This is a genomic window from Mycobacterium sp. D16R24 (genome assembly GCF_002013385.1).
Classification (GTDB): domain Bacteria; phylum Actinomycetota; class Actinomycetes; order Mycobacteriales; family Mycobacteriaceae; genus Mycobacterium.
The window spans coordinates 1-57,671 of sequence record NZ_MAEV01000024.1; the positions used below are offsets into that span (position 1 = coordinate 1).

General features: G+C 64.7%; 49 protein-coding genes and 5 pseudogenes (1 of these 54 running past the window's edge). 30 read left to right on the plus strand and 24 right to left on the minus strand.

What is annotated here, in order from left to right:
- On the plus strand, nt 1-738 hold a 738-nt coding region (locus B4383_RS20160), incomplete at its 5' end, for a crotonase/enoyl-CoA hydratase family protein (protein ID WP_078293064.1).
- Nucleotides 739-783: 45 nt separating this feature from the next.
- Here B4383_RS20160 and B4383_RS26775 read toward each other — a convergent pair.
- Complete coding sequence (locus tag B4383_RS26775; protein WP_176126736.1) at nt 784-1,098, minus strand: hypothetical protein; 315 nt, start codon at nt 1,096-1,098, stop codon at nt 784-786.
- An 88-nt stretch (nt 1,099-1,186) separates the two neighbouring features.
- Nucleotides 1,187-2,151 (minus strand): annotated as a pseudogene (locus B4383_RS20165) (2-oxoglutarate and iron-dependent oxygenase domain-containing protein).
- Between the two features lie 106 nt (nt 2,152-2,257).
- Between B4383_RS20165 and B4383_RS20170 the strand changes: the two are divergent.
- Nucleotides 2,258-3,988, plus strand: a complete 1,731-nt coding sequence (locus B4383_RS20170; protein WP_078293063.1) for a serine/threonine-protein kinase — start codon at nt 2,258-2,260, stop codon at nt 3,986-3,988.
- On the opposite strand, the gene B4383_RS20175 is transcribed toward B4383_RS20170, so the two are convergent.
- Nucleotides 3,985-4,554, minus strand: a complete 570-nt coding sequence (locus B4383_RS20175; RefSeq protein ID WP_078293062.1) for a DinB family protein — start codon at nt 4,552-4,554, stop codon at nt 3,985-3,987. The genes B4383_RS20170 and B4383_RS20175 overlap by 4 nt on opposite strands.
- Before the next feature lie 269 nt (nt 4,555-4,823).
- On the opposite strand from B4383_RS20175, the gene B4383_RS20180 reads away from it, so the two are divergent.
- The 3 genes from B4383_RS20180 to B4383_RS20190 all read left to right on the plus strand — a co-directional run bounded on the left by B4383_RS20180 (nt 4,824) and on the right by B4383_RS20190 (nt 8,431).
- Nucleotides 4,824-6,659, plus strand: a complete 1,836-nt coding sequence (locus B4383_RS20180) for an acyl-CoA dehydrogenase (protein WP_078293061.1) — start codon at nt 4,824-4,826, stop codon at nt 6,657-6,659.
- Nucleotides 6,660-6,754: 95 nt separating this feature from the next.
- Nucleotides 6,755-7,708: an alpha/beta fold hydrolase gene (locus B4383_RS20185; RefSeq protein ID WP_078293060.1), complete on the plus strand. Its 954-nt coding sequence runs from the start codon at nt 6,755-6,757 to the stop codon at nt 7,706-7,708.
- A 33-nt stretch (nt 7,709-7,741) separates the two neighbouring features.
- Nucleotides 7,742-8,431 carry a DUF1361 domain-containing protein gene (locus tag B4383_RS20190; protein ID WP_078293059.1) on the plus strand — a complete coding sequence of 230 codons (690 nt, stop codon included), beginning with the start codon at nt 7,742-7,744 and terminating at the stop codon, nt 8,429-8,431.
- Nucleotides 8,432-8,446: 15 nt separating this feature from the next.
- On the opposite strand, the gene B4383_RS20195 is transcribed toward B4383_RS20190, so the two are convergent.
- Entirely contained in the window at nt 8,447-8,887 is a 441-nt protein-coding gene (locus B4383_RS20195) for an AAA family ATPase (RefSeq protein WP_078293058.1), read from the minus strand.
- A 66-nt stretch (nt 8,888-8,953) separates the two neighbouring features.
- On the opposite strand from B4383_RS20195, the gene B4383_RS20200 reads away from it, so the two are divergent.
- Nucleotides 8,954-10,447, plus strand: a complete 1,494-nt coding sequence (locus tag B4383_RS20200; protein WP_078293057.1) for a molybdopterin-dependent oxidoreductase — start codon at nt 8,954-8,956, stop codon at nt 10,445-10,447.
- Here the strand turns inward: B4383_RS20200 and B4383_RS20205 are convergent, their stop codons facing one another.
- On the minus strand, nt 10,448-11,548 hold the full coding sequence (locus B4383_RS20205) for an NDMA-dependent alcohol dehydrogenase (RefSeq protein WP_286150696.1): 1,101 nt from the start codon (nt 11,546-11,548) through the stop codon (nt 10,448-10,450).
- A gap of 29 nt (nt 11,549-11,577) precedes the next feature.
- Nucleotides 11,578-12,603 (minus strand): oxygenase MpaB family protein, encoded by a 1,026-nt coding sequence (locus tag B4383_RS20210; RefSeq protein ID WP_176126734.1) that lies wholly within the window; start codon nt 12,601-12,603, stop codon nt 11,578-11,580.
- Nucleotides 12,604-12,681: 78 nt separating this feature from the next.
- Between B4383_RS20210 and B4383_RS20215 the strand changes: the two genes are divergently transcribed.
- On the plus strand, nt 12,682-13,305 hold the full coding sequence (locus tag B4383_RS20215; RefSeq protein WP_078293054.1) for a TetR/AcrR family transcriptional regulator: 624 nt from the start codon (nt 12,682-12,684) through the stop codon (nt 13,303-13,305).
- A gap of 228 nt (nt 13,306-13,533) precedes the next feature.
- Here B4383_RS20215 and B4383_RS20220 read toward each other — a convergent pair whose 3' ends face one another.
- Entirely contained in the window at nt 13,534-14,898 is a 1,365-nt protein-coding gene (locus B4383_RS20220) for an acetyl-CoA C-acetyltransferase (RefSeq protein ID WP_176126732.1), read from the minus strand.
- Nucleotides 14,899-14,969: 71 nt separating this feature from the next.
- Here B4383_RS20220 and B4383_RS20225 point away from each other — a divergent pair, with 71 nt between their 5' ends.
- Together B4383_RS20225 and B4383_RS20230 are read left to right on the plus strand one after the other, a co-directional pair.
- Nucleotides 14,970-16,328, plus strand: a complete 1,359-nt coding sequence (locus B4383_RS20225; protein WP_078293052.1) for a 3-oxoacyl-ACP reductase — start codon at nt 14,970-14,972, stop codon at nt 16,326-16,328.
- A 2-nt stretch (nt 16,329-16,330) separates the two neighbouring features.
- A complete protein-coding gene (locus B4383_RS20230; RefSeq protein ID WP_078293051.1) occupies nt 16,331-17,185 on the plus strand; it encodes a MaoC/PaaZ C-terminal domain-containing protein in 855 nt (284 codons plus the stop codon).
- A gap of 140 nt (nt 17,186-17,325) precedes the next feature.
- Here B4383_RS20230 and B4383_RS20235 read toward each other — a convergent pair whose 3' ends face one another.
- On the minus strand, nt 17,326-17,943 hold the full coding sequence (locus B4383_RS20235; protein WP_078293050.1) for a TetR/AcrR family transcriptional regulator: 618 nt from the start codon (nt 17,941-17,943) through the stop codon (nt 17,326-17,328).
- A gap of 186 nt (nt 17,944-18,129) precedes the next feature.
- Here B4383_RS20235 and B4383_RS20240 point away from each other — a divergent pair, with 186 nt between their 5' ends.
- Nucleotides 18,130-19,017 (plus strand): TerC family protein, encoded by an 888-nt coding sequence (locus B4383_RS20240; protein ID WP_078293081.1) that lies wholly within the window; start codon nt 18,130-18,132, stop codon nt 19,015-19,017.
- Here B4383_RS20240 and B4383_RS20245 read toward each other — a convergent pair.
- Entirely contained in the window at nt 19,014-20,342 is a 1,329-nt protein-coding gene (locus B4383_RS20245; RefSeq protein WP_286150693.1) for a cytochrome P450, read from the minus strand. The genes B4383_RS20240 and B4383_RS20245 overlap by 4 nt on opposite strands.
- On the minus strand, nt 20,339-21,229 hold the full coding sequence (locus tag B4383_RS20250) for a metal-dependent hydrolase (RefSeq protein WP_078293049.1): 891 nt from the start codon (nt 21,227-21,229) through the stop codon (nt 20,339-20,341). The genes B4383_RS20245 and B4383_RS20250 overlap by 4 nt, the downstream gene beginning before the upstream one ends.
- An 88-nt stretch (nt 21,230-21,317) precedes the next feature.
- On the opposite strand from B4383_RS20250, the gene B4383_RS20255 reads away from it, so the two are divergent.
- Nucleotides 21,318-22,058: a MerR family transcriptional regulator gene (locus B4383_RS20255; protein WP_078293048.1), complete on the plus strand. Its 741-nt coding sequence runs from the start codon at nt 21,318-21,320 to the stop codon at nt 22,056-22,058.
- A 2-nt stretch (nt 22,059-22,060) separates the two neighbouring features.
- Here the strand turns inward: B4383_RS20255 and B4383_RS20260 are convergent, their stop codons facing one another.
- From B4383_RS20260 to B4383_RS20270, 3 genes are all read right to left on the minus strand, one after another.
- Complete coding sequence (locus tag B4383_RS20260; protein WP_078293047.1) at nt 22,061-22,420, minus strand: YciI family protein; 360 nt, start codon at nt 22,418-22,420, stop codon at nt 22,061-22,063.
- Nucleotide 22,421: 1 nt separating this feature from the next.
- Entirely contained in the window at nt 22,422-22,778 is a 357-nt protein-coding gene (locus B4383_RS20265; RefSeq protein WP_078293046.1) for a YciI family protein, read from the minus strand.
- A 143-nt stretch (nt 22,779-22,921) separates the two neighbouring features.
- Entirely contained in the window at nt 22,922-24,772 is a 1,851-nt protein-coding gene (locus B4383_RS20270; RefSeq protein ID WP_078293045.1) for a fatty acyl-AMP ligase, read from the minus strand.
- Nucleotides 24,773-25,120: 348 nt separating this feature from the next.
- Between B4383_RS20270 and B4383_RS20275 the strand changes: the two genes are divergently transcribed.
- Both B4383_RS20275 and B4383_RS20280 read left to right on the plus strand, forming a co-directional pair.
- The gene (locus B4383_RS20275) at nt 25,121-26,461 is read left to right on the plus strand and encodes a cytochrome P450 (RefSeq protein ID WP_078293044.1); all 1,341 of its coding nucleotides are present in this window, start codon (nt 25,121-25,123) and stop codon (nt 26,459-26,461) included.
- Between the two features lie 58 nt (nt 26,462-26,519).
- Nucleotides 26,520-27,809 carry a cytochrome P450 gene (locus B4383_RS20280; RefSeq protein ID WP_078293043.1) on the plus strand — a complete coding sequence of 430 codons (1,290 nt, stop codon included), beginning with the start codon at nt 26,520-26,522 and terminating at the stop codon, nt 27,807-27,809.
- Here the strand turns inward: B4383_RS20280 and B4383_RS20285 are convergent.
- The gene (locus B4383_RS20285) at nt 27,806-28,930 is read right to left on the minus strand and encodes a glycoside hydrolase family 3 N-terminal domain-containing protein (RefSeq protein WP_078293042.1); all 1,125 of its coding nucleotides are present in this window, start codon (nt 28,928-28,930) and stop codon (nt 27,806-27,808) included. The genes B4383_RS20280 and B4383_RS20285 overlap by 4 nt on opposite strands.
- Before the next feature lie 18 nt (nt 28,931-28,948).
- Complete coding sequence (locus tag B4383_RS20290) at nt 28,949-30,175, minus strand: RNA polymerase sigma factor (RefSeq protein WP_078293041.1); 1,227 nt, start codon at nt 30,173-30,175, stop codon at nt 28,949-28,951.
- Nucleotides 30,176-30,266: 91 nt separating this feature from the next.
- Here B4383_RS20290 and B4383_RS27235 point away from each other — a divergent pair, with 91 nt between their 5' ends.
- Entirely contained in the window at nt 30,267-30,860 is a 594-nt protein-coding gene (locus B4383_RS27235) for a hypothetical protein (protein ID WP_286154550.1), read from the plus strand.
- A gap of 9 nt (nt 30,861-30,869) precedes the next feature.
- Nucleotides 30,870-31,466: a hypothetical protein gene (locus tag B4383_RS27240; protein WP_286144085.1), complete on the plus strand. Its 597-nt coding sequence runs from the start codon at nt 30,870-30,872 to the stop codon at nt 31,464-31,466.
- A 51-nt stretch (nt 31,467-31,517) separates the two neighbouring features.
- Here the strand turns inward: B4383_RS27240 and B4383_RS20305 are convergent.
- Nucleotides 31,518-31,856 (minus strand): annotated as a pseudogene (locus B4383_RS20305) (hypothetical protein); the annotation flags it as partial.
- 8 nt (nt 31,857-31,864) lie between these two features.
- On the opposite strand from B4383_RS20305, the pseudogene B4383_RS27245 reads away from it, so the two are divergent.
- From B4383_RS27245 to B4383_RS20315, 3 genes and pseudogenes are all read left to right on the plus strand, one after another.
- Nucleotides 31,865-32,041, plus strand: a pseudogene (locus B4383_RS27245) (HEAT repeat domain-containing protein); the annotation flags it as partial.
- On the plus strand, nt 32,034-32,555 hold the full coding sequence (locus B4383_RS20310) for a YbaB/EbfC family nucleoid-associated protein (protein WP_078293040.1): 522 nt from the start codon (nt 32,034-32,036) through the stop codon (nt 32,553-32,555). The pseudogene B4383_RS27245 and the gene B4383_RS20310, both read left to right, overlap by 8 nt.
- A 40-nt stretch (nt 32,556-32,595) precedes the next feature.
- Complete coding sequence (locus B4383_RS20315) at nt 32,596-32,928, plus strand: TfoX/Sxy family protein (protein ID WP_078293039.1); 333 nt, start codon at nt 32,596-32,598, stop codon at nt 32,926-32,928.
- 14 nt (nt 32,929-32,942) lie between these two features.
- Here B4383_RS20315 and B4383_RS20320 read toward each other — a convergent pair whose 3' ends face one another.
- Together B4383_RS20320 and B4383_RS20325 are read right to left on the minus strand one after the other, a co-directional pair.
- Nucleotides 32,943-34,619 carry a sulfatase-like hydrolase/transferase gene (locus B4383_RS20320; protein WP_078293038.1) on the minus strand — a complete coding sequence of 559 codons (1,677 nt, stop codon included), beginning with the start codon at nt 34,617-34,619 and terminating at the stop codon, nt 32,943-32,945.
- 68 nt (nt 34,620-34,687) lie between these two features.
- Complete coding sequence (locus B4383_RS20325) at nt 34,688-35,737, minus strand: discoidin domain-containing protein (protein ID WP_078293037.1); 1,050 nt, start codon at nt 35,735-35,737, stop codon at nt 34,688-34,690.
- A gap of 276 nt (nt 35,738-36,013) precedes the next feature.
- Between B4383_RS20325 and B4383_RS20330 the strand changes: the two genes are divergently transcribed.
- Both B4383_RS20330 and B4383_RS20335 read left to right on the plus strand, forming a co-directional pair.
- Nucleotides 36,014-36,187 (plus strand): DUF2613 domain-containing protein, encoded by a 174-nt coding sequence (locus tag B4383_RS20330; RefSeq protein ID WP_078293036.1) that lies wholly within the window; start codon nt 36,014-36,016, stop codon nt 36,185-36,187.
- Between the two features lie 43 nt (nt 36,188-36,230).
- On the plus strand, nt 36,231-40,475 hold the full coding sequence (locus B4383_RS20335) for an alpha-(1->3)-arabinofuranosyltransferase (protein WP_078293035.1): 4,245 nt from the start codon (nt 36,231-36,233) through the stop codon (nt 40,473-40,475).
- On the opposite strand, the pseudogene B4383_RS20340 reads toward B4383_RS20335, so the two are convergent.
- Nucleotides 40,427-41,536, minus strand: a pseudogene (locus B4383_RS20340) (acyltransferase); the annotation flags it as partial. The gene B4383_RS20335 and the pseudogene B4383_RS20340 sit on opposite strands and share 49 nt — an antisense overlap.
- 182 nt (nt 41,537-41,718) lie before the next feature.
- On the opposite strand from B4383_RS20340, the gene B4383_RS20345 reads away from it, so the two are divergent.
- Together B4383_RS20345 and B4383_RS20350 are read left to right on the plus strand one after the other, a co-directional pair.
- Nucleotides 41,719-42,900 carry a DUF3068 domain-containing protein gene (locus B4383_RS20345; protein WP_078293034.1) on the plus strand — a complete coding sequence of 394 codons (1,182 nt, stop codon included), beginning with the start codon at nt 41,719-41,721 and terminating at the stop codon, nt 42,898-42,900.
- Nucleotides 42,901-42,955: 55 nt separating this feature from the next.
- The gene (locus tag B4383_RS20350; protein ID WP_078293077.1) at nt 42,956-44,593 is read left to right on the plus strand and encodes a hypothetical protein; all 1,638 of its coding nucleotides are present in this window, start codon (nt 42,956-42,958) and stop codon (nt 44,591-44,593) included.
- Nucleotides 44,594-44,605: 12 nt separating this feature from the next.
- Here B4383_RS20350 and B4383_RS20355 read toward each other — a convergent pair whose 3' ends face one another.
- The 3 genes from B4383_RS20355 to B4383_RS20365 are packed head-to-tail and all read right to left on the minus strand — an operon-like array spanning nt 44,606 to nt 47,855.
- Nucleotides 44,606-46,078, minus strand: a complete 1,473-nt coding sequence (locus B4383_RS20355; RefSeq protein WP_078293033.1) for an NAD(P)/FAD-dependent oxidoreductase — start codon at nt 46,076-46,078, stop codon at nt 44,606-44,608.
- Entirely contained in the window at nt 46,075-46,998 is a 924-nt protein-coding gene (locus B4383_RS20360; protein ID WP_078293032.1) for a reductase, read from the minus strand. The genes B4383_RS20355 and B4383_RS20360 overlap by 4 nt, the downstream gene beginning before the upstream one ends.
- Before the next feature lie 17 nt (nt 46,999-47,015).
- Nucleotides 47,016-47,855: an SDR family NAD(P)-dependent oxidoreductase gene (locus B4383_RS20365; RefSeq protein ID WP_078293076.1), complete on the minus strand. Its 840-nt coding sequence runs from the start codon at nt 47,853-47,855 to the stop codon at nt 47,016-47,018.
- Nucleotides 47,856-47,953: 98 nt separating this feature from the next.
- Between B4383_RS20365 and B4383_RS20370 the strand changes: the two genes are divergently transcribed.
- Nucleotides 47,954-48,586 (plus strand): TetR/AcrR family transcriptional regulator, encoded by a 633-nt coding sequence (locus tag B4383_RS20370; RefSeq protein WP_078293031.1) that lies wholly within the window; start codon nt 47,954-47,956, stop codon nt 48,584-48,586.
- 9 nt (nt 48,587-48,595) lie between these two features.
- Here B4383_RS20370 and B4383_RS20375 read toward each other — a convergent pair whose 3' ends face one another.
- Nucleotides 48,596-49,828: a glycosyltransferase family 4 protein gene (locus B4383_RS20375; protein WP_139360930.1), complete on the minus strand. Its 1,233-nt coding sequence runs from the start codon at nt 49,826-49,828 to the stop codon at nt 48,596-48,598.
- Nucleotides 49,829-49,908: 80 nt separating this feature from the next.
- Here B4383_RS20375 and B4383_RS20380 point away from each other — a divergent pair, with 80 nt between their 5' ends.
- The 6 genes from B4383_RS20380 to mmsB all read left to right on the plus strand — a co-directional run bounded on the left by B4383_RS20380 (nt 49,909) and on the right by mmsB (nt 56,889).
- Nucleotides 49,909-50,688 carry a class I SAM-dependent methyltransferase gene (locus B4383_RS20380; protein WP_078293029.1) on the plus strand — a complete coding sequence of 260 codons (780 nt, stop codon included), beginning with the start codon at nt 49,909-49,911 and terminating at the stop codon, nt 50,686-50,688.
- A 43-nt stretch (nt 50,689-50,731) separates the two neighbouring features.
- Complete coding sequence (locus B4383_RS20385) at nt 50,732-51,952, plus strand: phosphotransferase family protein (protein WP_078293028.1); 1,221 nt, start codon at nt 50,732-50,734, stop codon at nt 51,950-51,952.
- The gene (locus tag B4383_RS20390; RefSeq protein ID WP_078293027.1) at nt 51,949-53,076 is read left to right on the plus strand and encodes a hypothetical protein; all 1,128 of its coding nucleotides are present in this window, start codon (nt 51,949-51,951) and stop codon (nt 53,074-53,076) included. The genes B4383_RS20385 and B4383_RS20390 overlap by 4 nt, the downstream gene beginning before the upstream one ends.
- Nucleotides 53,073-54,539 (plus strand): aldehyde dehydrogenase, encoded by a 1,467-nt coding sequence (locus tag B4383_RS20395; RefSeq protein ID WP_078293026.1) that lies wholly within the window; start codon nt 53,073-53,075, stop codon nt 54,537-54,539. Before B4383_RS20390 ends, B4383_RS20395 begins: the two co-directional genes overlap by 4 nt.
- 76 nt (nt 54,540-54,615) lie before the next feature.
- Nucleotides 54,616-55,962: an MFS transporter gene (locus B4383_RS20400; protein WP_078293025.1), complete on the plus strand. Its 1,347-nt coding sequence runs from the start codon at nt 54,616-54,618 to the stop codon at nt 55,960-55,962.
- A gap of 15 nt (nt 55,963-55,977) precedes the next feature.
- Nucleotides 55,978-56,889 carry a 3-hydroxyisobutyrate dehydrogenase gene (gene mmsB, locus B4383_RS20405; RefSeq protein WP_078293024.1) on the plus strand — a complete coding sequence of 304 codons (912 nt, stop codon included), beginning with the start codon at nt 55,978-55,980 and terminating at the stop codon, nt 56,887-56,889.
- On the opposite strand, the pseudogene B4383_RS20410 reads toward mmsB, so the two are convergent.
- A pseudogene (locus B4383_RS20410) lies at nt 56,877-57,396 on the minus strand (cytochrome c oxidase assembly protein); the annotation flags it as partial. The gene mmsB and the pseudogene B4383_RS20410 overlap by 13 nt on opposite strands.
- Nucleotides 57,397-57,647: 251 nt before the next feature.
- On the opposite strand from B4383_RS20410, the gene B4383_RS20415 reads away from it, so the two are divergent.
- Nucleotides 57,648-57,671, plus strand: the 5' portion of a protein-coding gene (locus tag B4383_RS20415; protein WP_078293023.1) for a hypothetical protein. The gene runs 201 nt beyond the window's last position; the window shows 24 of its 225 coding nt (coding positions 1-24); it begins with the start codon at nt 57,648-57,650; the stop codon falls past the right edge of the window.

The window sequence follows — 57,671 nt, forward strand, 5'->3', positions numbered from 1 at the left end:
CCCGAGAAGCTCAACGGACTCACCATCGACATGCTCAACGGCCTGACCGCCGCCGCGCGCCATATTGCCTCCGACACCTCGATCCGCGTGGTGGTGTTGTCCGGTGAGGGGGACACATTTTCTACCGGACTGGATTTCGCGGCCGCCGGGAAGGACCCTGCGCGCGTCGTCGCGAACTTCATTCCGCTCCCCTGGCTGGGTACCAACGGTTTTCAGGAGGCCTGCTGGGCGTGGCGCCGGTTGCGCATCCCCGTGATCGCCGTCATCCAGGGTCGTTGCTACGGCGGCGGGCTGCAGCTGGCACTGGCCGCCGACTTCCGGTTCACCACACCCGATGCCGAGTTCTCCATCCTCGAAGCCAAATGGGGTCTTATCCCGGACATGTCCGGAAGCGTCACGCTGAGTCAATTGATCGGAATTGACACCGCCAAACAGCTCACCATGACCGGCGAGATGTTCGACGGCTTCTACGCCAAGGAGATCGGCCTGGTCACCCAGGTGAGCGCCGACCCGGAGGCCGACGCGCAGGAACTCATCGACCAGATCCTCTCCCGCTCCCCTGATTCGGTGGCGGCCACCAAGACCCTGTTCGACAGGGCATGGTCAATGGCGCCGCGACGTGCCTTCGGCCTGGAGCGGCGCCTGCAGCTGCGGCTCATGCGTGGACCCAACTTCGCCATCGCACGCAAGGCCGGTATTGATAAGTCCGAACCTCAGTTCAAGGCCCGTAGCATCTAGAGAGCGTTGCCTATGCGGAGCGACCTAACGTGGGCGTTTTTTCGCTCAGCCCGCCGCGGGGACGCAATCGCGAAGCTCGGGCGCCATGCCGTACGGCCCCCACATCTGACGCTCCGCATCTTGGCGGGCCTCAGGCTCGTTACTTCCGTGACCGATCACCGAGCCGGCCCATTGCTTCATCCCGAAACCCATGCCCGGCATGCTTCCCGGGCCAAAGCCAGGTGGGCCAAAGTTATTGTTGGCGTACACCTGACACTGGACCGCGACTGGCCCCTCACCCGGCACCGCCGCCGCGACCGGCGCAGCGAACACCGCCACCGACATACCCACCCCTGCGACTATCGAACAAACCGCCCGCATAGCTCCTCCTCCTCGGTATCTGACAATAGTTTGCCACAGCCCGAGTATCACCCGCTCTGCGGCTTCGCGGAGCAGAACCGGAGGATCGCTAGTGTCCGAGGTATCCGTGCGCGGCGGCCACATCGGGGTGGGCCCGCAGCCGGCTCTTCCAGGCGTTCTCGCCGTAAGTCGCGTGGATCGGGTCGTCCGGATCCGCCGTGACGCCTCGCGCGCGATCCCTGAGTTCCGGCGGCAGCCCCAGCGTGGGGATATGCGCCTCGGCCTGGGGTCGAAGAAGTAGGCGACAGAAATGCGGGGCTTGCCTGTGAGCGTCACCCGGTGACGGGTGGCGCGTAGATACCCGCCACTGGCCCGTTCGAGCAGTTCGCCAATGTTCGCGATGAACGCGCCCGGGCGCCCGGGCGCGTCCAGCCAGACCCCGTCCACTTCGACCTGCAGGCCGCCGGCATCCGGTTCGGCCAACAACAAGGTCAGCACGCCAGAGTCGCGATGCGCACCCACACCCTGCCCGGTTGTCCCGCTGGCGGGATATCGGATGACCTTGATCAGGGTCGCGGGTTCGACACCGAATGCCTCGTCGAATACTCCGCCCGCCGATCCAAGGGAAATAGCCCACTCCCGCAGTAGCTTTCGCCCCACTGCCGCCAGGGCGACATCCCAGCTCGCGAGGCTCGCCCGTAACTCGGGAACCGCCTGCGTCCACTGATTGGGCCCCTGCAACCGCAGGTAATCAGGGCCTTCACCGTGCGCAGTCGCCCGACGTTCGGGCCCGACATCGATCTGCTCACGCCAATCGGTCAACCCGCCGGTCAGCTCTCCGCCCAGCCGGGTGAATCCACGGAAATGGGGGCTCCGCGGCATGGCGATGACGTCCTTGTCCGGCGCCGGTAACGCGAAAAGCCTATGAGCGGCGGCCAGCACCTCATCGACCAATCGGGATGAAACGCCATGGCCGGTGAGATAGAAGAACCCCGCCTCATGGGTGACGTCACGCAGCGTCGCGCGTAGCTGGTCCGGATCGCCAGACAGGTCGACGACGGGAAGATCAGCCATGCTCCCATGGTCCTCGGCAACCCGTGCACGGGCCACGGTCTTGACCGCCATGAGGAAATATCCCGAGTACGATGGCCAAACCGTCGGGAGAGGGACGCACAGGGGAATGACGTCATCGGAGAGGCCCCCATCGGGTCCGGGTAGCCAGCAGCCTGGGGACCTTCCGCCAGGGACGCTCATATCCGGATACGAGGTAGAACGCGTCCTCGGCCGTGGCGGCATGGGAACCGTGTACCTGGCCGCGAATCCGAACCTGCAACGTCCCGAGGCCCTGAAGATTCTGAGCGCCCAAGCCTCACGCGACCCGGCCTTCCGGGCACGGTTCATGCGCGAGGCCTCGATCGCTGCCTCCCTGGATCACCCGAACATCGTCACGGTGCACAACCGCGGCGAGACGCCAGACGGCGACTTGTGGATCGCCATGCAATACGTCCAGGGCAGCGATGCACACTCCGAGTCCACGAACGGACGCATGTCGCTGACCCGCGCCGTTCATATCGTCAGCGAGGTCGCCAAGGCGCTCGACTATCTGCATGCCCGGGGCCTGGTGCACCGCGATGTGAAACCGGCCAATATCCTGTTGTCCGCGGGAGACCGCCGAATCATGTTGGGCGACTTCGGTGTCACCCGTGCACTCGATGACGCCAATACCGTCACCTCGGCGGGGAACGTGACCGCAACGATCGGATATGCCGCACCGGAGGTTTTGTCCGGCGCGGCAATCGATGGCCGCGCCGACGTCTACGCGCTGGGCTGCACGCTCTTTCGGATGCTGACGGGCCAGCCGCCATTTGGATCCGGCGGGTCGCTACCCGCGATCATCAACGCACACCTTTCGGCACCTCCACCCCGAATCTCCCAATTCGCCTCGGTGCCTGAGTCAATGGATACATTGATCGCCAAGGCGATGGCCAAGAACCCCGCTGATCGTTATCAAAGCGCCGGGGAGTTCGCGCTGGCCGCACAACAGCTCCTGGCAGACCCGCATCAGCACCGGCAGACCGTCACCCAGCCGGTGCCGACCGCCACGCAGCAGCCCGGCCCGGCGCGAACGTTGGTTAAACACAAACGCATTGCGGCGATTACCGGCACTGTCGTCCTGCTCGTCGCATCGGCCGTGGTCGCCGTCGGCATCTGGCCCCGCCATGACAACGAAAGAAGACCCAAGCCCGCGCCCGGGTCGAGCGCCGCCGCCGTCAAGCCGGGCGAATCGCTGGCCGGACAGCCGAACACCATCCTCGACACGTTGCTACCCGGCCAGTTCGACTATCCCGACGGGTGGGAGAAGAATCCGTCGCCCACCTTCAGGTCCGGGGAGTTCAACCCTGCAATGCCACCCGGCGCGGCCACCACCGTCGGCGGAACCCCCGCGGGCTGCAACACCATTGACCCCATCTGGGCGCTGCGCGCCAAGGACCGCGAGACGTCGACGTTACATCTACGCGATCGCAAGAAGCCTGAACGGGAGATCCTGATCCGGATCGTCCCGGCATCCGATGCCCTCTCCACCGACGACACGTCCGATGCGTTGATCAAGTGCGATGCGGTCGCGTACACCATCCCCGGTGCCAGCACCACGTGGCGATGCTCGTTCGAGTTCGATGAGCCGGCGCCGGTCCAGAATGGCCAAAAGGAGCTCACCGCAACGGAATCGTGCTTCACGTTTCCCTCCGGAGCGAACAGCATGCGACAGCACGTCTCGTTCAACGTCGTACGCGGCCTACTCGTGTACATCCTGGCCAGCGGTGCGTCCAACCGCAACGACGCGGCGGGTTCCCTCAGCGCGACCGCGTTGAACTTCGCGACCGCGATGAAGATCCTGCGCTACGGCCGCTAGTTCTTCGGAGACCAGGGCGTGAGCCAGTCGGTGGGCTCCCAACCCTCGACCGCCGCCAGCAGCTCGTACATCGTTGCGCCATCGATGGACTCGCGAATGATGTCCGCGTGACCAGCGTGCCGCGCCAGTTCCTCGATGATGTGCAACGCCACCCACCGCACATTCCAGGCATCGACGTCCTTGGGGAACCACGGCGCGGAAGGGACGGGCACCGGAGTATCCAGTCCCTTCTGTTTGATCGCGGCCAGTGTCGCCTCGCTCTGCGCCGAGAACGCGGCCACGGCTTCAGCAAGTGTTTCGTCCTCGCGCAAGGTGAATTCGTCATCGGCACGTTGACGGTCGGATCCGGGGTTGGGCGCGGCGACAATCTTGTCCGTCCAGCCCGCCAACATGTTGGTGACGTGCTTGATAAGCCCACCGATCGACAGCGTGCCCGCCGTCGGTGTCAGACGTGCCTGATCGTCGGTCAGCCCAAAGGCCACAATCCGAAAGGCGTCTTGCTGCGCAGCGATGTACTCGATCAGCCCGTGCAACTCGGTCGGAACGGGTGGGGGCATGGCAGGCATACGAAGTTCCTCTCAGGGCTGTGAGCTGGCATGCACAAGCCAACACCACACCACCGACATCACTCTCCAGAACCGTGAAAAAATGCCCCCTGACCTGCGATGTCGAATTGTGATGACAACCACAAGGCCAGGACTTTTGTCACACGCTACTCAGCGGTATAGTTCAGTTGTTACCGGTGGGTAACTTAATCAGCAGTAAGAACCCAACCGAATATCAGAAAACAGCCCCACGAGACCACGGTCAGACCCAAGAGAAAGCAATGACGCACATGGGCCACTACAAGTCGAACGTCCGCGACCTGGAGTTCAACCTCTTCGAGCTCTTCAACATTCAGCAGGTATTCGGCGGCGAGGAATTCCCCGAGCTGGACGAAGAGACCGCTCGCACTTTCCTTTCCGAGATGCGCACCCTCGCCGAGGGACCGCTGGCTGATTCTTTCGCCGAGGGCGACCGCAACCCGCCGGTCTTCGACCCGGAGACCCACTCGGTGGCTATCCCCGAGGCCTTCAAGAAGTCCGTCAAGGCAATCACCGACGCCGGCTGGGATCGCCTCGGCCTGATCGAAGAACTGGGCGGCAGCCCGGTTCCGCGCTCGCTGATGTGGGCCATCCAGGAGATGATCCTCGGCGCCAACCCCGCGGTCTGGATGTACAGCGGCGGTGCCGGTTTCGCACAGATCTTCTACAACGTGGCCACCGATGAGCAGAAGAAGTGGGCCGAGTTCGCCGCCGAGCGCGGCTGGGGCGCCACCATGGTGCTCACCGAGCCCGACGCCGGTTCGGACGTGGGGGCCGGACGTACCAAGGCCGTCAAGCAGGAGGACGGCTCCTGGCACATCGACGGTGTGAAGCGCTTCATCACCTCCGCCGACTCCGATGACATGTTCGAGAACATCATGCACCTGGTGCTGGCCCGCCCCGAGGGTGCCGGCCCCGGCACCAAGGGTCTGTCGCTGTTCTTCGTACCCAAGTTCGTCCCCAACTTCGAGACCGGCGAGCCGGGCGAGCGCAACGGCGTCTTCGTCACCAACGTCGAGCACAAGATGGGCCTGAAGGTTTCGGCCACCTGTGAGCTGAGCCTGGGACAGCACGGCGTTCCCGCCAAGGGTTGGCTCGTGGGCGAGGTGCACAACGGCATCGCGCAGATGTTCGACGTCATCGAGCAGGCCCGCATGATGGTGGGCACCAAGGCCATCGCCACCCTCTCGACTGGCTACCTGAACGCCCTCGAGTACGCCAAGACCCGCGTACAGGGTGCGGACATGACGCAGCTGACCGACAAGACGGCCCCGCGCGTCACCATCACGCACCACCCGGACGTGCGCCGCTCGCTGATGACCCAGAAGGCATACGCCGAGGGCCTGCGCGCGCTGTACCTCTACGCCACCACCTTCCAGGACACCGTAGCCGCCAAGGCCATCAACGGTGTCGAGGCCGAGGAGGCGGTGCGGCTCAACGATCTGCTGCTGCCGATCATCAAGGGTGTGGGTTCCGAGCGCGCCTACGAGAAGCTCACCGAGAGCCTGCAGACCTTCGGTGGATCCGGCTTCCTGCAGGACTACCCGATTGAGCAGTACATCCGTGACGCCAAGATCGACTCGCTGTACGAAGGCACCACGGCGATCCAGGCCCAGGACTTCTTCTTCCGCAAGATCGTCAAGGACCAGGGCAAGTCGCTGGCCTTCATCTCCGGCCAGATCGAACAGTTCGTCAACAGTGAGACCGGCAACGGCCGCCTCAAGGCCGAGCGTGCGCTGCTCGCAACGGCTCTGGAGGACGTGCAGGGCATGGCCGCGACCATGACCGCCAACCTGATGGCCGCCCAGCAGGAGATCACTCAGGTTTACAAGGTTGGCACGGCCTCCGTGCGCTTCCTGATGAGCGTGGGCGACCTGCTGATCGGCTGGCTGCTCCAGCGTCAGGCCGCCGTGGCCATCGAGGCCCTCGATGCCGGCGCGACCGGTGCCGACAAGTCCTTCTACGAGGGCAAGATTGCGGTTGCCTCGTTCTTCGCCAAGAACATGCTGCCGCAGCTCACCTCGACCCGTGCCATCCTGGACAACGTCGACAACGACATCATGGAACTCGACGAAGCCGCCTTCTGATTCATTAATCACGAAGCCCCTGTTTCCCGCTGGGAGACGGGGGCTTCGTGCATTCCGGGGTACCGCCGTTGTCAGACCACGCATAGGGTTGTCGTATGCCTCGTTACTACCGCGACCAGCAAGCGTGGAAAGACCTCCAGATGTTCCTTCCCGAGCGGCTGCGGCTCGACGAGTCGACGGCGCCGCAGGAGGAATTCTGGGACTGGCACGGTAACCGGGTGCACCTCGACCGGTACCCCAACCCCGCGGCAGCGGTGAAGGTGGTGCTGCTGCACGGCGTCGGCACCAATGGCCGTCAGATGTCACTCATCCTCGGTGCACCATTGGCGCGCAGGGGCTTCGAGACTGTCGCGATCGACAACCTCGGCTATGGGCTTACCGATGTGGCACCGGGGGCAGTACCCGGATACGGCGACTGGGTGGACCTGGTGGTCGACTATCTGGAGTATGAGCGGCGCCGCGATGTGCGACCCATCGTGCTGTACGGGCTCAGTGCCGGCGGCATGCTCGCCTACCACGTGGCGGCCAAGGCACCGCGCGACACGGTACGCGGAATCATCGGCATGACGTTCCTGGACCAGCGGGTGCGTGAGGTGGCCGACGGCACCGCCCACGACCTGCTGACCGCACGCGTCGGCGTGCCCTTCCTGCGACTCGCGGCCAAGACGCCGGCCCGGCGAGTCCGTTACCCCATGTGGCTGGCATCGAAGATGAGCACACTCGCGAATAACCGCGCGGCGATGAAGGTCTTCATGAAGGACCGCACGTCCGCGGCCAACTGGGTCAGCGTGAAGTTCCTGGCCGACTACATGAGCTACGCCCCCGCCGTCGAGCCCGCCGATTTCGACGTGTGCCCCATCATCCTCACCCAGCCTGACGAGGACCGATGGACACCCTACGAGTTCAGCCGGCCGGTGCTCGACCCCATCACCAAGGTGCCGGTGACGGTGGTACCGCTGGAGCGAACCGGGCACTATCCGCTGGAAGATCCCGGACTGAAGCAATTGGAAGATGCGGCGGTCGGATTCATCCGCGCCGTCGCAGGCTGACCGCTTCGGTCAACCTTCGGGCAAACTTGACGCATGACCGAAGCCCGACGTGCCGTGCTGGTTCTCTCATTGGTCGCAACCAGCCTGTTGACCTTCCTGCTCGGCGTCACGGATCCCGCGGCACCCATGTTCTACCCCACCCGCTTCCTGATCTGGAATCTGTTCCTGGCCTGGCTGCCGGTCTTCGCCGCACTGGCGTTTTCGACTGTCCGGCACAAGATTTGGCTGATTCCGATCGGGTTGGTGTGGCTTGCCTTCTTACCCAACGCACCGTATCTCGTCACCGACCTGGTGCACCTGATCGACGGCATCGCGTTCTGGCGTCATGTGCTGCAATACGGCGTCGCCGCCTGGACCGGAATCATCCTGGGCGTGGTGTCGCTGCGGTTGGTACACCGGCGAATTCAGCGCGACTTCGGCGTGGTCACCGGGTGGATCGTCGTGGTCATCTCCGTTGGCCTGTGCGCCGTGGGAGTGGTGATCGGACGCTTCCAGCGCTGGAACTCCTGGGACCTGATTCACCGGCCGGGCGCCGTCGCCGCGAGCACCCTGGAGTGGGTGAGCTCTCCGTTCTCCTTTGTGGCCCATACCGGTGTGGCAGTGGCCGTCGCCGCGTTCTTCGGGCTGGCGTATCTGACCGTGTGGTCGCTATCCGCTCCCGACGATAGGCCGTCACAAGCAGGCGTTAAGTACCTTCAAGACAACGCAATTCAGGGCATCTAGCGCCCCGCAGCGTACCTACCGCGCCAGCGCGCCGACGCATTCGGCCAGCTCGGCCACCGGAAGCCGGCCATCCAATTCCACCGTGGCGCTCCGGCGCAGCAGCGGCTCCACGTCTTCGGTGTACCGCGCGATCTCGGCCCGCTCCGCGTCGGTCCGGCCGTACGGGTTGTTGGTGCGAGAGCTCACGCGGGCGATGGCCACCTCCAGCGGCACGCTGAGCAGCACCACGTGGCCAAACCTGTCGTAGAAGTCCACCTGGTTGTCCACCGTGCCGGACACGATGACATCCGAACGCTGGTCCAACAGCGCCGTCATTCGGGCCACATCCCAGCGGCCGTCCGCCAGCGTCCAGCCGTCGTAGTTGGTATCGACGGTGCGATACCCACGACGCGCCAGCTCCTCGAGCAGCGTGGTCTTCCCTGTTCCCGACATGCCCGTGACCAACACCCGTCCCACATCTGAACCATATGCGGTGGCGCGTCGTTGAAAGCAGGAGAAGAGTGAACCCCAACGGAGGTGACGATGGAGCAGGCAGCACGACGGATCATCGCGGGTCTTATCGCCGCGGCGGCCGCGCTGGCGGTCGGACAACTGACTGCCGCCGCTGTCGCCCCGGATTCCGCGCCGTTCTACGCAGTCGGGAACACTGTCGTCGATCACACCCCGGCAGCCGTGCGCGAATGGGTCATCGGGGTTTTCGGCACCTCCGACAAGGCAGTGTTGTTCGCGTGCCTGTCCGCGGTCATCGCCCTGCTCGCCGTGACAGCCGGTCTCGTCGAGCGCGAGCGGCGATACGGCTCGGTCCTGATCGCGGCGCTCGGTGTTGCCGGCGCACTGGCCGCCGCAACCCGGCCGACCGGAGAGTTCAGCTGGATCTGGCCCTCGGTGATCGCCGCCGCGGCTGGAGTGCTGGTCCTGCACGTGCTGGTCGGCCGCGCTGACAGCCGGGATTCCCAGGACCGGCGCAAATTCTTCGGAGCAGCAGCGGCTTTCGCGGCCGGATCGGCGGGCGCCTACTGGCTCGGCAGCCGCTGGAGCAAGGGTGCCGTCGTCGCCGAAGAACGCCGAGAGGCCACCCTGCCCGCACCCGTTGCACCCGCGCCGCCGCTGCCCGCGGGAATCGACGTCAAGGGAGCGGTGCCCTACATCACGAGCAATACGGGCTTCTACCGCATCGACACTGCCCTGCGCGTGCCCCAGCTGACCACTGCCGAATGGCAACTCAACATTCACGGCATGGTCGACCGACCCCGCACGATCACGTGGGCAGAGCTCACCGCGATGGCGGCCACCGAGCGTGCGGTGACCCTGACATGCGTCTCCAACGAGATCGGCGGGGACTTGATCGGCAACGCGATGTGGACTGGCTTTCCGATCAAACCGATACTGGAATCCGTTGGAGTCCATGGCGATGCGGACATGCTGTTGTCGAAGAGCGCCGACGGCTGGACGGCCGGGACACCGCTGGACGTGCTCACCGACGGCCGCGACTCGATTCTCGCCATCGCGATGAACGGGACACCTCTACCCGTCGAGCACGGATATCCGGTGCGACAGGTGGTGCCCGGGTTGTACGGCTACGTGTCCGCGACCAAGTGGGTTGTCGACTGGGAGATCACTCGATTCGATACCGCCCGTGCCTACTGGACCGTCCGCGGCTGGTCGGCGCGCGGTCCCATCAAGACGGGATGCCGCATCGACACGCCCCGAACCGGCGGTCGCCTGGGCACGGGCACTCAGATCGTGGCCGGGACGGCATGGGCCCAACACCGGGGCATCACCAAGGTAGAAGTACAGATCGACGACGGGCCTTGGCAGCCCGCAACGCTCGCACCCGAGTACTCGATCGAGACCTGGCGGCAATGGTGGTTCGGCTGGCAAGCGACACCGGGTGAGCACATCATCACGGCGCGGGCCACCGACGGCACCGGAGCGGTGCAGACCGATCAGATCGCGTCCCCGGTGCCCGATGGGGCGACGGGATATCCGAAACGACTCGTGACCGTCGGGGCCTGACTAACCGAACTCCACAATACTGCGAATATTCTTTCCCTGCTTCATGTCTCGATAACCTCGCGCGATGTCGTCAAGTGCATAGGTGCGCGTCACCATCTCGTCCGTCTTGAGTTCCCCGCTGGCATACAGCGCCACCATGGTGGGTACCGCCTCAAACGGGCTCCAGTTCCCGTAGATGACACCCCTGATGGTCTTCTGCATCAGCGTCACCATGCTCAGGTCCAGTGACACTTCCTCGGGACGGAACGCACCCATGCTGGTCATCGCCACCGTGCCGCCCTTGCGGATGGAGGCCACAGCGTCCGTGAGATCGCCCGGCTCCATTCGGCCCACCGTGATCATGGTGGCGTCCGCGCCCTGCCCGTTGGTGTAGGAGCGGGCCCGTTCGGCTGCCTCGTCGATCGTCGCGAACACCTCGGTGGCCCCGAATGTCTTTGCGACCTCGCGCTTGTACGCCACCGGGTCGACCAGCAGGATGTTCGCCGCTCCGGAATGTGCGGCCCCTTGAACCGCAGCGGCACCGACTCCGCCCAGACCCATGACGATCACCGTCTGCCCGGGCTTGACCGCGGCCGCATTGACGGCGGTACCCCACCCCGTGCCCATCGCACACCCCAACAGGCACAACCGATTCAACGGCAGCTCCTTGGGGACCTTGTACGCGGATTGAACCGAGACGGTGGTGTACTCGCTGAACGCCGAGAGCCCCAGCTGCTGCCCACAGGGCTGCCCGTCGAGGCGCAATCGATAACTGGTGGGGTCGTCGAACCTGGATCCGGTGAGCGCATAGGCGCCGGCATCGCAAAGCTGCTGCATGCCGCGTGCACACCACAGGCAGCGTCCGCAGGCCGGCAGGAACGTCAGCACCACGTGGTCTCCGACCGCGAATTGTGTTGTGCCATCACCGACTTTCTCCACCACTCCGGCGCCCTCGTGGCCTCCGCACATGGGCAGCATCTCCACCGGGAAATCTCCGGTGGCGATGTGATCATCGGAATGACATAGACCGACGGCCGCCATCCGGACCATGATCTCGCCGGGTCGAGGGTCTTCCACCTCGACCACGCAGGGCTCGAATTCCCCTGGCACACTCCGGATCACCGAAGCATGCGAACGTCGATAGGCCACCGTCAATTACCCCTGCGACTGCGACGCACGGCGGATGGCTCGCCCTTGTCATGCGCCGCGAAGTCGGTCAGCTCACGGCCGCGCATCCTGTTGATCACCCGCTGGTGCTCGCGGGCGTGGTAGGCAAGGGGCGAATAGGTGACACGCTCCGGTAGCACCCGATAGGCGGCGCGGTACACCGCGAAGAATCTGCGCAGAAGACGCTCGTCGCGCTCGGACCACGCGACTCCGAGAGTGCCGCGCACCCGCTGATCCATGGCGCCGAAGGTCAGGACGAAGAAGACACGGGAAATCGGCGCCAGCACCGGCTTCAGCGCCGCGGCCATGAGACCCGAGGGAACCCAGCGCGGAATCCGCCGCGCCAGGGGCGAATCCTCGTTACCGACCAAAGGATCGACCAGCTTCCCCAAATTCTCCGCAACCGCAGGATGATTGATGAGTACCTGCTCGACCATGCGGTCGTAGAACTCCCAAAACTCCGCGCGCGATGTGGGATAGCCACGCTCGGGGACCTGCGTGATGCGGGCTAACAGGCGGTTGTCCTGAAAGAGCCTCTCGTCTTCCTCGTCGGTCAAGTCCCGTCCCAGAAACCGCGGAGTCACGCGACGGCCTGCCACATACGACGTCGCGATCACCCATGCATATGCCTCCGGGTCGAGTGCGCTGACGTGCTTGCCCTGCCTACTGCCGGTCTCGCCCTGCATCTGCAACGGCCGATGCATCGTGCGCAGCCAATAACCCTGCTCAATCGCGGCCTTACCCCCGAATATCCACTGCTGCACCGCGTCGAAGGAGCGGATCGCACGGCCCGCCGGATCCCGGTCTGCCACCGAGTACCGATCGGTCACATCACCAATCACCGGATGCATGCCCTGCATGATGAATGCGGCGCCCACTGCGGGTAAGTACAGCCACTGCCCCCCAAGGGTGGCGGTCAGGCCGAGCGGGTCGAACAGCTCGGGCACCGGCTGAGCCCAATCACTCGATACCGAATCCTGCGTTGCCGGGGATTCCACCAGTGCAGTCACAACGAAACCTCCTTGTGTCGTTACCCGAAAAGCTAACGTGAACACCCGGTCGCATATAAGTCTCATCTGGGGGACGCCATGGCATCGGATAACCGCATTTCACGCCTGCGTAAAACACCGCAGCAGCACCGATCCCGGGAACTGGTCGCAAAAATCGTGACGGCGACGGGCAAGCTGCTGGTCACCGAGGGCCCCGAGGCGATCACCACCAACCGCATCGCTGCCATCACCGGGATCAGTAAGGGGTCGATCTATCAGTACTTCCACACCAAGGACGACATCATCATGGCGGCGATCCGGGATGCCGCCGAGCGACAACTTCCGGGGGTCCGCTCAGCGCTGGCGGCTAACGCGCTCGCGCCGCCACCCCAGATGATCGACGCCGCGATCGACATGTTGATCGCCTTCACTACTGACAACGCCCCCACCCTGCGCTATCTCAACGAGAATCCGGAGTTCGCCCGCGAGGTCGAGGCCAGCTCGAACATGCCGGTCCTGATGCAAACCATGATGACCCTGCATGTTCAGCAGTACCGCGATCAGTACCACGCCGATCTCGAACCGGAGACCATCACGTGGCTCTTCATCAACTCGGCAATCACCACCACGCTGATGATCTTCCAAACCGACCGGAGCCCGATCGATCTCCAACAACTGCGGATGGGGCTGAAACGCATGGCGTACGGTCTGCTGACTTCGTAGCCGATCCCGACATGGCGGGACCCAAGAAAGTAGGTGGCCTCGCGCCGCCGTCGGGTCGGGGGGTCGGACGGTGGCGCGAGGCTACCCATGTATCGACACCTACTCCGAGAGCGTTACACGCTTCCCGAAAAAACTTGAAACTTTTTTTGCCGATGCCCCAAGAAAGCCAAAACCCCCGGTCACGGGCGGTGCCCATGACCGGGGGTCTCGATAGAGTGCTTAAGCGACTCAGGCTTCGAGAATGGCCGTCACGCCCTGTCCACCCGCGGCGCACACCGAGATCAGTCCGCGCACCGGCTTACCGGTCTCGGCCTTCTTCTCGGCGAGCTGCTTGGCCAGCTGAGCCACGATGCGGCCGCCGGTGGCCGCGAACGGGTGCCCGGCCGCCAGCGAGGAGCCGTTGACGTTGAGCTTGCTTCGATCGATGGCGCCCAGCGGCTTATCCAGGCCGAGGCGCTCCTTGCAGTAATCCGCCGACTCCCACGCCTGCAACGTCGCGAACACCACCGAGGCGAAGGCCTCGTGGATTTCGTAGAAGTCAAAGTCCTGCAGAGTCAGGCCGTTGCGGGCCAGCAGGCGCGGCACCGCGTAGGTCGGAGCCATCAGCAGACCGTCGGGGCCGTTGATGTAATCCACCGCGGCGGTCTCACCGTCGACGAAGTAGGCCAGCACGGGGATACCGCGCTCGGCGGCCCACTCCTCGCTGGACAGCAGCGCCACAGAAGCACCGTCGGTCAACGGAGTGGAGTTACCGGCGGTCATGGTGGCGTCGCCGTGCTTCACGCCGAACACCGGCTTCAACGTCGCCAGCTTCTCCACACTCGAGTTCGGGCGCAGGTTGTCGTCGCGGTACAGCCCCAGGAACGGGCTGATCAGGTCATCGAAGAAACCACGGTCGTACGCGGCGGCCATCTTCTGGTGGCTGGCCGCGGCCAGGGCATCCTGGTCGGTGCGCTTGACGCCTGCCTGTTTGGCGGTGATGGCAGCGTGCTCACCCATGGACAGCCCCGTGCGCGGCTCACCGTTCTGGGGGATGTCGACGCCGAGGGCGGCCGGCAGCTTGCCGAGCAGCTTGAGCCGAGTCACGTTGTCCTTGGCCCGGCGGATCGCCAGCAGGGTGTGGCGAAGATCATCACCGAAGTTGATCGGTGCATCGGAGGTGGTGTCCACGCCACCGGCCAGTACCGACTCGTAGCGGCCGAGCGCGATGCCGTCCGCACCGACGATCGCGGCCTGCAGACCCGTGCCACAGGCCTGCTGCAGATCGAAGGCCTGGGAGTACGGCGACAGCGGGCTGCCCAACACGGACTCGCGGGTGAGATTGAAATCACGGCTGAGCTTCAGGACCGCACCGGCAATTACAGCACCCAGACGCTCACCCTTGAGGTTGAAGCGATCGGAGGCGCCGGTAATGGCGGCGGTCAACATGTCCTGGTTGGAGGCGTTCGCATAGGCGCCGTCCGAACGTGCGAAGGGGATGCGGTTACCGCCGAGAACCGCGACGCGGCGACGGCCTTGCGAGGCGGTTGACTTGCGTGTCGAGCTGGTTGCCACTTGTCTCTCCACTGTTAGGGGGGCAGGATTACCGAGCATTCTTACTCTGGAGTAAGTTCTTTGTCGAGTTCACCCTAGACCAATTACGGACAACCACTAAGGAACGGCACATGTCCCCCAAGCTCACTGACGACCTGTACGCGCTGCTGGTCAACTCCGGGCCCGGCAACCTGCTCGCCGGCCGGCTGGGTATCCCGCAGCCCGAGAAGCTGCGCCGCTACAAGAAGGGGCAGCCCGCGCTGGCCGGGCCTGTGCTGATCGGTGGTGAAGGCCGCCTCGCCGAGCCGCTGCGTGCCGCCCTGGCCGACGACTATGACCTGGTCTCCAACAACCTCGGTGGTCGCTGGGCCGACAAGTTCGGCGCCCTGGTCTTCGACGCCACCGGAATCACCACCCCGGTCGAGCTGAAGCAACTGCATGAGTTCTTCACGCCGCTCCTGCGCAATGTGGGCAAGTCGGGCCGTCTGCTGGTCATCGGCACCACCCCCGACAAGGCAGCCACCACCGATGAGCGCATCGCCCAGCGCGCCCTGGAAGGCTTCACCCGCTCGCTGGCCAAGGAATTCGGCAACGGTGCCACCGTGCAGCTGGTATACCTGCACCCCGATGCCAAGACCGGCGCCACCGGACTCGAGTCGACCGTCCGCTTCATCCTGTCGGCCAAGTCCACCTATGTGGATGGCCAGGTGTTCTACGTGGGCGCCGACGACTCCGCACCGCCCGCCGATTGGGACAAGCCGCTGGCCGGCAAGGTCGCCATCGTCACCGGTGCCGCCCGCGGTATCGGCGAGACTATCGCCGAGGTGTTCGCCCGTGACGGCGCGGCCGTTGTCGCCATCGACATGCCTTCCGACGATCTGACCGCTGTCGCACAGAAGGTCGGCGGAACGTCATTGGCGCTGGACGTCACCGCGGCCGACGCCGTCGACCAGATCACCGCGCACCTCAAGGAGCACCACGGCGGCAAGGCCGACATCCTGGTCAACAACGCCGGTATCACCCGCGACAAGCTGCTGGCCAACATGGACGATGGCCGCTGGGACTCCGTCATCGCCGTGAACCTGCTGGCACCGCAGCGCCTTACCGAGGGGCTGATCGAGAACGGGACCATCGGAGACGGCGGACGCATCGTCGGACTGGCCTCCATCGCTGGCATCGCCGGTAACCGCGGTCAGACCAACTACGGCGCCACCAAGGCCGGCATGATCGGTATCACCCAGGCGCTGGCTCCGTCACTGGCCGAGAAGGGCATCACCATCAACGCCGTCGCGCCGGGCTTCATCGAGACCAAGATGACCGCGGCCATCCCGCTGGCCAACCGCGAGGTGGGCCGCCGCATCAACTCGCTGAACCAGGGCGGCGAGCCCGTGGACGTCGCCGAGACCATCGCCTACTTCGCCAGCCCCGCATCGAATGCGGTGACCGGCAACGTGGTTCGGGTCTGCGGCCAGTCCTGGCTGGGGGCCTGATCATGGGCGCTGCCACAACACAGCCCTCCGGCCTTCGCAATATGGCCATGGCTGCGGTCGGTGCGCTGCCGTTCATCCCACGCCCGTCCACCCTGCCCAGCAGGGTCGTCCGGACCCACGGTGTGCGGATCGACCCGGCGCACGTCTCCGCCTACGCCAAGGTGACCGGCTTGAGTTTCACCGACAAGGTGCCGGTGACCTATCCGTTCGCGCTGCAGTTCCCCTCGGTGATGGAGTTGGTGACGGGATTCGATTTCCCCTTCCCCGCCATCGGCACCGTGCACCTGGAGAACCACATCACCCAGCACCGCGCCATCACCGCGACCGACACCGTCGACATCGAGGTGCGTGCGGAGAACCTGCGCGAGCACCGCAAGGGCCTGCTGGTGGATGTCCTGACGGACATCACCATCGGCACCGACACCGTCTGGCAGCAGACCATGACGTTCCTGCGTCAGCAGCGCACCAGCCTGTCCGACGGGGTCAAGCCGGAACCACCGAAGGCCGTCAAACTGCCGCCGCCGAACTCGACGCTGCGCATCAGCGGCGGGCAGATCCGTCGGTACGCATCGGTGAGCGGAGACCACAACCCGATCCACACCTCGTCGATCGGCGCCAAGGCGCTGGGCTTCCCGAGGGCCATTGCCCACGGAATGTTCACCGCCGCAGCAGTTCTCGGTAATATTCAGGGCGAGATCCCCGACGCCGCGCGCTACGACGTCAAGTTCGGCAAGCCGATCCTGCTACCCGCCTCGGTGGGCGTGTGGATCGAGAAGGATGGCAACGGCTGGGATATCGCCGTCCGCAATCCGAAGAAGGGTGACCCGCACTTGACCGGGACCATCACCCCGCTCTGATAGGCACCACGCAAGGGCCCGCGACCGGCAAATCCGGTCGCGGGCCCTGCGCATGTCCGGGCGGAAGGACACGGGTAAGTGCCCGGCTATGAGCGACAGACCGAGCCCTGACGAATACATTTCGCTTCTATCAGGGCCCATTAGGCGCGTTTGGCCACAGGCTCATCACGCGGACGGCCACGCAGACCACGCCAACCGAGGTTGAGCAGCGTGTCTTTCGCGCTCTCGACCTTGATATCGCCGGTTGCCACCCGGGACGCCACGGCCTCGCCACCACCGACGAGAGCGACGGCCATGGCGTCGTAGTCGGTGTCGGGGTCGATCTCCGGTGAAGCAGCCTTGATCAGGCGCGCCACCAGTTCGATGATCCGGTCACGCCCCTCGCGCACCTGCTTGGCGAACAGCTGCGTGCTAGTGGCCTGTCCGTAAATCACGATCCAGGACGCCCGGTGGGTGTCGACATAGTTGAGAAACGATACGACGGTGGTGCTCAACACGTCTCGTGGCGATTTCGTCAGGTCGATATCGCCGCGCACCGCCTCGACGAACCTACCGAGTTCGCGGCGAAGGCACGCCACGAAGAGGTCTTCCTTGGAGCCGTAGTACAGATAGAGCATCGGCTTAGAAATCTTGGCCGCCGCGGCGATGGCGTCCATCGAGGTGTCCCGGAAGCCGTTGAGCGCGAACTCCAGCACAGCGGCATCCAGCATCTGCTGCTCCCGAACAGCACGGGGCAGCCGCTTGGTACCACCGGCCATGGCTGCCTCCGAGGTTGGGACGTCAACGCGAACTTACTCCAGAGTAAGCTACTGGTTGGTTCGACTATTGCATACCGTCCCGCTACCGCGCGCTGGGACCGCTGAAATGGAGTGTTTTTGTCTCCGTCTCCAGCCTAGCGCGCAAACGCCATCTTCCAGATACCCCCGCCCCGTACCATGCGCGGCGTGGACTTCGCCCTTGCGCTGACCCCCGATCTGGTGGCCGTCTTCCTCACTCTGTTCGTGCTGGAAGTGGTGCTGGGTATCGATAACGTCATCTTCATCTCGATCCTCGCCAGCAAGCTGCCCAGCACCCAGCAGGCCAGAGCACGCAATCTGGGGCTGACCCTCGCGATGGTCATGCGCGTCGGATTGGTGTTCTTGGCCGGCTGGATCATCACCCTCAAAGAGGAGGTTCTCGAACTTTTCGGCCATGGGTTCTCGATCAAGGACTTCATTCTGATCGCCGGTGGACTGTTCCTGGTCTACAAGGCGGTTCACGAGATACATCTCAAACTCGAAGGCAACGGAGAGGAAAGGGAATCATCCTCGGGCGTAACAACATTTAGGTCCGTGCTGGTGCAGATCCTGCTGCTGGATCTGGTGTTCTCGCTCGACTCGGTGATCACCGCTGTGGGCATGACGAGCAACATGCTCGTCATCGTCACCGTGGTCGTTCTTTCCTTCGCGATCATGCTCTTCGCATCCCGCTTCGTCTTCGCCTTCGTCAACCGGCATCCAACGGTCAAGATGCTCGCGCTGTCCTTCCTGCTGCTCATCGGGGTGTTCCTCATCGCCGACGGCTTCGGCATCAAGATCGACAAGGCGATGATCTATGGTCCGATGGCCTTCGCCATCCTCGTCGAGGCCCTCAACCTTGTGGCTGCGGCACGGAAAGCCAGGCGGGACGATACGGCTCATCGGCCCGTTGCCCTGCGGCCCACCTACCCCGGAGTCGACGAGTCTGTGGCAATCGCCGCGGCGACGTCGACGAGCCCGGACGCCGGCTCGGTCGGCCTGTCCCGAATGCCAGTGGACGGCAAGGGCGGCGATACCCGCGCCGGCCTCGGCTAGCGCCGCGTGAGCCGAACCCGAAGCTCCTCCAGACCACGCAGTGAGCTGTTCGTGGTCCAGCGAGGCGCCCCGTCGATTTCGATCCGATCGACACGGGTAACCAGCTCACGCAAGACCGCCTGCCCCTCCATGCGGGCCAACCCCGCACCGAGGCACAGGTGTATCCCTGATCCGAAGGCCACATGCTGACTGACCGGACGGGCAGCGAGGAACCGGTCCGGATCATCGAATGCGCGCGGATCGCGGTTGGCCGCGCCCCACAACAGCGCCACCCTGGCTCCGGCCGGAATCACCACGTCACCAACGACGTAATCCTGTGCGGCCGTGCGATAGAAGTTCTGGATCGGTGACGAATACCGTAACTGTTCCTCCACCGCTCCCGCGATAAGCTGCGGGTCGGATCTGATGAGCTCGAACTGATCCGGGTTCTCCGACATCGTCAAAAACATGGTGCTCAGCAGGTTGGTGGTGGTCTCGTTGCCTGCCAGCAAGAGCAGCAGGGCGAAGTAGAACAGCTCGTCGTTGCTGATCCCCCCCTCGCCGGCATCCGCGACAAGCTTGCCCAGCACGGTGTCCGATCCCAACAGATTTCCCTCGCCCAGCTGGGTCAAGAAGTAGTCGTGCAGGTGCCGCACCCCATTGAGAGTCCCCGGAACCTGCCGCAGGCCCTTGGCACTGAACTCCACGTTCGCGACGCGTATTGACTCGTTGGACCAGTGCCGGAAGAACGCCTCATCTTCCGGCGGAATGCCCAAGATGTGCGCGATCATCCGCATGGGCAGCGGAACCGCTAGGTGCTCGACGACATCAGCGCCCTGGCTAGCCAACATCCCCGTCAGTAGCTCGGACGTCAATTGACCCACCATCGGCGCCCAACCCTCCAGCGCACCTCGGGTGAATCCGGGCAGCGCCTTGCGGCGCAGTTCGGTATGTCGGGGACGATCCATGTTCAACAGCACAGGAACGTCGAATCGGGCCCGCACCACACCATCCCGGTTGGACAGCAGCGCGTCATTGCGCGCCGCCGAGCGCACGTCCTCGTATTGGCACAGGATGAAGATGTTGCGCTTGCGGTTGTAGTGCACCCGGCTACCGGCCAGCAGCTCACGGTATCCCGGGTACGGATCGGCCGCGGTCGACGGATCCATGGGATCGAAGTCGGTCTCCTGCACACCCGGGAAAGAGCGACGACGCACCCTGGCCCGCAACTCATCCGACGCGTTGGACATCAAGGACCGCACCACCGGCTTCGTCGTGGTGCGGACCAACTGAGCGTCGTGTCTCATCGATGAGCCGCTGGCGCGAAGACCGCTCAGTATGGTCATTTCAAGTGCCCAACCAGCTCGCCCTCGGCACCGAACAACCTGTCCTGCCACTGATTCAGCAGCAGCGTGGTATCGATGTCGTCCGGATGAAATCCTTTGCGCATGAACGGCTTCATATCCCGGTAGATGCCGCGGAACAGCGGGCCACGCACCATGCTGAAGGTTTCACGCAGCAGCCGCAACGGCTGGCGCCGGCCCACCGGATCGGTGGTGACGATCGAAATCCAGGAAGCCAGCGTGATCGTCGGCACGGCGATGGTCGAGAGAAACCGCATCATGCGGATGCGCAGTTCCTCCGATGCGCCAATCTCACGGTAGACATCGAAGGCCACCGACTTGTGCTCCAGCTCTTCGAGCGCATGCCAATTGAGCATGTTCCGGACCTCCGGGTCCGAGAGCAATCTCTGGATATCAGGGCGCCCCAGGACATTCTCGGCGAATACCGCAGTGAAGTGCTCGGCGCCCACGGTGAAGGCTAGGAGCAGGTGCCGCAACCTGGTCAGTCGGTCCGGGTCGGGGTACTGCTTGTCGAGAAACTTCTCCATACGCTCGGTGCTCTGCAGGAAGTACTCGAACCATGCTGTGGGATAACCGATCTCGGCAAGCTGCTCGTTAAGCTCACGGTGCTGCAATCCGTGCGTCATTTCCTGACCGATAAACCCGGCCACTCTCTTTTTGAGATCGGGATCGGTGATCTTGTCGCGGTATCGGCGCACCGATCGGACGAAGATGTCCTCGCCCGGAGGAAAGATCGCGGAAAGAAAGGCCACGGTGTGACTGAAGACGATGTCGTCCTGCGCGAAATGTTTCGGCCCCGCGGGCGTCTTTTCGAAACCGAACTGGATTCGTCGCGTCTTCGGATACGTGCCCTGGGCGTTCGCCACCATGCTGAACCTCTCATCACTCGTCGCTGAGTTCCATCAATAACCGTAACGGATATTTCCGTAACGGACAATGGGGTAATCTTTAGACCTGATGGAACTGACGATCGATCAGCTGGCGCAGCGCGTGGCGATGACCGCGCGCAATATCCGCGAGTGGCAGACGCTCGGGCTGGTGCCCCCGCCGGAAAAGCGCGGCCGCGTCGGCATCTACTCCGACGACCACGTGTCGATCATCAACCACGTCAAAAATCTTAAGTCTCAAGGCTTTCCGCTGGACGTCATCCGCCGGGTCATCGACTCCGGCGGAGGCTCGGAGGACAGCGTGCGCAAGATGGTCACCGAGGCCCTCAGTCCCTTCGCCACCGGCGAGCCGATGATCCTCCCCCGCGTCGAGCTGGTCCAGCGTCTCGGCGAGGGCGCCGATACCGTGCTTGCCGAGGCGGGGCTGCTCTCTGATGTCGACCCCCAGACAGTGTCGGTGCGGGATGCCGAAACACTTGATGCCATCCAGCTGCTGGTGACCGCCGGCATGTCCTTGTCTCGCATATCGGAGACACTCCGCGAAGTCGATCGGCTGCAGCATCAGATCGCCCAACTACTCCTCGGTGCCTACGTCGCCGATGTGTGGCAGCCCTTCACCGAATCCGGATACACCTCCACTGACTGGGAAACCATCGCCGATCATGCCTCGCGCGCAAAGCAGTTGACAGTCACGCTGGCCTCCCGGCTGCTGGCCCGCGCCCTGGACGACACCGTCGATCCCATTCTCTTGCAGCAGGCGGACGAAGCCGAAGCGGTGCTGAGGAGTACCCGCCCGGCCTCGTCGGCCTGATCTCAGTCGACCTCGCCGCAGCCCCGGTCCAGACCACGTACCTCGATGGGACACCACACCGCGCGGGACACCTCTGCGGCCCACTGCTGGGCCTCGGCCAGAGTTGGCACGTCGATGATGCTGAAGCCGCCGAGCTGTTCCTTGGTCTCGGTGTAGGGACCGTCGGTGGCGGTATGCCCGGAGGCGTTGGCGGTCACCATGGTCGCGGTATCTGCGGGCTGCAGTCCGGCCGCGAACAGCCACACCCCCGCCTCCTGCATGCGCCGGGTGACTGCCTGCACGTCGGCGCCGATGGTTTCCAGCGCGGCGTCCGGCCGCACCGCCTCAGGCGGGTAGACGATCGAGAGCAGATAGCGGCTCATCTCACGCCTCCTCATCCTGGAAGGGGCGCACCTCGACGGGCTCCTCGCACGCCGCCGACCCCTCGGCCGCCCACCTCAGCGCCGCGTCGAGGTCGGGCGCGTTGATGATCCAGAAGCCGCCGAGGTGTTCCTTGGTTTCCAGGTAGGGGCCGTCGGTGGTGGTGACCTTGCCGTCCACACTGCGGACCACCGTCGCATCCGATGGTTCGGTCAGCCCATTGGCGAAGACCCAGACACCGGCCTCCTTCATCTTCTCGTTGAGCACGCCGGTCTGCGCGTAGAGCCGCTGCACATCCTCGTCACTCCAATCGGCCGCGTTCTCCGCGTAACTGTGAACCGAGAGTAAGTACTGCTTCATGGCCGTCTCTTCCTATCCGTGTGTGGCGATCGGGCGCCCGTCCGGCTTCCCTTCAACCACACCACGAATAGACCTCCCCCGAATCGACACCTCATCGAAAAATCGGCAAGAAATCGCGAGAGATCGTGCTTCGAGCCCCCGCCCTAGGAGGTGCGCGTTCCGAGTTTGTTGTCGAGGTACTCCTGGCGGCAGGCCCGGCGCGCGATCTTTCCGCTGCTGGTGCGTGGGATCGCGCCGGCCTGAACCAGTTGCACGTCGGTAACCGGCAGTGTGTGCCGGCGGGAGACCGCGGCCCGGATCGCATCGACGATGGGGCCAGGTTCAGCCCGTCCGGCTCCAGGGGCCCGTTCAGCGACGATGACCAATCTCTCGCCGGTGCCATCACCCGCATCGATGCCCACGGGCAGTTCGTTGGCGGGCACCGAGAACGCAGCCACGAAGCCACGTCGCACCCCCGACGAAGACTCTTCGACGGTGGCCTCGATGTCGTGCGGGTAGTGATTGCGGCCGTCCACGATCACCAGATCTTTGACCCGCCCGGTGATGTACAGCTCACCATCGACATAGACGCCAAGATCCCCGGTGCGGAACCAGAGGGTGTCCGGTTCGGTACCGGCGGCGTGGCTGCCCTCATCCAGGCGTGCCTGCAACGTGTTACGGAACGAGTGGCTGGTCTCCTCGGGCCGGCCCCAGTACCCACGACCGATGTTGTTGCCGTGCAACCAGATCTCACCGACCTGCCCGTCGGGCAGTTCCGCCTCGGCGCCGGGGTTGACGACGACCGCCCACTGGCTGCGGGCGATCTGCCCGCAGGACACCTGTGGCACCGCGTTCTCATGGGTGGCATCCACCCGGGTCGCGTGCCCGGCGCCCAGCTGCTCGCGATCCATGTAGATGACAGAAGGCTCTGCCTCCGGGGCGATGGAGGAGACGAACAGCGTCGCCTCGGCCATGCCGTAGGAGGGCTTGATTGCGTTGGACGGCAGACCATACGGACCGAAGGCCGCGTTGAACTTCCGGATCGAGGCGATGCTGACCGGCTCGGAACCATTGATCAGCCCCGCCACCTTGCTCAGGTCCAGAGCTTCGCCGTCCTTCGGCAGGCCGCGCTCGGCGGCGAGCTCGAAGGCGAAGTTGGGGGCTGCGCCAAAGGTACGGCCCACGTGAGATGCGGCCGCGAGTTCTTTGATCCAGCGGCCGGGCCGACGCACGAACGACATCGGGGACATCAGCGTCATCCGGCCTCCGCAGAGCGGGAACATGAGCATGAGCAGACCCATGTCGTGATAGAGCGGCAGCCAACTCGCTCCCCGGACATCGACATCCAGGCCCACCGAGATGACCATCTGCAGCACGTTGGTCATCACCGCCCGATGGGTGATCTCCACACCGGCAGGCACTCGCGTCGAACCCGATGTGTACTGCAAGTAAGCGATGTCATCGGTACTCGGAGTCACCCTGGCATAGGTCGCGCCCACTGAATTCGGCACGCCGTCCACGGCAAGTACCCGAGGGCGACGCTCGCGCGGCAGTTTCCGGACGAAGCTGCTGACGGATTCGGCGGCCGCTTCGTTGGTCAGTACGACAGTCGGTTGGGCGTCGGCAAGCACCGCGTCGAGCCGTTCGGCGTGTCCGGGAAGTTCCGGGGCGAAGAGGGGCACCGCGATGTTTCCGGCCTCGATGGCGGCGAAGAAGCCGATGACGTAATCAAGGCCCTGGGGTGCCAGGATCGCGACCCGATCTCCCGGCGTGGTCACCTGCTGAAGCCGTGCCGCGACGGCGCGGGAACGCGCACGAAGCTGTGGCCAGTTCAGATCGGACGGTTCGCCGTCCGGGTCGCTGCTGAAGTCCACATAGCGATAGGCAAATGTGTCGTGCTCGCCGTCGACAGCGCTCTCAAGGTAATGGTTGACGGTGTAGCCGTCCGGTAAGGAGATAGCGCCCGTCTCGTCCAGGTACTCCTCGACACGTAACCCTGTCACCAGCGCACTCATCCCAACCTCCGCGTAGCCGTAACCACGACAGCCGGACTACGAGTAGCGATGAATAAGCCATCACGCTTTGCTACGGTCCCGACCGAACGTAGATGGTACGTGACGTACCAGTAGCAAACGGTACTCGAAGTCCCACTAAGACGCCGTGTCTAAAAAGACCTGAGAGCTAATTGTTTACTGTGTGCTTTGACACCCCAGTCTAGCGATGTGACGGGTACGACCGACGCAGGTCGGCATGGCCTGTCGCCCGCTCTCGAACTCGTGAGAATCCCGAAAGTTCTCGGCATTCCCTTCCTGCCGGGCCGCTATTAGACTCGTGACAAATAGCATCCAGCGTCGGAGGCAGATATGCAGGCCAGAAATCGGGTCAGGTACTGGTCGCGGTGGGTGACGATGCACGGCATCAGCCGCGTTGGACTGCTCACGCAGGTCCGCAAGATGCCCTTGGCGGCACTGTTCCTCAGCCCGGATCGAGCCGACAATCATTACCGGTACATCGAACAGATCCGCTCGGTCGGCCCGATCGCTCCGGCGCGCGCCACCGGCCTGGTCTTCACCGGCCTGGCACAGACACGCGAAATCTTGCGGGACCACCGGTTCATCACCATGGCACCCAACAACATTCCCTCCCCCGTTCTCCCCCAGGCGCTCAGCCGGTGGATCTTCGAGAAGACCGAGCCCGGTCTGCCTAACCCGGTGGAGCCCCCCGCCATGCTGGCCGTCGATCCGCCCGAACACACCCGGTTCCGCAAGCTGGTATCCAAGGCGTTCACACCACGCGCGGTGAGCAAGTTGGAAGACCGCGTCCGCGAGGTGACACTCGAGCTGCTCGAGAACCTGGAACGCAAAGAGCGCGCCGATCTGCTCGACGACTACGCGTCCCAACTACCGGTGGCGATCATCGCCGAGATGCTCGGCGTGCCGCGCGCCGACGCCCCCTTCCTTCTTCAATGGGGCAATCACGGAGCGGCGCTCTTGGATATCGGCATGACCTGGTCGGCGTACCGAGACGCTACCCAGGCACTCATGGAGATCGACCGCTACTTCGACGCGCACCTGATCCGGTTGCGCAGCGAGCTCGCGCAGGACCCCACCCTCGACGGCATTCTGGCCAGCATCGTGCGCGACGGTGATCTAGACGACCGCGAGCTCAAGGCCACCATGGCACTACTACTCGGCGCCGGATTCGAGACGACGGTCAACCTCATCGGGAACGGCATCGTCGCACTGCTGCGTCACTCAGAACAGCTGGACCATCTCCGGGAGAATCCAGATGGCTGGCCGAACGCCGTCGAGGAGGTCCTGCGTTACGACTCCCCGGTGCAGGTCACCGGCCGGGTGGCCACCGAAACCGTCGAATTCGAAGGGCACACACTGCCTGCCGGCTCCATGGCGGTGCTGCTCCTCGGTGGCGCCAACCGCGACCCGGCAGTTTTCGATGAGCCCGACGTTTTCGACGTGAGCCGCGCCAACGCACGCGAGCACGTGGCGTTCGGCAGCGGAGTCCATGTCTGCCTGGGCGCGAGCCTGGCCCGGATGGAAGGTGTGGTGGCGTTGCAATCGCTCTTCGAACGCTTCCCCGAGCTCACCCTGGCCGCCGATCCCACCCCCGGCAAGCATGTCAATCTGCACGGCTTCGGAAGCCTGCCGGTGAACCTCGGCCGTGCCCGGGTGCAGGCCAGCAGTTAATCTCGAGGCTGCTCGGTGTCCGCTTGGCATCGAGCGGGCCGACACGGGGATCGGACGGATGCACGACCGGATCAAACAGCGCACCCATTGGGCCGTGACGCACGGGATCGCCCGTGCGTACTTGAAAGTGCTTGCCCGCCGGGGTGAACCCGTCGCGCAGCTGGGAATCGACACCGCCCAGGCCGCCGGCATCTACGGCATCATCGACACAATCCGTGGCCGCGGAAGGATGTCGCAGTCCGGAGGTGGTTGGATCACCGCGGACGCGCAGATCGTCCGAACAATCTTCCGCGACAACCGGTTCGTCACCTTCAAGCCCGAGCACCGGTCCGCATCGCCCATCATCAAGCGCCTGACCGCATGGAGCGACCCGCAACTGCTCAATCCCGCCGAGCCGCCATCCATCCTGATCACTGATCCGCCGGATCACGGGCGGCTGCGACGCCTTGTCGCCGCCCCGTTCACTCCGCGCGCCATCGAGTCTCTCCGCGGACGCATCCAGGAGGTGACCAACGGCCACCTGGATGAGCTGGGACAGCGTCCTCACCCTGATTTGATCGCCGATTTCACCGCGAAAATCCCCATCGCCGTGATCGGTGAGATGATCGCAGTACCTGCGCAGGACTACTCGCTCCTGTACACGGCAATGAATCGCGCGATCCAGCTGATCGCCACCACTGCGCCGTCTTGGCGCCAATACCAGGACGGCACAACGGCTTTACGGGAAATAGACGAGTACCTCGAGAAGCATGTCGCCCGGCTTCGCAGTGAGGGAACCACAAGCGAACTGGCCAAAGGCCTTCTCGAGAGTGACCTGAGCCATTTCGAGCTCAAGATGTTCTTCGCGGTGTTCCTGGGCGCGGGATTCGTGACCACCACGCACCTGATGGGTAAGGCGATCGTCACACTGCTGCGCCACCCGGAGCAGCTGACGGCGCTACACACAGATCCGAGTCTGTGGCCCAATGCCGTCGAGGAACTCATGCGCTACGACACCTCGAATCAGTGGTCGGCCCGCGTCGCCACCGAGACGGTCGAGATCGAGGGACACACCATCGAGGCGGGCCAGTCGGCGCTGCTGCTACTCGGCGGGGCGAACCGCGACCCCGCCGCGTTCGAGAACCCGGACGTCTTCGACATCACCCGTCCCAATGCACGCGAGAACATGACGCTGGGCACCGGAATTCACGTGTGCCTGGGCCAGGTGCTCGCACGCGTCGAGCTGCACATCGCCCTGCAATCGCTCTTCGAACGCTTCCCGCGGTTGGCGCTGGCCGGCGAACCGGAGTACTTCGACGGGATGGGTATTCACGGGCTGCGCACCCTGCCCGTGACGCTGGGTCATTAGCCGCAGGCGCGAACGCCCTTGAACGCCAGTACCCGGCGCACCGAGGCATTGATCGCGTCACCGTTCAATTCACCTGCGTTGTAGGCCGATTCGAGGCGGTCGAGAACAGAGCCAACCTTTTCGGTGCTCACCCAGAGCGCCCAGTCGATACCCGCTTTGATCGACTTGAGAACTGCCTCATCGATCGGGAAGCGGTCGGTGATGGCAGCCATCGAGGACAAGTCATCGGTGAAGATGACGCCGTCATAGGCCGGCGCTCCGTAGCCGGTTCCCTTGCGCAGCAAGTCGACTGCGGCAGGGCTCAGGCTGGCCGGGTCGTCGCCGGTGAGTCCGGGCACCTGCATGTGGCCGATCATCACGGCGGCACCGCTGGTCACCAGCGAGCGGTACGGCACCAAATCGTTGTCCTGCAGCTGCTCCAGCGGCGGGGTCACCACACCGTTGGTGTGCGAATCGCCCGAGGCGTGGCCATGACCCGGGAAGTGCTTGACCACGGCGCCCAGGCCGCCGGCCTGATATCCCCGCACGGCGGCCTCGGCGTACTCGGCGACCTTGTGCGGATCGCCGCTGTACGAACGGTCGCCGATGGCGCCATCGGGGTCGCCATCGGTCACATCGGCATCGGGGGCGAAGTCGATCGTGATGCCGAGATTCTTCATCTTCTGAGCGCGTTCCTGGCTGAGCGCCTGCACCTGTTCGGGAGTCTGGGTGGCGGCCAGCTCCCGGGCGGACGGAGCCGGACCGATGAGGTCCTTCAGACGCGACACCCGGCCGCCCTCCTCGTCGACGCTTACCGCGGCCGGGATCGGACCGGCGGTGACGACGTCGTGCAGGGAGCCGTCGGTCAGCATCTCCTTCTTGGTCCAGCTGCCGACGAAGATGCCACCGACGTGGTGGTCACGCACCAGCGCACGGGCGTCGTCGGCGTCCTTGACGCCCACCATGAGTAGCTGTGCCAACCTGTCGCGCGTGCTCAGACAGGCCAGATCGCCTGCGGGCGCCGCAGTGACGGGCGCCTTCGGCGCGGGCGTAGCGGATTCCTGCGCAGGCTCCGGCGCGTTGCCGCCACAGGCGGATAGCGCCACCACAACGAGACCGGTCAGTACTACCCCTGCACGCATTCTCATGAGGCCATGGTGTCATGCGCCGGTGTCGAGCCGGGTCAGGCGGTCACCGAGGTACCCGCGGAACACCTCGTTGTCCGTGAGTGCCAACGCTTTTCGGTAGGCGTCCGCGGCTTCCCTATTGCGGCTGAGTCTGGTGAGCAGATCGGCGCGCGCGGCATGCAGCGGGTAGTAGGCATCGGGATCTTGCCGCAGCGGCTCGATGGCATCCAGCCCGGCCTGCGCGCCGTCGCGTTCACCAATGGCCACCGCACGGTTGAGGGCGACGACGGCGTTGGGGGTGAACACCGTCAGCTGGTCATACAGCGTGACGATCTGACCCCAGTCGGTAAGCGCTGCCGAGGGAGCGTCGTCATGGACGGCATTGATGGCGGCCTGGATCTGATACGGGCCGGGAGCATTGCGCCTCAGGCAGCGTCGTACCAGTTCATGCCCCTCCTCGATCATCGCGTGGTTCCACCGCATGCGGTCCTGGTCGGCGAGCAGCACGAGCGCTCCGGCGCCATCGGTACGGGCGGGCCTGCGGGCCTCGGTGAGCAGCACCAATGCCAGTAATCCCACAGCCTCGGGTTCGTCGGGCATGAGATCTGCGAGCACCCTCGCCAGCCTGATCGCCTCGGCGGACAGATCTGTGCGCGTGAGCGTGGCGCCTGAGGATGCCGCATAGCCCTCGTTGTAGACGAGGTAGAGCGCGGCCAGCACCGACGACAGCCGGTCCGGCAGATCGTGATCCCCGGGCACTCGGTACGGAATGCCTGCCGACGCGATCTTCTTCTTGGCGCGTGTGATGCGCGCGGCCATGGTCGATTCGGAGACCAGATATGCATGGGCGATCTCGGGCGTGGTGAGTCCGCCGAGCAGCCGCAGTGTCAGCGCGACCTGCGCCTCGGGAGCCAGCGCCGGGTGGCAACAGGTGAAGATGAGCCGCAGGCGATCATCGCGCACCGGACCCACCTCCTGGGGTTCCGGTTGCTCCTCTTTGAGAGCCGTTGCATCCTGGGACAGTTCGTCGCGCCGCCGGTCGCGCCGCAATTTGTCGATGCCGCGGTTGCGGGCCGTCGTGGTGATCCACGCACCGGGATTGGGCGGGATGCCGTCCTGCGGCCATTTCGCGATGGCTACCTCGAACGCTTCCTGCACGGCGTCCTCGGCGAGGTCGATGCTGCCGAAGTAGCGGATCAAGGTCGCCACGGTGCGGCCGTACTCCTCGCGGAAGATCCCGCCTATCTCGTCGTGCGCCACCGGTCAATGGTGCCTCTCTGGTGTCGTATCCCGTGAGGACTACGAATGGCCCGTACCTAAATCGACAAAGCGCCGGCCGTACAGTCAATTCATGGGGAGCGCGTTTCGATGTGCCTTGAGCGCGGCTCTTTCCGGTGTCATCGGGCTCACCGGGTGTACGCATCAGGTTGAGGGCACTCCAACTGCGGCAACCACAACCACGTACTCATGCCATGCGGAGGCGGTATCGGGGCAAGTGTTCAGACAGCTCCGCCCACATAATGAGCCTTTCTCGATCTCGATACCCCGGCTCCCCGACTGGCAGTCCGTACCGACAGCACTCAGGGAAAACCAGCTCGCTCTCACCAAAACGATCGGGCCAACCCGGAGCTACGTCGCGCTGTCGGTCCTGCACCCGGAGTTCAATCGCGACAAAGCATTTGCGCAATTGGACAAGTTAACCCGATTCGACTCGTCTCTATCGATTACTCACGACGAGGTGGCCACGGTCTGTGGTCTAGAAGCGTCACGGCTCGTCGGCATCGCGACGGAGCGCGGTCTGAGATTCGACTATCTCAACCTCGCCTATCCGGCCGAAGGGGTCTTCTATCCCGTCCAACTCCGCAATCAGATCGGAGCAGGCGACCTCTCTCTGTTCGGCGCCGATGTCGATGTGATGTTCCGAAACGTGCAGATCGGACCGTAGAGTCGGCGCATGCGCAACGACATCCGTCGGAACATCTTCCGCGCCATGACTTCTGGTGCACTCATACTCACCGGGTGTTCGCAGTCAGGGTCCGGCACCCCCACTGCGGAACACCCGACCACCTATTCATGTCAAGCACAGGCGGCAACGGGCGAGGTCTATACGCAGGCGCGCAATCCCAAAGAGCCGTTCACCGTTTCCATCCCCAAGCTCCCTGGTTGGGAACCGGCCGCGACAGCACGCACAGATAACAAGCTTGCGGTCGTCAAATCGATTGGAATCAGCAGAAGCCTCACCATGCTGATTCCCCTGGATCCAGCCCCCAGCCGCGAGCAGGCCCTCGCACGGCTGGACAGCCTGAACGAGATCGATCCGTCAGTGACGATCATTCACCATGAGACCGTCGAGATCTGCGGTAGCACGGCGACGCGACTGATCGGCACTACAGGAGAACGAGGTCGGCAGTATGACTACCTCAACCTCGCTTACCAGGTTGATGACAACTTTTACCCCATCCAGCTACGCAATCAGATGAGCCTGGGGGACGTACCGCTGTTCAGCGCAGACATCGACGTCATGTTCCAAGGTTTCCAGATCAGCTCGTAGACGGACACGCCCGCTAACCCTCTTCGGGGCCTCGGGATTCCAAAACAAGGGGTCAGCGCGCACCGCATTCGCTGCCTGTACGTCGATCGTTGCACCCTCCGAATCGATTCGGTAGGGCACGAGCATGTCGATGGCAACCCCCTCGGAATGCTCCAGTTTGATCTTGATGGCATCCCCCACCACAGGAACCAAGGCAGTCACGTCCAGTACCGCCGCCCGCGCCCGCAGCTGATCAATGTCGCCGGGCAGTTCAAGACCGCGAATGACCCCGGACTCATCCCGCGACGTTGTAGCTATCGTCGTCCGTCGCACCGATACATCGCCTGTCAGGCCGATGACCATCATAAACGGCGCGAATTCGTCGGCAAGCGCAAGCTCGACCGCGACGAACCCCGGAGTCTCATCAGCTGCTCATCGGATACCTAAAGGGCCCTGCTCGCGCATTCGCCGTTAAGGCGCTTGTGCAGTCGAAAGCGCCAAATGTCCGCCACCTCATTGCACCTCTTGTCGAGGACCCCAGTGCGCTAGTTCGAAAGGCCGCCCAACGCGCCATGGAGCGACTTCCGAATGACTGACGAACCAGATCACCTCAAGGAAATCGCCGAGCGCGTTCGGACCCAAATGGCGGAGCTCGAATCGCAGATGGGGGAGGTCGAAGCGCTCGAGGCCGAAGCCGAGTCCATTGATCGCATGGTCCGCGTCAGGGTGAATGCCAACGGGATGGTGCTGGGCATCCACCTTCACCAGGCGACAGCTCGAATGGATCGTGGACGCCTCGGTGCACTCATAGCCGAGACCGCCCAGGCCGCGGCGTATCGAGCCTCTGACGCTGCCCATCAATTCTTCGAGGGCCTTCTCGCGACACGCGCTGAGCTTCAGCAGTTAGCGGAGGCAATCCATCCCGAGGCCCGTCAGATGTTCAGCCGTCAGCCGCCGGCTTCGCACCCTCCTGCTCCACCAAGCCATGGCCCATCGGCTAAGCCGCCTATCGTCCACCCGACGCAACAATCTCCGCAGCGCTACTCCTCTCTCGACGACGAGGACGTCCACTACGAACGCTTCAATCAGAACCCCTTCGGCAGAAGCTGATACAGCGGCGCGGAAATCGACAGCGCGCGACAATTGACCCGTGGCCTATGACGAGGACCTCGTGGAGCGCATCCGTGAAGTGATCTCGGCAACGAAGGGTGTCACCGAAAAGCGGATGTTCGGCGGCCTCGCGTTTCTGGTGGACGGGCACATGACGGTCGCCGCGAAACGCGAAGGCGGACTGCTGGCCCGCTGCGATCCCCACGACACCGATGCGCTGATCGCCAAGAACCATGTGAGCCGGATGGTGATGGGTGGGCGTGAGATGGATGGCTGGTTGAGTATCGATGCCGAGGGTGTGCGCACCAAGCGACAGCTGGAGCCATGGGTGAAACGGGCCCTGGCCTTCGCCGGCTCGCTTCCACCTAAGTAGACCGCCTCTATCGACTATCCGCCGCGCAGCACCATCAGTTTCTGCATATCGGCCAGGCCCTGCTCCTGCGCCTGACCCAGGAACGTCGGCAACGGCGCCTGCACCTCAGGCAGCACCTCGTTGTCGATGAGGGCTTGTAGCTCGGCTTCCTTTCCCCCGCGCCCTGCCTGGTTCTCGATCTCTTGCTGACCGGAAGGCGTTGAATAGTCATAGAATTCGCGATCGGATGGCCGCGCACTATCGATCTGCATGCCGCCGGATTTCCAGTACGAGTAGGTGGCCAGCTTCGCCTCGGCGGTGCGGACGGCGACGATGTGACTGGGCGCCGAGGTCGGGATCTCGGTGGGCGCGTTCTCACCCATCACCGCACGGATCCGGTGATCCTTGAGGAAGGTGGCCATCTCTTCCACTGACATGTCATCGGTGACATGCGCGATCCACTTGCGCCCTGCCGCATTGTTTTTAGCGATGCCGGCGATGTCGGCGCGCGCGGCCAGGTACGAGAAACGCGGATCAGAACGCCAGCCATTGCCGCCGGAACCGATCGTCAGCAGCAGGGGTGCGAGGTCGACGCTGGAGGTCAGCTGGGTGCGCGTGTCCCCCGGCTTCGGGGTGAGCACACCGTGCGGATCGCGGATGTACAGCGGAACCCGGATGGCCTCCTCGTACGCCGTAGCCCCCTTGCCGCGCAGCCCATGGGAGCCCGCGTACTCGCCGTGATCAGAGGTGAAGACGACGACGGTGTTGCGATCCACCTCCGGCCGCGACGCCAGCTTGTCCAGCACGCGGCCGATCTGGGCATCCACCTGCTGTTGCAGCCACAGGTACGTATCAAGGCAGCGGGCCCATTGGCGGGCCATATCCGGTCCCGAGTAGGTCACCGCACCCGTCATGATCGGCGACATGAAATTGGCGTAGTCGATCTGCAGCTGCGGCTTGCCACGCTGGCGCAGCTCATCGGGTGTCTGGAAGTTGACCGGCACAGCATCAAACCAGTGCGGAACATCTTCCGGGAGAGGATTCTTGGGCCACCAGCAGATGTCATGCGGATTCACCAGAGAGACAGTCGTGCACCACGGCCCCTTGCCTGCCTCGGCGTCGAACCACCCCGCGAACTGGTCGACGATCCCCGGGTCCTTCTGCAGTCCCTGGTTCGGCATGCCGTTCGGCGACGGGAAGGTGCCGCCCGAGAAGCCATGTGCATCAAGACCTTCGGGCGTGTTGTCACTCCAGTGACCGAGATGCCACTTGCCCCACCACCAGGTCTGATATCCCTGCTGTCGCAGCATGGTGCCCCAGGTGGGGAACTGCGGTGCCAGGCTTGATTCGGTTGGCCCCTCCCCGGTGAACAGACATCCGGTCTGATGCGAGTACAGCCCGGTCGTCATGGCTCCCCGCGACGGGGTGCACATATTCGATGCGGTGTAGTGCGACGCGAAGGTGACGCTGTCCCTTTGCAATCGACTAAGACTTGGCAAGAGGTTGGTGAGTTTCTGAATATCGGGGAACCACTGCGGGGCCCGCATCTGATCCACGACGATCACCAAGATGTTCGGCTTGTTCCCGCCGGCTGACGGCGAATCACTGCGACCCGGCTTGCGGATCAGCTCATATCCCCCGAAACCGACCGCGGCGGCACCCGCCGCGACAGCCCCAGCAGTCAGCACGGTCCTGCGGTTCAGCTCGGCCATGCGTCCAACGTAACCGCAATTCCTGGCAATGAACGCCGAAGAACCCGGCCGGTTTTGGATACGACGCGCTACGGCTGTGCCGGTGCCGCAGGAGCCCTGGTTGTGGCGGCGCCGTGTGTGGGCGTGGCGCCGTGTGGCGGAGCGGCCGGTGCCGCAGGTGCGGCTCCCGGCGGAGGCGCTGGCGCCGGAGCGGGTGCCGGACCCTCGCCCGCCGGGGGTTGCGTGCCCATGATCTCGATCTCGCTCACCGACACCAGGCCGTTGAACGCGTCCTGCCGCTGGCCGCTCTTGTTCACAATCGACACACCGGGTTCGGTGGCTTCGATGACCATGGTCACCGAATCGGTCACCACATTGACCTTGACACTTGCCAGCGCTCGGCTCACCGGGACCTGCTGCTTGACCGAACTACCATCGCTGAATTCCCAACGCACCCTGGTGATCTTGCGGTTCTGGGCAAAACGGTCGGATCCGTCGATATCGGTCTTCGCATATCCGGGCACCAAACCGACCGAGGTAACGAGCGTCGGGTGGTCGAACTTCGCCGTGATCGACTGGCCGTCTTGTTCCTTCCACTGGCATCGCCAGGCGGTGAGCGGGTCGTTGTCGAAAGCCTTAGCGGGGTCGTAGACGTACTTCACCCCATTGCTGTCGGTGCCGTCCTCGGCCTGAACGCAATTGGTGCTCAAGTCCACCGGCTTGATGGGACTCGACTGCACGGGAGGCGGCGCGGTGGTGGTCATCGTCGCACTGCTCGTCGTCTTCGGATCATTCGGCGGCAGCATCCCGTGCGTCTGCTGCTGGGTGGAACCGTCGCCGTGCACCGCCATGTATCCGACATAGCCGAGCCCCACGACAACGAGAAGACCAGCGAGCATCGCGAAGGCCATGATGATCCCGCGATGCGATCGCGCATTGGGATCGCGCCACGGATCGGAGAACTTCACCTGCGCGGCGAGGTTAGGCGGGCACGCAGGCAGCTGCGCCAGAGCCTCACGCAGATCCGGACGCGTGTGCCACAGTCGCAGCAGTTGATCCTGCGGTAGCGCCGGGTTGTGCGCGGCGGCAAGCTCCGCGTCGTAATCCGGCGCCGGTCCGTAGTTGTATGGACCGGTCATGGGCGGCCATTATTCCGCACGAATGGGCGCCAGCGGCCACATGAGGCCACCCGCCATGCCGGTCTATTCACGGTTCAACATGTTCCTTGCTCACCCGAAGCTCGCCCGAACCGAGTATCCGCAGGCCCACCGAATGCTCATCTGCCCACCCCCGACCTCGCCAGTGATACCCAGCTAATCGTCGCAGTATCACAGCGGGTTGTCCGTCCAGAACTGTCACCCATGACGGACGTGCTAGTTTGGCCGCTGGTATCTGCATGACCCAGAGGAGCTCCGATGACCAGATTTGTGGTGCCAGCCGCCGCAAGCGTGCTGATCGGCCTGCTGCTGGGCGCCGCCGCCGTCTTCGGAGTCACGCTGTCGGTCGAGCAGGACAAGAAGCCGGTCGTGACGGGAATCGATCCGTCGACCGCCATCCTCAACCGCCCCGATTACGGCAACCGGAGCTGACATCTCGCGGCCCCCGACAGCGCCGCGCAGCATTTCCTGAGCCGTGACGCACCGCCTTGACTGTTCGCCGCTGAGTCGGCGGTGGCTCGCGGTCGCCGCGGCGTTCGCATTACTGCTGACCTTCGCCCAATCACCCGGGCAGATCTCCCCGGACACCAAGCTGGATCTGGCGATCAATCCGCTGCGGTTCGCCGCACGGGCCCTGAACCTGTGGAGCAGCGACCTGCCGTTCGGACAGGCACAGAATCAGGCATACGGCTATCTCTTTCCGCACGGCGCCTTCTTCTCACTGGGGCATCTACTCGGAGTGCCGGCCTGGGTGACGCAACGACTGTGGTGGGCACTGCTGGTGGTGGCCGGGTTCTGGGGCGTCATCCGGGTTGCCGAGGCGCTGGGCATCGGCACCCGCGGCTCCCGGATCATCGCGGCGGTCGCTTTCGCCCTGTCCCCTCGGGTGCTGACGACCCTGGGCGCCATCTCGTCCGAAACACTGCCGATGATGCTGGCTCCGTGGGTGCTGTTGCCGATCATCCTGACGTTCCAGGGCCGAATGTCCCCGCGCCGGGCGGCGGCATTGTCGGCTGTCGCGGTCGCGTTGATGGGTGCGGTCAATGCTGTCGCCACCGCCCTCGCCTGCGGTGTGGCCGCCATCTGGTGGCTGGCCCACACACCGAACCGGACATGGTGGCGATTCACGGCATGGTGGATTCCCTGCTTGGTGCTGGCCACCTCGTGGTGGATCACCGCCCTGTTGATCTTCGGCAAGATCAGCCCGCGGTTCCTCGACTTCATCGAATCATCCGGGGTCACCACGCAATGGACCTCTCTCACCGAGGTGCTGCGCGGGACCGACAGTTGGACGCCGTTCGTGGCCCCGACCGCGACGGCTGGTTCCTCGCTGGTCACCCAGTCCGCCATGGTCATCGCGACCGCGATGATCGCCGCTGCCGGTATGGCGGGGCTGGCGATGCGGGGCATGCCCGCACGCGGGCGACTGGTCGCGATCCTTCTTGTTGGCCTGGTGCTGCTGACAGCCGGATACACCGGTGCACTCGGATCGCCTGTGGGCCAGCAGATTCAATTCTTCCTTGACGACGGCGGCACACCCCTGCGCAATGTGCACAAGCTCGAGCCATTGATCCGCCTGCCACTGATTCTCGGCCTGGCGCACGCGTTGTCGCGGATACCACTGCCCGCCAGTGTGACCGTCCGGGAGTGGCTCGCGGCTCTGGCACGCCCGGAACGCAATCGGGCGCTTGCCCTCGGGATCGCGGTGTTGGTGGCACTCGCCGCAAGCACATCGCTAGCCTGGACGGGCCGGCTGGTGCCCCGCGGCGGTTTCGACGCGATCCCCGAATACTGGAACGAGACGGCACACTGGCTGGCCGATCACGATGACGGCGGGCGCGCGCTCGTGGTGCCGGGGGCTCCGTTCGCGATCCAGACTTGGGGCCTCACCCGCGACGAACCTCTGCAGTCACTGGGCCAAACACCTTGGGGGGTACGCGATTCCATCCCGCTGACGCCTCCGGAAACCATCCGCGCCATCGACTCGGTACAGCAGCTGTTCGCCACCGGCCGCCCCTCGGACGGGCTGGCCGACACCCTGGAGCAGCAGGGCATCTCCCATCTGGTGGTGCGCAACGACCTCGACCCCGATACGTCCCGTTCCGCGCGGCCGATCCTGGTGCACCACACCATCGAGGGGTCTCCCGGGCTCGCCAAGGTTGCCCAGTTCGGCGACCCCGTCGGGGCCGGGACCGTGGAAGGCTTTGTCGCCGATAGTGACCTACGTCCAAAGTATCCAGCGGTCGAGATTTACTCGGTGGGGCACGGAAAGGGTTATGGGGAACCATATTTCGCGGATATCGACAGCATACCCCGGGTGGCGGGTGGACCCGAGGTCCTGCTGCGCTTGGGTGAACGGCGCCGCCAGCTGAACCAGCCACCGCTGGGCCCGTCTCTCTTGGCTACCGACGCCGCACAAGCGGGTCTGCGTCCCGGACCCGCGATGGTCACCGACAGTCCGCTGGCCCGCGAGACCGACTACGGGCGCGTCGACGATCATTCCTCGGCTATTCGGGCACCCGGCGATAAACGCCGAACCTTCAACAGGGTGCCCGACTACCCCGCCACCGGTGTCCCCGTCGTGAACGGAAGCTGGACGGGCGGAACGATCACCGCATCCAGCTCCGCCTCCGATTCCACGGCGCTGCCCAATGTGGCACCGGGCACCAACACAGCCGCCGTCATCGATCGCGACAACGCGACAAGCTGGGTCAGCAGTTCACTGGAATCCGCTCTTGGGCAATGGATCCGGGTGGACCTGGACCGGCCGATCACCAACGCGATCCTCACCGTGACGCCGAGCGCCACCGCATTGGGAGCTCAGGTGCGGCGCCTGGAGATCGAGACTGACAACGGCACCACGTCGGTGCGGTTCGACGAGCCGGGAAAGCCTCTGGATGTGGCACTGCGCCCCGGGGAAACCAACTGGGTCAAGGTAACTGCGACCGGCACCGAGGACGGCACCTCCGGTGTGCAGTTCGCCATCACCGAACTGTCCCTCACCCAGTACGACGCCGCCGGATACGCCCATAACGTCGACCTTCGCCACAGCGCAACCCTGCCCGCCCCACCAGCGGGAGCCGCGGTGCTCGGCTGGGACTTGGGATCTCCACTGGAGGGGCGCCCCGGTTGCATGCCGTCACCCGAGAGGCTGCGCTGCGCGGGGACACTCTCGCTTGCCCCCGAGGAACCGGGCACCTTCATCCGGACACTCGCTGTGCCCCAGCCTCTTTCGCTCACACCAACGCTCTGGGTGCGGGCCCGCTCCGGCCCGCAGCTGCGCGACCTAATCACGCAGCCCGGAACCACCGCGGCCTCCGGGGGCGCCGACCTCATTGACCTGCGGGGCTCCTCCTACGCTGCCACCGACGGCGATCCGGGGACCGCTTGGACGGCGCCACAGGATTCGGTGCTGCGCCTGCATCTGCCCTCTTTGGTGATCAAACTCCCCAAACCCGTCGCCGTCGGCGGTATCCGGCTCCAGCCCAGCAAGACCGAGGTGCCTACACATCCCAAGCAGGTAGCCATCAATCTGGGCGACGGTCCCCAGGTCAGAAACATCGACCCGAAGTCTCCCGAGACGACACTGGCCGTGCATCCGGCGGTCACCGACACCATCACGGTCACGGTTACCGACTGGACCGACATCATTGACCGCACCGCGCTGGGAACCGATCAGAACAAGCCGCCCGGCATCGCCGAGCTCGTTGCGCTGGACACCAGCGGGCGGCCGATCGCCCCCGCCGATGCACGGGCCAACGGCAACCGCGTGATCAGGATCGGATGCGCTGACGGCCCGGTGCTGGCACTTGCCGGACGCTTCATCCCCATGTCCATCACCACCACGGTGCGGGAGCTGTTGGACGGCAACGCCATCCAGGCGACCCCGTGTGATACCGCACCGATCGCCACGAGCGCGGGCTCTCAGGACGTCACCGTCAACCCACGCCAGCAGTTCATTGTCGATGGTGTCCAGCTCACCGTGCCGGACGCGGCACCGGCCGCCGCCACGGCGACCGCGGCAGCCACGGGCAGATGGGACGCGGCCCGGCGTGAGGTGACCGCGGATCCCGCTCCGCGCGACCGGGTGCTGGTGGTGCCCGAAAGCATCAACCCCGGATGGGTGGCTCGTGACGCACAAGGGCACACCCTCGCCCCGGTACGGGTGAACGGATGGCAGCAAGGATGGGTGCTTCCGGCCGGCACCGGCGGGCCGATCACACTCACCTTCGGCCTCGACACGTGGTACCGGGCAGGACTGTTCGGCGGACTGGCGCTGCTTCCCATCCTCGCACTGTTGGCCTTCATCCCCGTGCGCCGGAAAACTGCCCTCTCCCAGGTGATCCCGTGGCGCTCCGGCCGCGCGGCGGGTGTCGCGGTGCTGGCGGCTCTCACCGCCATCAGTGGCATCGCCGGGGCCGTGGTGGGCCTGGCCGCCTTGGCGTTCAAGGTGTGGACGCGCTGGCCCCTGCGCACGCTCACGGCAGCAGGGGCCTACATCTCCGGCGGCTCCCTGCTGCTGGCCGGGGCGGCCCTCTCCCGGCATCCGTGGCGATCGATGGGTGGCTACACCGGTCACTCGTGGTGGATTCAGCTGCTGGCGCTGATCTCCGTATCCGCCGTGGCCTTGGCGGCGGTGCGACTCCCATCGCGAGGGCCGGCACGTCGCTTCTGGAAGCGCCGCAATGCCTCCCGTGACGGAGATTCCACCAGCGCATAACTGACAGCGGCCATCGCGAAACCGAAGATCAACGTCAGAATCAGCACCAGCGGGAAGTGACCGCTGAACGGGAAGCGCCCGATGACGGTAAAGACCATGTTCAGGGCCGCCAGATGCCAGATGAACAGGCCGTAGGACCAACGCCCCAGTGTCACCATCAGCGGGCTGCCCAGTATTCGATGCGGCGTGCCCGGGGCATCCAATGTCAACGGCATCAGCAGCGCCCACGCCAGCGTGGCACCCATCGCGATCTTGACGGCGTACTGATGCGGCGGTGCCTGCGTCAGCCCCTCCGGTCCGGCCAGTGGGGAGGCCGCCACCCCGAAGGCGATAAGGGCCACCACGGCGAGCAGCACGCGGCGACGCGCCAGGTGCAGTGTCCAGGCGGGTGGCGCCGAGCTCCATTCGGCCAGCAGCATGCCCGCCACGAACCACGAGAAGAAGGCGGGCGGCCACGTCAGCGGATTGACGCCCACGGCCGCGTGAAAGGGGATGACGGACCAGCCGAGACTGATGACACCGAGGGACATGAGCACCGGCGCACGCCACCACCCGGGCACGCGCCGCATGGCGGCCGCGATGACCGGCAGCGCCACATAGAACGCCACCTCGACCGCCAGGCTCCACATCTGTGTCAGACCCGCCGTCAGAGTTAGCGGGATATACAACTGTGTGAGCGTCAGGTTGGCCGCCCAGACCACCCAGCTGGCCCCCATCGCATCCGGCAACAGCAACAGAATGACGACGACGGCGGCCAGGTAGGCCGGGACGATGCGGACGAACCGCGACGCGAAGTAGCGCCCGGTGGGCGCGGGCGCGGGCCCACCGTGTGCTGCCGCGGCATGTGGCCGCCACAGCAGAAATCCAGATAGCGCGAAAAAGACGGCCACCGCCAGGTCGAAGCGGCCCAGGATGCGTCCGTCGATGCCACCGTTGTGACCCGTCTGAAACGCGGTGTGGGTGACCACGACGCCCATCGCCGCGCAGGCACGCATGCCCTCCAATGCTGGGACAAAGCCCCGCGCATGGACGGCCGGAGCCGATGGCCGCACTGTCGTCACCCCGCCGAGGGTACGGTTCTAAGTCGATCCGGCAGCATTTGACCAGAACCAGGACCTGGGAATCCGTACGATCGCCAAATGACCACCTGGCGGCCACGGCTGTTAGGGTCAGACAGATTTGCCCTGGGCATGCCATGTCGTCACGCACAGGGTTACCGCACGTTAAGGAGGGTTCGGCCACAGTGAACCGCGGGGTCATGATGCGTATCGCAGCGTGCGGGCTGCTGGGGCTGGGTTCGGCGCTCATCATCGCCGCACTGTTGCTCAGCACGTACACCAGCAACCGGCTTGCGAAGATTCCGCTCGACTGGGACGCCACATTGGTGAGCGAGGGCAAGGGCCGCGCCCTGGACCCGGCGTCGCTGTCCGGACCGAAGTTCATCGCCGATCCAGACAAGCCGCTGGCGCTGCAGGAGCAGATCACCACCGTCAGCCCTGCCGACGCCACGAAGGTCGGCCTGCAGGCGGGCATCACCCTTCGGCGCACCGATAAGCAGGGCGACGCCGGGTTGGTTCTCGCCACTGTCGACACCGTCACCGTGGACCGTCACTCCGCCGAGGCGATCTCCAGCGATGACAACCCCGGCGGCAGTGTCCAGAAGCCGCGCGCCATCGAGGACGAGACGCCACCGACGACGATTGCGCTCAAGCACGAAGGGTTGAGCTACCGGTTCCCCTTCGACACCGAGAAGAAGACGTACCAGTACTTCGACGTAGTCGCCCAGCGCGCCTTCGACGCCAACTACACCGGCGAAGAGGATGTCAACGGGCTCACCGCCTACCACTTCACCCAGAACGTGGGCTACGACGCCAACGGCAAGCTGGTGGAACCGGTCGCGTACCCCTCGTTGTACGACAAGGACGAGGACTCGAAGGTCACGGCCCGCGCCCAGCAGTGGGGTGTGGAAGCCGAGCGCGAGGACGAAGAGATCACCATGACCCGCTACTACGCGGCACAGCGTGAGTTCTGGGTGGATCCGGTGAGCGGCATCATCGTCAAGAGCAAACAGCATGCGCTGCAGTACTACTCGCGTGACGCGCTCAAGCCCGAGGTCCCGATGGTGGACTACGCCGTGCAGTCGAACGACGAGACCGTCGAGAAACAGGTGAAAGCGGCACGCGATACCCGCGACAGCCTGTCTATCTGGTCGAACATCCTGCCGATCACCTTCGCCGCACTAGGCGTCGTGGCGCTGGTCGGTGGCGGCCTGCTGGGCTCGTTCAGCCTGCGCGCGGAGTCGGCATTGATCGACCCCGGCCTCGACACGGTCGATCATGGCTTCTTCGGCCGTCGCGGTCCGGAGAAACCGCCCGCCAGCGAGGCCGACACCGACAAGTTCCCGTCGCCTCGAAACCACCTCTAGCCGGGACGTCTTGCGCCGCACGCGCGTCATCGCGGCGCCGCTCTACGCATTGGGCTTGGCGGCGGCCATTACCGCGCCACTTGCCGCACCCGGCTATCTGCTGATCCGCGACGCCGTCTCAACCCCGCGGTCCTACCTGACCGATGCGGCGCTGGGGGTCGGTGAGGCAGCCCCCCGGGCCGTCCCGCAGGACTTCTTCATCGCCGTCGCGACGACGCTTGTCGACGGCGGAATCCTGGTCAAGACCCTGCTGGCGCTGGGTTTGTGGCTCGCCGGTTGGGGGGCGGCGCGCCTGGCCGCTCACCTGGTCCCGGACGCCGGAGTTCCCGGCGAGCTGCTGGCCGCCACCATTGCGATCTGGAATCCCTATGTGGCTGAACGACTTTTGCAAGGACATTGGAGTCTGCTGGTCGGTTACGGCTGCCTACCGTGGGTGGCGCTGACGGCGATTCGGCTGCGCACGGCGAGCGGTATCGGCGCCTGGTGCACGCTCGCGTTCTGGATCGCCGTGGCCGGATTGACGCCCACCGGAGCGGTGCTCGCTCTCATCGTGGGGCTTGCCGTGGCCTCAGATCTGCGGTCAAGGCTTGGCGTACTGACGATCTCGCTACTGGCCGCAATGCCGTGGCTGGTGGCCTCGGGGTTGGGCACGGCCATACCGGCCGGAGACCAGGCCGGGGTCCACGCCTTCGCGGCCCGGGCCGAGCCCGGGCTGGGCACGCTCGGCAGTCTGGCCTCACTCGGCGGTATGTGGAATGCCTCCGCGGTGCCGGCGTCACGGACGACATTGTTCGCATTGGCCTTCTCGGCGGTGCTACTCGTCGTGCTGACGGTCGGTGTGGTGGTGTTGTGGCGCACCCGAACAGCGTTCGGACTACTCGGCATTGCCTTTGCGGCCGTGGTTATTCCGGCACTGCTGGCGACGGACCCGGGGCTGTCGCTGACCACCTGGCTCATCACCGAATTACCTGGGCTCGGCATCCTGCGCGACGGCCAGAAATGGGTGGCGTTGGCAGTGCCGGGGTACGCCGTGGCCGGTGCCGCTGCCGTCACCGCGGTACGCGAACGTTCCTCACAGCTAGTGGCTGCCGCAGTGGCCTGTGCGGCACTGATATTGACGCTGCCCGATCTGGCATGGGGAGTCGGCGGCCGAGTCGAGCCGGTAATCTACCCGGCCGGATGGACCACCGTCGCCGCCAGCATCAACGCACAACCGCATCCGGTGGCCGTGCTGCCGCCGGAGACCTTGCGGCAATACCCGTGGGGTCCTTCGTCGATCCAGGTACTGGATCCATTCCCGCGCTGGATCCGCGGGGACACGGTGAGTAGCGGCGATCTACGCGTCGACGGGCAGGTTGTACAGGGCGACGGCACCCGGGGCCGCCTCGTCGAGGAGCTGTTACGCACCGGGGCCGCACCGCACGAGCTCGCGGCTCAGGGCATCGGCTGGGTGGTCCTGCAGTCCAAAACTCCTGGTGAGCCTGAGTATCCGTCGACGACAGTGGCACAGCTCGAGCCGGTCTACCGTGACGGTGACATCGCGCTGTACCGGGTACCCGGGCCGTGGGAACCCATCGGAGCATCACCGAATCGTCGCGCCACCGTCATCGCGGCACACGTGATCTGGGTTGTGCTCCTGGCAGCCGGCGGGGTAGCCGCAGGTTCGCGACTGACCCGCCGGCGCCGAGAGTAGCCGCACGCACCGTCATCGGGTCGCGGGAGCCACCGCACTCGCCGTGAAGCAGTAGTCGTCGAGCTCAACTTCCTGTAGCTGCCCGGCGAACTGAGTGGCGAAACCCGGGAACATGGTGGTGTTCTTGCCGTCCTCGGTCAGGTACCAGCTCTGACACCCGGAGTTCCACGTGGTCTTCTCCAGCCGCTGTTGAATATCGTCGTTGAACCTGTCCTGCCGGTCCTTGCGCACATCGAGGGTCAGCAGGCCCCGGCTGCGGATGATGCCGATCGCCCGCACGATGTAGTCGATCTGCGACTCCATGTAGACGAGCGCGGAGTTGTGCCCCGGGCCCGAGTTGGGGCCGAAGGTGAAGAACAGATTCGGGTAACCCGAGACATTCACACTCTTGTATGCGTATGCACCGCTTGACCATTCGTCGGCAAGCTTCCTGCCGTCGCGACCCGCGATCGGGAACGGGGTGCCGGCCTTGCACACATCGAACCCGGTCGCGAAGACAATGCAATCCACATCGTGCTCGATGCCATCGGCGGTGCGGACACCGTTGGGGGCCAGGGTCGCGATGGGCCAGGTGATCAGCTTGCAGTTCTCCTTCTCGAGGGCTGCGTAGTAGTCACTGGTCATCAACATGCGTTTGCACCCTGCCCGGAAATCGGGAGTCAGCTGGCGACGAGTCCAGGGGTCCTTGATCTGTCGGCGCAGGTTCGCCTTGGCGATCCATTGGATGACGGAGGTCATCGGGGTGTCCCACACCATCCCCAGGGACGCGGCCTCATGCGTCCAGTACCACGCCTGCCGAGCCGCACTCTGCAGCACCGGGGTGCTACCGAAAAGCCTTTGTGCCCACGCCGGATGCTCAAAGTTCAATCGCGGCAGGACCCAACCGGGCGTCCGCTGGAACACCTTGACCCGGGCAGCCGTCTTGACCAGTTCCGGGATGATCTGCACGGCACTGGCTCCCGTACCGATCACCGCGACATGCTTGCCCGTCATGTCATAGTCATGGTCCCAGCGCGCGCTGTGGATCTTATGACCCGTATAGCTGTCGAGGCCACGGATATCGGGCCAGCTGACATTGGCCAGCGGGCCCGCCGCCATGACGGCACTGCGGGCGGTGAAGGTATCGCCCGCAGTGGTGTCGGCGGTCCAAAGTGCGGCGTCCTCGTCGAATGTCAGCGAGGTGACCTCGACACCGAATCTGATGAAGCGTCGCAACTGGTGTTTGTCGACCATGCCCTCGATGTAGCGGAGTATCTCGGGACCACCCGAATACGCCGAGGACCATTGCGGGTTCTGTTCGAAGGAATACGAATACAGCAGCGACGGAATATCGCACGCCGCACCGGGATAGGTGTTGTCCCGCCAGGTGCCACCCACGCCGTCACTTCGTTCCAGGATGGTGAAATCCTCGATTCCCTGCTCCAACAGGCGGATCGCGGTACCCAGACCTGCGAATCCCGCACCGATGATCAGCACCTCGCTCATCGCGACACCGGTTCATAGGTGAGTTCCACCGACCAGGTGGGCGTCTTGCCCAGTACGCGAATCGGGAACAAATCGATGGCCTTGCCCATGGATTCGGAGAGGAACTGGAACGGCTGCGTCTGGTTGATCGCGATGCGCGCATGGTGCTTGATGAGGTGATAGCTGGGCAGTCGGCGGGTGTTCTCGCTGCGCTCACCCACGGTTTCGTATCGCTTGATCGCGTTGTAGAGCTTCTCCTCGGAGAGTCCCATCGCCGAGATGTTGGTGATCATCCGAGTCAGCAGCGGCGAGTAGATCAGTAGGCCAAGGAGCACCGACGGCTGCACGAAGGTCCCCACCGTCTCCACCACGAGCTGGCGCATGGAGTTGGCACCCAGCATGTCCAGGACCTGGAAACCCACGGCGAGGTGCCGGGACTCATCGCTGTTGATATGCCGGAAGACCTCATGGCACAACGGGTCTTCCACTTCGTCCAGCAGGAACTTGACCAGGGCGCCGTCGAGTGCGGTCTCCAGCGAGGGGATAACCGTGCCCAGCGATGCCAGCGACAGGCTGTCGCTATACCGGTCCAGCCATTCGATGACGAGACGGATGTTCTTGTTGGGCACGGGCATTTCGCCCTCTTCGATCATTCCCCAGCGGCGCATGAGGGCCAACTCGGCATTGGCGTGCCGCTGCTCCTCTGCGTGGAAGTAGGTGTAGATCTGCTTGAGCACCTCGTTCGGCGCCTTCTGCGCCAGGGCGGCGAAGCCCCGTGCCCCCACGTTCTCGATCCAGACCAGGTCCGACATGAAGTCCTTGAGCGAGGGGCGCTGCTCATCGGTGATCCTGTCCGCACCCGGTGCGTCCCAGTCGATATCGGCCAACGCCCACTGCTTGTCCTTGATGGTCGCCAATACGTTGTCGAGTGCGATTGCCACCTTTGTTTCCTTTCTCGTCAGTTCTCGCGCTGGCGGGAGATTCGTTCGGTAAGGCCCAGCGCCTTGGTGTAGGTGTCGGGAGCCAAGCGCTTGGCCTGCCACATGAATCGCGCATCGAGCTGAGGAAGGACATACAGCTGACCTCGATCGTGAGCATCGAGACAGCCGCGAGCCACTGAATCCGCAGAGACACCAGTCCATTTCATGGCCGTGGCGGCAAGGCGGGCGGCCGAGTCCTCGATGATTCCGCTCGCGACGATGTTCGTCTTGACGAAGGTCGGGCATAGCACCGTGACGGCAACGCCGGTACCGCTGAGTTCGGCGGCAAGTGTCTCCGACAGTGCCAACACCCCGGCCTTGCTGACGTTGTAGGCACCCATGCGCGGCGCGGCCGCGTAGCTCGCCGCCGAGGCGACGTTGATGATGCCGCCGCGCCCCTGCTCCCGCAGACGGGGTGCGAACACGTGGCAACCGTGGACAACCCCCCACAGGTTCACCCCAAGGGTCCTGTGCCAATCAGCGAGAGGCGCGGCACCGACAACCTGACCACCGGCACCGATGCCCGCGTTGTTGATCACCAGATCCGCCGGGCCCCCGAACCATTCCTCGGCGGTATCAGCCAGCGCTTCGACCTCATCGAACACCGAAACGTCACAAGCTGCCTCGACCGCACGGTCCCCGATCAGTGCGGCGGTTTCCTGGGCGCCCGGCAGGTCGATATCAGCGCATACGACCCGACCCCCGCGACGCGCCAGTTCGAGAGCAAACGCCCGGCCGATACCGCTGGACGCACCCGTCACCACCGCATTGACATTCCGCGTGCGGCGCTCACCGCGGCCGAAGCCCAAAAAGCTCACCACGAGCAGACCACAGCACATTCTGGTGGCATCCGCCACAACTGACTGCACATGCCACCACTTTGACCTACGGCGTGTGCGGCTGTCAACATGGGGCGATGGCGGCATCAGCAGGTCTGTGGGGCGGGCGTACCGCGGCGGAGCGCCGCGCTGAACGTCGGGAACGACTGGTCGCCGCCGCCCAGGAAATCTGGGCTGAGCAGGGGTGGGCCGCGGTCACCATGCGCGGCGTCTGCTCACGAACGTCGTTAAACGACAGGTACTTCTACGACGATTTCGCCGATCGTGACGATCTGCTGACTGCGGTCTGGGACGGCATGCGCGACGAACTCATCGCGCGGATCTCCGACATCGTCGGCGAGAATCCGGACCGCCCTCCGCTGGACACACTGCATAAGGCGATCGCCCTTGTCGTCGAACGTGTTTCCACCGATCCGGGCTGGGCGCAGATCATGTTTGTCCGGCACGCCGGCAGCACCGTGCTTGAAGAGCGACGCACCGATCTATTGCACCAGGCGACGGCCGTCCTCATGGCCGCGGCCGAGCCCTACCTTGTGAAGAACGTTGACCGGACCGGGTTCCGAATGGACACCCTGGTGGGTATCGGAGGATTCAGCGAGCTGGTCAACGCCTGGCGCTCGGGGCTTCTAGACGTGAGCACCGATGAGGTCATCGAGCACAGCACCCGCATCGGGGCCACCCTCGCGGCCCGGTATCTCACTGCGGGCTGATCCGTTAGATCAGGCGGGAACCTCGACCTGCGGAGCCGCGACCGGTTCGTCACCGACGATCCCCGACACCGGGATGCCCAGCACCGCTGCCTTGAGCACGGTCCACGCACCGGCCGCGCTGCGCTGCCACGACAGGTCGGCACAGCGAGCACGCGCCGCCTCGCCCATCCGGTAACGAAGGTTGTTGTCCGCCAACAGGGTCGCGGTATGGCGGACAAATTCATCCTGGTCGCGTGCCAGCAGACCGGTGATGCCGTCGGTGACCGAATCGGTAAGCCCACCGGAAGAGCGGTAGCCGATCGTGGGTACGCCATGCTGCGCGGCCTCGGTGACCGCCAGGCCCCAGCCTTCCTTGCGAGACGGCATCAGGTGCACCCAAGCACGTTGCAGCACCCGGTGCTTGGCTTCCTCGCCGAGGTATCCGTGGAATGTCACCGACTCGGAAATACCCAGCCGGGCAGCATGTCCCACTAGCGGATCCATCCACCAGCCATCGCCGACGACATCGAGATGCACGTCGGGCACATGGTCACGCAGCAGTGCGAGCGTGGTCAGCGCGTGCTCAATCTGCTTATGCGGCACCAAGCGCGAGAGCACCACGACGCGCGGCGTCTCGCTGCGCACACCGTCCAGAGCCGCTGCCGCCGACAGTGCCGGTATCTGATCGATACCGTTGCGCACCACAGCAATCCGGCCGGGCTCCACACCGAGCGCCACTAAGTCGGATGCGGATGGCTGCGAGACCGTCAAGTACTGATTGCGCCGATGCATCCGCGGAGACAACCGCGACTCCAGCCACCAGCCCAGCCTGCCGATGAGCTGTCCTGCCACCGGCCACTGCTCCCGGTGGCAGTGGTGCACCAACAGCACCACGGGCGCCGTCACCACGGTGCTGGCAAAAAAGGGGATGCCGTTCTGGGTATCGATGACGACATCGGGGCGCACATCACGCAGCGCCCCCAGCCCGACGCGACCGGCTAGGAGCGACAGCAGTGCGCGAGGGTACACCGTGAACCGCCCACCGCCGCGCGAGATACGTACTCCGTTCACCACCTCATGGCGGGGCGCGCCCGGATAGGCGGCACATCGCAGCGTCACCTTCACGCCGGATGCGGCCAGCTCGGCGCCGATGCGCTGCAGGTACGTCTCGCTACCGCCGCCCTGCGGATGGTCGGTATCACGCCAGCACAACATGAGGACCTCCCGCGGGAGGCCCGGCTGATCTGACACTTCACTTAACACCGCTAAGCACCCTAGGCCGTTAGGGTGGGCCTCCAGAAATTTCGTGTTCCGTAAAAGAAGACCGAGCAGAACGAGAACCCGTGCCAGATATCACCAATCTGTTTGCGCAACGAGCCACGCTTCGGCGTTCTACCAGCTTGTTATCGTCTTTCCGCTTCGAGCAGAGTGCGCCGGAGAGATTCTACGGAACGGTGGCGCAGGACACAGTTCATCTGGTCACCGACTTGTGGCTGCAGGCAATCGGCACCGGATTGCAGGGTCGCACGGTGCTGGATGTCGGGGGCGGGCCGGGCTACTTCGCCTCGGCGTTCGCCGACGCCGGAGCACAGTACGTCGGGGTCGAACCAGACCCCCGGGAGATGCACGCGGCCGCCGAAGGAACCCGGGGCATCCACGATCCACGTGCCGCATATCTGCGCGCATCCGGAATGGCCTTGCCGTTCGCCGACGACAGCGTCGACATCTGCCTGTCCTCCAACGTCGCCGAGCACATACCCGAGCCCTGGCGCCTCGGCGCGGAGATGTTGCGGGTCACCCGCCCGGGCGGGCTGGCGGTCTTGTCGTACACCGTCTGGCTCGGCCCTTTCGGTGGCCACGAAATGGGTCTGACGCATTACTTCGGTGGCGCCCGCGCGGCCCGCTGGTACACCCGCAAGCACGGCCATCCGCCCAAGAACAACTACGGGTCGTCACTTTTCCCGGTCTCGGTGCGCGACGGGCTCCGGTGGGCACACAGCACGGGCGCGCTAGTTGCCGCATTTCCCCGCTACCACCCCAAATGGGCATGGTGGATCACCAAAGTTCCCGCTGCACGGGAGGTTCTGGTGAGCAATCTGGTGCTTGTCCTGCGTCCCCGCTGAATCCAGAATTGCAACAGGTTCCACTTCCCCTGACTGCCCGGTAGTGTTGCGTACGTCACGCAACGAGGCGGACATGAAACGGAAGTCACGACACTTGACTGAGCAGACAGCGACGCATGAGGACGTTGCACGCCCCGCAGAATCACAACGGGACCCGGAAACCTTGCGCGGCGCACTCGCCGAGTGGATCTCCGCCCAGCTGCCGGCCGATGCCGCGCTCAGCGTGGACCACGCAGAGCTGCCCAGCGCCAACGGCATGTCCAGCGAGACGATCCTGGCCGATGCGCAGTGGACCGAGAACGGTGAGCGCGCCGCCCACCGGCTGGTGATTAGGACGGCACCTCAGCCCGACTCGAGCCCGGTGTTTTCCACCTATGACATGCGCCGCCAGTTCGACGTGATGGACAAGCTCGGCCGGCACACCAGCGCGGTGGTGCCGCCGGTGCTCTGGTACTGCGATGACCCCTCGGTGCTCGGCGGCGAGTTCTTCGTCATGAAGCGCGTCGACGGTGAGGTGCCGCCCGACCGAATGCCCTACACCTTCGGATCCTGGGTGACCGAGGCCTCCGCTGCCGACCGCCGCAAGATGCAGCGGCTCACCGTTGACCAGATCGCCCGGGTTCACTCGGCGCCCATCGAAGAGTTCACATTCCTCGACGACGCCCGTGAGGGAGAGACGGGTCTGGACGCCCATGTGCGCCGCACCCACGAGTTCTATGAGTGGGTACGCGGCAGTGCTGGCGCTGGTCCCACCATTCCGTTGATCGACCGCGGCTTCATGTGGTTGCGCGAGAACTGGCCGACCGAATCGCTACGCACGAAAGATGCTGTCAGCTGGGGTGATTCGCGGCCGGGAAACGTCATTTACCAGGATTTCGAACCGGTGGCGCTGCTAGACTGGGAGATGGCCACCGTGGGGCCCCGCGAGCTCGATCTCGGATGGATCATCTTCCTGCACAGATTCTTCCAGGATCTGGCCGAAGTGGCGACGCTACCGGGCCTCCCGGATTTCTGCCGGCGCGAGGATATCGCCGCCGAGTACGCCGCACTCACCGGGCACCACGCGAGCGATCTGGACTTCTACACCGCCTATGCCGCACTGCAGCACGCCGTGATCATGGTGCGCATTCAGATGCGTGCCATGGCTTTTGGTATGGCGGAGATGCCGAATGACCCCGATGATCTGATCCTGCACAGGGCCACGCTGGAGAAGATGCTGGACGGAAAGTACTGGTCGCAGCTCGGAGAGGAGACCGGCCCGTGAGCCTGTCCCCCTTCGACGATTACCCGATCCATCAGATCGCCGATGTGGTCCGCCATGTCGGCACCTCGGATCGAAACTTCTATGACCGCTACTACTTTGGCTGCCACGGCGGGCGCGCCGACCTGCCGTATCTGATCACCGGACTGGGCGTTTACCCGAATCTGGGCGTCACCGATGCATTCGCTTCGGTGCGCGACGGCGACGACATCGTCGTGTTCCGGGCCTCGCGCGCATTGGGCGACGACCGGGCCGATCTCAAGGTCGGGCCGTACCGCATTGAGGTCCTCGAAGGTCTCAAGAGGGTGCGGCTGATTCTGGAACCCGGCGACGACTACGACCTCGCCTTCGATATCACCTACACCGGCGAGATACCGGCCTCCCTCGAACCTGGCCATTACCAGCGTCAGCTCGGCCGCGTGATGTTCGATACCTCACGGTTTGCCCAAACTGGCACCTGGACAGGCCAATTGACGGTTGGTGGTACCACCCATGAGCTGGATGGAGTCAACTGGTCGGGAAACCGCGATCGATCCTGGGGCATCCGCCCCGTCGGTGAGGGCGAACCCGCCGGACGGCGTGCCACCTTGGCCGGGGGCTTCTTCTGGCTCTACAACGTGATCTCGTTCCCTGAGTATTCGATCGTGTTCATCAACCAGGAAGACGAGCACGGCAACAAGGTCGTCAGCGGGGCGCGCCGGGTATGGCGTGACCCGGCGAAGGGGATCGACGAACTCGGACCCATTACGCACGACATCACCCTGGTTCCCGGTACCCGCGAAGCGAGTTCGGCGGTCATTACGTTGGGTGACATCACCATCAAGGCCGATATCGTGCTGCCGCACTACTTCGGCTTCGGCACCGGGTATGGCCTGGACCCGGATTGGCGCCACGGCATGTGGCAGGGCGACCTCGTCGTGCAGGGCAAGCGGTACAAGACCGCGGAGCTGGACGCCACGCTCACGTTGTTGTGCCCAGTCGACAATCTCGCCACCTTCACCGCCATCGAGAACGGCGTCGAGACCCACGGCAGTGGACTGTTCGAATTCGGCCCCATCGGCCCCCATAAACCCTCCGGCTTTACCGGGTTCGTTGATACACATCAGGAAAGAGACGGCGATTCATGACCAACGGGAACAACTTTGACAAGCTCTTCATCGGGGGCGTCTGGACCGAGCCGGCCACCGACCAGGTGATCAAGGTCATCTCGCCCGCCACCGGCCAAAAGGTCGGCCAGTGTCCGCTGGCCTCCCCCGCTGACGTCGAGGCGGCGGTCAGCGCCGCCCGCCGCGCCTTCGACGACGGCCCCTGGCCCAAGCTGACTCCGCACGAGCGGCAGGCGGTACTGCAGAAGGCAGTTGCCGGGCTAGAGGCTCGCAAGGACGAGATCTGCAAGGCCATCGCCGACGAGACCGGCGCTCCCCCCATGGTGATCGAAACGCTGCAATGGATGGGTGGCTTTGGCGCCATCCAGTACTACGCCAACGCGGCGGACGCGGTGAAGTGGAAGGAACTGCGCAACGGCGCCTACGGCCAGACCGTAGTGACCCGGGAGCCCGCCGGAGTGGTGGCCGCCATCGCGGCCTGGAATGTGCCGCTGTTCCTGGCGCTCAACAAGATCGGCCCGGCGTTCCTCGCGGGCTGCACGGTGGTGCTCAAGCCCGCCGCCGAGACTCCCCTGTCGAGCTTCATCCTGGCCGAGGTGTTCGCCGAGGCGGGCGTGCCCGAGGGCGTGCTGTCCGTGGTGCCGGGTGGAGCCGAAACCGGCCGGGCGCTGACCAACAACCCCGGCGTCGACGTATTCAGCTTCACCGGGAGCACCGTCGTCGGCAAGGAGATCGCCGAGATCGCCGCCAGGAATCTGAAGAAGGTCACCCTCGAGCTGGGCGGCAAGTCGGCGGCCATCGTGCTCGAGGACGCCGACCTGGCGGCGACCCTGCCGATGCTGGTGTTCGCGGGCCTGATGAACGCGGGCCAGGGCTGCGTCAACCAGACCCGGGTGCTGGCACCGCGGTCTCGGTACGACGAGGTAGTCGACGGCATCGTCGGCATGGTCTCGCTGATGGGAGTGGGACTGCCCGACGATCCCGCCACCCAGGTCGGGCCACTGATCACCGAGAAGCAGCGTGCCCGGGTAGAGGGCTACATCGCCAAGGGCATCGAGGAGGGCGCGCGGCTGGCCTTCGGCGGCAAGCGCCCCGAGGGGCTGGACAGCGGATACTTCGTACAGCCAACGATTTTCGCGGATGTCGACAACTCGATGACTATCGCGCAGGAGGAGATCTTCGGCCCGGTGCTCTCGATCATCGCCTACGACTCCGTGGATGAGGCCATCAAGATCGCCAACGACTCTCATTACGGCCTGGCGGGCAGTGTGTGGACCACCGATGTGCCCAAGGGTCTGGAGGTCGCGGCGCAGATCCGCACCGGCACCTACGGCATCAACTGGTACGCCTTCGACCCCAGCTGCCCATTCGGCGGCTACAAGCAGTCCGGTATCGGCCGCGAGAACGGGCCCGAGGGCATCGAGGAGTACTGCGAGCTCAAGAGCGTGCTGCTGCCGATGGGCTACACCCTCGACTCGATCTAGCCATCGAGTGCGAGCCTCACGCGGAAATCTTGCCCGAAATCCGCGTGAGGCTCGCGCTCGACGTTAGGGTTCGGCTGTGTCCACCACCGCAGAGGCCGACGCTGCTCCAACGGGTCTCCGCAAGGTCGTCGCGGCGTCGATGGCGGGCACCGTCGTCGAGTGGTACGAATTCTTCCTCTACGCCACCGCTGCCACCCTCGTCTTCAATAAGATCTTCTTCCCCGCTGTGCAGGCCGGGGGGAACGATCTCGACAACATCATCAAGGCCTTCCTCACCTATGCGGTCGGGTTTGTCGCGCGGCCTATCGGCGGAATCGTGTTCGGGCACTTCGGGGATCGCTACGGACGCAAGCACCTCCTGCAGATCGCGATCGTGCTGGTCGGTGTGGCCACCTTCCTCATGGGCTGCCTGCCGACCTTCGCCCAGATTGGCTATGGCGCCCCGGTCCTGCTGGTGGTGCTGAGGTTCCTGCAGGGTTTCGCGGTCGGCGGCGAATGGGGCGGCGCCGTGCTGCTGGTGGCCGAGCACTCCCCCGACGCCCAACGCGGGTTCTGGTCGAGCTGGCCACAGGCGGCCGTACCGCTGGGCAACCTACTGGCCACCCTGGTGCTGCTCACGTTGTCGTGGACGCTCTCCGATGCTGCGTTCCTGGCCTGGGGCTGGCGCGTCGGCTTCTGGTTGTCGGTCGTCATCGTGGCGATCGGGTACTACATCCGCACCCGGATATCCGATGCGCCGATCTTCCATGAGGCCCGCCGAGAACTGGAAGAGAACAAGGCCAGCTCCTACGGCGTCGTCGAGGTATTCCGCCGGTATCCGCGCGGGGTGTTCACCGCCATGGGGCTGCGCGTGGCCGAAAACATCCTCTACTACATGGTGGTCACCTTCTCGATCACCTATCTCAAGATCGAGCTCCACATGGATACCAGGCGGATTCTGTTGCTGCTCTTGATCGCTCACGCGGTCCAGGTGATTGCCCTGCCCATCGTGGGTCGGTATGCGGATATCGTCGGACGGCGTGCGCCCTATGCGCTGGGAGCCCTGCTGGCCGCGGGCTGGGGTTTCATCGCGTTCCCGATGTTCAACTCCCGAGATGAATGGGTGATCTTGGCGGCCATCGTGATCGGCCTGCTGGTGCACTCGCTGATGTTCGCGGGGCAGCCGGCGATCATGGCAGAGATGTTCCCCACCCGGATGCGCTACTCCGGGGTGTCGGTGGGCTACCAGGTAACCTCGATCTTCGCCGGGTCGCTGGCTCCCGTCATCGGCACCGCGCTGCTGAGCAAGTACCACAGCTGGGTGCCCGTGGCGATCTATCTGGCGGCCGTTGCTCCCATCACGCTGATCGCCGTGTGGGCACTGCCGGAGACCAAGGGCAGCTCGCTGCATGAGCTGGATGCGGCCGACAGGGCGCGCGCCTAGCGCTAGGTTGGTCCCATGGCGACCTATGGCTGGATCGGTTTGGGGAACATGGGCGGCCCAATGGCTGCCAATCTGGTGGCGGCCGGGCACACGGTGCGCGGCTTCGACCTCTCGGGTGACGCGCTGGCTGCTGCGGAAGCACGGGGCGTCACCGCGGTAGAGGAGGTCGCCGAGGTGCTGGCGGGCGCCGAGGTCGTGTTCACCATGCTGCCCAAGGGAGAGCATGTCCGCTCGGTGTTCGAAGGTCCCTACGGGATCTGGGAAAACGCCTCGCCATCAACGCTTCTGGTCGACAGCTCGACCGTCGACATCGAAACCTCGCGGTACTGTCACGCCGAGTCGGCACGCCGGGGGTTCCGGTTCGTCGACGCCCCGGTCTCCGGCGGGATCAGCGGCGCGCAGGCCGGCACGCTGTGCTTCATGCTCGGCGGCGATTTGGAAAATTCCGGTGCGGCAACCGATTACATCAAGCCGATGGCCGGACGTGTGATCCACGCGGGCGATGGTGGCGCCGGGGTGGCCGCGAAGATCTGCAACAACATGATGCTGTTCATCGACATGATGGCCAATTCGGAAGGCTCACAGTTGGCCGAGCGACTCGGCTTGGACCCCAAGGTGTTCTGGGAGATCTGCTCCGTGTCCTCGGCGCGGTCCTGGGCGCAGCAGACCTGGTACCCGGTGCCCGATATCATCGAATCCGCCGCCGCCAATCGCAATTTCGATGCCACCTTCACCGTTGACCTGGCGCACAAGGACGCCCGCCTGGCGCTGGCCGCCGGGGAAGCCACCGGCGTCAAGCTGCCCGCCGCGACCATGGTCACCGAGCAGTTTCAGCAGCTCATCGACGAAGGGCTGGGAGGCAAGGACTGCTCACTGATCGTCAAGTACGCAACCCCCGACGGATCGGCGCGCGGCTACGGGGCCTGACCGGGCCCGCCGTCGTGCAACTGCCGTAAAAGCCGGTTGTACGAAGCTAATTCGTCGTCCTGGCCGGCCTCGTCGGCCTCCCGCGCCTCGGTCTCGGTCTGTTCCTCGCGCCGCCACCGAATGGCGAATATCAGGGTGGTCGCGAGCGCGATCGGCTCACCGTAGGACCAGGCCAGCGCACCGGCCAACGCCTGGTCCTTGACCGGGTCAACAGCCCACCCGGCGGGCGGGTTGGCGAAGATACCGATCAGCGGCCTCGGCGCCATCATGAGGATCACACCGATGAATACGTGCAGCGGCATCTCCACGAAGATGTCGAACATCCGGCCCAGGTTGGTTCTGCCGGACCGGCAACGGGTCGGTGGACAGTATGGGGATGACGAAGAGCAGACCGCTGACCAAGAAGAAGATCTCTAACCCGGTGTGCCCCAGCCAGGTAGCAGCGATGGTGTCGAACAACTGCGACAAGTACAGGCCGTAGTAGCTGAACAGGAACAGCGGGATGGTCGGCGGGTCCCATTAGAGCAGCGACCAGGCCGTCGGCGGATCGGCCGGGATGGTGGTCAGCCCCGTAGGCCACCTCGCCTCGTTCATTGATTACATTATGCGCATATTTGAATGAACCGGCCATCCCGGGGAACCTATCCGGGCGTTCACCTGCAATTCGGATCGCCGCTAGCCAAACAGCATTGGTTCACAGCTTCGATAACTAGGGTGCGCGACGGGGCCGGGGAAACACAGCAAGAAAGGTACGAACGATGGCTGTATCCGTGAATCTCGAG

Bases quoted from the DNA above. Each gene is read 5' to 3' on its own strand.
- B4383_RS20250 (WP_078293049.1), bottom strand. From the start codon at position 21,229: ATGGTGGCGAACGCCCAGGGCACGTATCCGAAGACGCGACGAATCCAG.
- B4383_RS27240 (WP_286144085.1), top strand. From the start codon at position 30,870: ATGCGCAACGACATCCGTCGGAACATCTTCCGCGCCATGACTTCTGGT.
- B4383_RS20245 (WP_286150693.1), bottom strand. From the start codon at position 20,342: ATGACCATACTGAGCGGTCTTCGCGCCAGCGGCTCATCGATGAGACAC.
- B4383_RS20280 (WP_078293043.1), top strand. From the start codon at position 26,520: ATGCACGACCGGATCAAACAGCGCACCCATTGGGCCGTGACGCACGGG.
- B4383_RS20215 (WP_078293054.1), top strand. From the start codon at position 12,682: ATGGCATCGGATAACCGCATTTCACGCCTGCGTAAAACACCGCAGCAG.
- B4383_RS20270 (WP_078293045.1), bottom strand. From the start codon at position 24,772: ATGAGTGCGCTGGTGACAGGGTTACGTGTCGAGGAGTACCTGGACGAG.
- B4383_RS20175 (WP_078293062.1), bottom strand. From the start codon at position 4,554: ATGCCTGCCATGCCCCCACCCGTTCCGACCGAGTTGCACGGGCTGATC.
- B4383_RS20185 (WP_078293060.1), top strand. From the start codon at position 6,755: ATGCCTCGTTACTACCGCGACCAGCAAGCGTGGAAAGACCTCCAGATG.
- B4383_RS20255 (WP_078293048.1), top strand. From the start codon at position 21,318: ATGGAACTGACGATCGATCAGCTGGCGCAGCGCGTGGCGATGACCGCG.
- B4383_RS20260 (WP_078293047.1), bottom strand. From the start codon at position 22,420: ATGAGCCGCTATCTGCTCTCGATCGTCTACCCGCCTGAGGCGGTGCGG.
- B4383_RS20355 (WP_078293033.1), bottom strand. From the start codon at position 46,078: ATGAGCGAGGTGCTGATCATCGGTGCGGGATTCGCAGGTCTGGGTACC.
- B4383_RS20320 (WP_078293038.1), bottom strand. From the start codon at position 34,619: ATGGCCGAGCTGAACCGCAGGACCGTGCTGACTGCTGGGGCTGTCGCG.
- B4383_RS26775 (WP_176126736.1), bottom strand. From the start codon at position 1,098: ATGCGGGCGGTTTGTTCGATAGTCGCAGGGGTGGGTATGTCGGTGGCG.
- B4383_RS20325 (WP_078293037.1), bottom strand. From the start codon at position 35,737: ATGACCGGTCCATACAACTACGGACCGGCGCCGGATTACGACGCGGAG.
- B4383_RS20370 (WP_078293031.1), top strand. From the start codon at position 47,954: ATGGCGGCATCAGCAGGTCTGTGGGGCGGGCGTACCGCGGCGGAGCGC.
- B4383_RS20170 (WP_078293063.1), top strand. From the start codon at position 2,258: ATGACGTCATCGGAGAGGCCCCCATCGGGTCCGGGTAGCCAGCAGCCT.
- B4383_RS20180 (WP_078293061.1), top strand. From the start codon at position 4,824: ATGGGCCACTACAAGTCGAACGTCCGCGACCTGGAGTTCAACCTCTTC.
- B4383_RS20220 (WP_176126732.1), bottom strand. From the start codon at position 14,898: ATGCTCGGTAATCCTGCCCCCCTAACAGTGGAGAGACAAGTGGCAACC.
- mmsB (WP_078293024.1), top strand. From the start codon at position 55,978: ATGGCGACCTATGGCTGGATCGGTTTGGGGAACATGGGCGGCCCAATG.
- B4383_RS20235 (WP_078293050.1), bottom strand. From the start codon at position 17,943: ATGGCCGGTGGTACCAAGCGGCTGCCCCGTGCTGTTCGGGAGCAGCAG.
- B4383_RS20265 (WP_078293046.1), bottom strand. From the start codon at position 22,778: ATGAAGCAGTACTTACTCTCGGTTCACAGTTACGCGGAGAACGCGGCC.
- B4383_RS20190 (WP_078293059.1), top strand. From the start codon at position 7,742: ATGACCGAAGCCCGACGTGCCGTGCTGGTTCTCTCATTGGTCGCAACC.
- B4383_RS20310 (WP_078293040.1), top strand. From the start codon at position 32,034: ATGACTGACGAACCAGATCACCTCAAGGAAATCGCCGAGCGCGTTCGG.
- B4383_RS20395 (WP_078293026.1), top strand. From the start codon at position 53,073: ATGACCAACGGGAACAACTTTGACAAGCTCTTCATCGGGGGCGTCTGG.
- B4383_RS27235 (WP_286154550.1), top strand. From the start codon at position 30,267: ATGGGGAGCGCGTTTCGATGTGCCTTGAGCGCGGCTCTTTCCGGTGTC.
- B4383_RS20200 (WP_078293057.1), top strand. From the start codon at position 8,954: ATGGAGCAGGCAGCACGACGGATCATCGCGGGTCTTATCGCCGCGGCG.
- B4383_RS20225 (WP_078293052.1), top strand. From the start codon at position 14,970: ATGTCCCCCAAGCTCACTGACGACCTGTACGCGCTGCTGGTCAACTCC.
- B4383_RS20330 (WP_078293036.1), top strand. From the start codon at position 36,014: ATGACCAGATTTGTGGTGCCAGCCGCCGCAAGCGTGCTGATCGGCCTG.
- B4383_RS20275 (WP_078293044.1), top strand. From the start codon at position 25,121: ATGCAGGCCAGAAATCGGGTCAGGTACTGGTCGCGGTGGGTGACGATG.
- B4383_RS20230 (WP_078293051.1), top strand. From the start codon at position 16,331: ATGGGCGCTGCCACAACACAGCCCTCCGGCCTTCGCAATATGGCCATG.
- B4383_RS20285 (WP_078293042.1), bottom strand. From the start codon at position 28,930: ATGCGTGCAGGGGTAGTACTGACCGGTCTCGTTGTGGTGGCGCTATCC.